The sequence below is a fragment of the Rhizobium sp. PK7-22 genome, from assembly GCF_056530405.1.
On the sequence record NZ_CP096513.1, the window covers coordinates 676,237 to 733,678 of the forward strand.

Annotated in this window: 49 protein-coding genes and 5 pseudogenes (2 of these 54 running past the window's edge); 21 read left to right on the top strand and 33 right to left on the bottom strand. The window is 57.8% G+C overall.

Features of this window, described 5'->3' with window-relative positions; genetic code table 11:
* Positions 1-338, top strand: the 3' end of a protein-coding gene (locus tag M1E10_RS03405; RefSeq protein ID WP_499172718.1) for a LacI family DNA-binding transcriptional regulator. It extends 679 nt beyond the left edge of the window; 338 of the gene's 1,017 nt are visible here — the last part of the coding sequence; the start codon falls outside the window, past its left edge; it ends in the stop codon at positions 336-338.
* Positions 339-515: 177 nt separating this feature from the next.
* Here the strand turns inward: M1E10_RS03405 and M1E10_RS03410 are convergent, their stop codons facing one another.
* Positions 516-770: a transposase gene (locus tag M1E10_RS03410; RefSeq protein ID WP_499173463.1), complete on the bottom strand. Its 255-nt coding sequence runs from the start codon at positions 768-770 to the stop codon at positions 516-518.
* A 324-nt stretch (positions 771-1,094) separates the two neighbouring features.
* Between M1E10_RS03410 and lov the strand changes: the two genes are divergently transcribed.
* Positions 1,095-2,111, top strand: a complete 1,017-nt coding sequence (gene lov / locus M1E10_RS03415) for a blue-light-activated histidine kinase (RefSeq protein ID WP_499172720.1) — start codon at positions 1,095-1,097, stop codon at positions 2,109-2,111.
* Between the two features lie 394 nt (positions 2,112-2,505).
* On the opposite strand, the pseudogene M1E10_RS03420 reads toward lov, so the two are convergent.
* The 4 genes and pseudogenes from M1E10_RS03420 to M1E10_RS03435 form a co-directional block, all read right to left on the bottom strand.
* Positions 2,506-3,170 (bottom strand): annotated as a pseudogene (locus M1E10_RS03420) (LysE family translocator).
* A 108-nt stretch (positions 3,171-3,278) separates the two neighbouring features.
* Positions 3,279-3,677, bottom strand: coding sequence for a GFA family protein (locus tag M1E10_RS03425; RefSeq protein WP_499172721.1), 399 nt, complete (start codon positions 3,675-3,677; stop codon positions 3,279-3,281).
* A 743-nt stretch (positions 3,678-4,420) separates the two neighbouring features.
* Positions 4,421-4,735 (bottom strand): hypothetical protein, encoded by a 315-nt coding sequence (locus M1E10_RS03430; protein ID WP_499172723.1) that lies wholly within the window; start codon positions 4,733-4,735, stop codon positions 4,421-4,423.
* Between the two features lie 124 nt (positions 4,736-4,859).
* Entirely contained in the window at positions 4,860-5,093 is a 234-nt protein-coding gene (locus tag M1E10_RS03435; protein WP_499172724.1) for a hypothetical protein, read from the bottom strand.
* 596 nt (positions 5,094-5,689) lie between these two features.
* Between M1E10_RS03435 and M1E10_RS03440 the strand changes: the two genes are divergently transcribed.
* The 3 genes from M1E10_RS03440 to M1E10_RS03450 all read left to right on the top strand — a co-directional run bounded on the left by M1E10_RS03440 (position 5,690) and on the right by M1E10_RS03450 (position 8,068).
* Positions 5,690-7,315 carry a sensor histidine kinase gene (locus M1E10_RS03440; RefSeq protein WP_499172725.1) on the top strand — a complete coding sequence of 542 codons (1,626 nt, stop codon included), beginning with the start codon at positions 5,690-5,692 and terminating at the stop codon, positions 7,313-7,315.
* On the top strand, positions 7,316-7,717 hold the full coding sequence (locus M1E10_RS03445) for a response regulator transcription factor (RefSeq protein ID WP_499172726.1): 402 nt from the start codon (positions 7,316-7,318) through the stop codon (positions 7,715-7,717).
* A 159-nt stretch (positions 7,718-7,876) separates the two neighbouring features.
* Complete coding sequence (locus tag M1E10_RS03450) at positions 7,877-8,068, top strand: CrpP-related protein (protein ID WP_499172727.1); 192 nt, start codon at positions 7,877-7,879, stop codon at positions 8,066-8,068.
* Between the two features lie 280 nt (positions 8,069-8,348).
* Here M1E10_RS03450 and M1E10_RS03455 read toward each other — a convergent pair whose 3' ends face one another.
* From M1E10_RS03455 to M1E10_RS03465, 3 genes are all read right to left on the bottom strand, one after another.
* Entirely contained in the window at positions 8,349-9,611 is a 1,263-nt protein-coding gene (locus M1E10_RS03455; RefSeq protein ID WP_499172729.1) for a DUF2254 domain-containing protein, read from the bottom strand.
* 171 nt (positions 9,612-9,782) lie between these two features.
* A complete protein-coding gene (locus M1E10_RS03460; RefSeq protein ID WP_499172730.1) occupies positions 9,783-12,614 on the bottom strand; it encodes a hybrid sensor histidine kinase/response regulator in 2,832 nt (943 codons plus the stop codon).
* Between the two features lie 7 nt (positions 12,615-12,621).
* Complete coding sequence (locus M1E10_RS03465) at positions 12,622-13,788, bottom strand: acyl-CoA dehydrogenase family protein (protein ID WP_499172731.1); 1,167 nt, start codon at positions 13,786-13,788, stop codon at positions 12,622-12,624.
* Positions 13,789-14,529: 741 nt separating this feature from the next.
* On the opposite strand from M1E10_RS03465, the pseudogene M1E10_RS03470 reads away from it, so the two are divergent.
* Positions 14,530-15,430: pseudogene (locus M1E10_RS03470) on the top strand (GGDEF domain-containing protein); the annotation flags it as partial.
* A gap of 548 nt (positions 15,431-15,978) precedes the next feature.
* Here M1E10_RS03470 and M1E10_RS03475 read toward each other — a convergent pair.
* Complete coding sequence (locus tag M1E10_RS03475) at positions 15,979-16,371, bottom strand: DUF1236 domain-containing protein (protein ID WP_499172732.1); 393 nt, start codon at positions 16,369-16,371, stop codon at positions 15,979-15,981.
* A gap of 344 nt (positions 16,372-16,715) precedes the next feature.
* Here M1E10_RS03475 and M1E10_RS03480 point away from each other — a divergent pair, with 344 nt between their 5' ends.
* On the top strand, positions 16,716-16,901 hold the full coding sequence (locus M1E10_RS03480) for a hypothetical protein (RefSeq protein ID WP_499172733.1): 186 nt from the start codon (positions 16,716-16,718) through the stop codon (positions 16,899-16,901).
* Positions 16,902-17,866: 965 nt separating this feature from the next.
* Here the strand turns inward: M1E10_RS03480 and M1E10_RS03485 are convergent.
* Both M1E10_RS03485 and M1E10_RS03490 read right to left on the bottom strand, forming a co-directional pair.
* Positions 17,867-18,859, bottom strand: coding sequence for a DUF808 domain-containing protein (locus M1E10_RS03485; protein ID WP_499173464.1), 993 nt, complete (start codon positions 18,857-18,859; stop codon positions 17,867-17,869).
* Between the two features lie 96 nt (positions 18,860-18,955).
* Positions 18,956-19,828 carry a TIGR03885 family FMN-dependent LLM class oxidoreductase gene (locus tag M1E10_RS03490; RefSeq protein WP_499172734.1) on the bottom strand — a complete coding sequence of 291 codons (873 nt, stop codon included), beginning with the start codon at positions 19,826-19,828 and terminating at the stop codon, positions 18,956-18,958.
* 615 nt (positions 19,829-20,443) lie between these two features.
* On the opposite strand from M1E10_RS03490, the gene M1E10_RS03495 reads away from it, so the two are divergent.
* Positions 20,444-20,767 (top strand): four-helix bundle copper-binding protein, encoded by a 324-nt coding sequence (locus tag M1E10_RS03495; RefSeq protein WP_499172735.1) that lies wholly within the window; start codon positions 20,444-20,446, stop codon positions 20,765-20,767.
* A gap of 69 nt (positions 20,768-20,836) precedes the next feature.
* On the opposite strand, the gene M1E10_RS03500 is transcribed toward M1E10_RS03495, so the two are convergent.
* Both M1E10_RS03500 and M1E10_RS03505 read right to left on the bottom strand, forming a co-directional pair.
* Positions 20,837-21,223 carry a hypothetical protein gene (locus M1E10_RS03500; protein WP_499172736.1) on the bottom strand — a complete coding sequence of 129 codons (387 nt, stop codon included), beginning with the start codon at positions 21,221-21,223 and terminating at the stop codon, positions 20,837-20,839.
* A 724-nt stretch (positions 21,224-21,947) separates the two neighbouring features.
* The gene (locus tag M1E10_RS03505; RefSeq protein ID WP_499172737.1) at positions 21,948-22,340 is read right to left on the bottom strand and encodes a DUF1236 domain-containing protein; all 393 of its coding nucleotides are present in this window, start codon (positions 22,338-22,340) and stop codon (positions 21,948-21,950) included.
* 657 nt (positions 22,341-22,997) lie between these two features.
* Here M1E10_RS03505 and M1E10_RS03510 point away from each other — a divergent pair.
* The gene (locus M1E10_RS03510; protein WP_499172738.1) at positions 22,998-23,174 is read left to right on the top strand and encodes a hypothetical protein; all 177 of its coding nucleotides are present in this window, start codon (positions 22,998-23,000) and stop codon (positions 23,172-23,174) included.
* A gap of 798 nt (positions 23,175-23,972) precedes the next feature.
* Here M1E10_RS03510 and M1E10_RS03515 read toward each other — a convergent pair.
* The 9 genes and pseudogenes from M1E10_RS03515 to M1E10_RS03555 form a co-directional block, all read right to left on the bottom strand.
* A pseudogene (locus M1E10_RS03515) lies at positions 23,973-24,329 on the bottom strand (BA14K family protein); the annotation flags it as partial.
* Positions 24,330-25,294: 965 nt separating this feature from the next.
* Positions 25,295-25,687 (bottom strand): DUF2441 domain-containing protein, encoded by a 393-nt coding sequence (locus M1E10_RS03520; protein WP_499172739.1) that lies wholly within the window; start codon positions 25,685-25,687, stop codon positions 25,295-25,297.
* Positions 25,688-25,930: 243 nt separating this feature from the next.
* The gene (locus M1E10_RS03525; RefSeq protein ID WP_499172740.1) at positions 25,931-26,371 is read right to left on the bottom strand and encodes a hypothetical protein; all 441 of its coding nucleotides are present in this window, start codon (positions 26,369-26,371) and stop codon (positions 25,931-25,933) included.
* Positions 26,372-26,378: 7 nt separating this feature from the next.
* Complete coding sequence (locus tag M1E10_RS03530) at positions 26,379-26,801, bottom strand: hypothetical protein (protein WP_499172741.1); 423 nt, start codon at positions 26,799-26,801, stop codon at positions 26,379-26,381.
* A 57-nt stretch (positions 26,802-26,858) separates the two neighbouring features.
* Entirely contained in the window at positions 26,859-27,533 is a 675-nt protein-coding gene (locus M1E10_RS03535; RefSeq protein ID WP_499172742.1) for a hypothetical protein, read from the bottom strand.
* A gap of 1,044 nt (positions 27,534-28,577) precedes the next feature.
* Entirely contained in the window at positions 28,578-29,207 is a 630-nt protein-coding gene (locus M1E10_RS03540; protein WP_499172743.1) for a hypothetical protein, read from the bottom strand.
* A gap of 45 nt (positions 29,208-29,252) precedes the next feature.
* Positions 29,253-30,146 carry an alpha/beta fold hydrolase gene (locus tag M1E10_RS03545; RefSeq protein ID WP_499172744.1) on the bottom strand — a complete coding sequence of 298 codons (894 nt, stop codon included), beginning with the start codon at positions 30,144-30,146 and terminating at the stop codon, positions 29,253-29,255.
* On the bottom strand, positions 30,143-30,682 hold the full coding sequence (locus tag M1E10_RS03550) for a P-loop nucleotide/nucleoside kinase family protein (RefSeq protein ID WP_499172746.1): 540 nt from the start codon (positions 30,680-30,682) through the stop codon (positions 30,143-30,145). Before M1E10_RS03550 ends, M1E10_RS03545 begins: the two co-directional genes overlap by 4 nt.
* Positions 30,679-31,290 carry an NUDIX hydrolase gene (locus M1E10_RS03555; protein ID WP_499172748.1) on the bottom strand — a complete coding sequence of 204 codons (612 nt, stop codon included), beginning with the start codon at positions 31,288-31,290 and terminating at the stop codon, positions 30,679-30,681. The genes M1E10_RS03550 and M1E10_RS03555 overlap by 4 nt, the downstream gene beginning before the upstream one ends.
* Before the next feature lie 153 nt (positions 31,291-31,443).
* Between M1E10_RS03555 and M1E10_RS03560 the strand changes: the two genes are divergently transcribed.
* The 5 genes and pseudogenes from M1E10_RS03560 to M1E10_RS03580 all read left to right on the top strand — a co-directional run bounded on the left by M1E10_RS03560 (position 31,444) and on the right by M1E10_RS03580 (position 38,568).
* Positions 31,444-32,205 (top strand): DeoR/GlpR family DNA-binding transcription regulator, encoded by a 762-nt coding sequence (locus M1E10_RS03560; protein ID WP_499173465.1) that lies wholly within the window; start codon positions 31,444-31,446, stop codon positions 32,203-32,205.
* A 228-nt stretch (positions 32,206-32,433) separates the two neighbouring features.
* Positions 32,434-34,104: a sensor histidine kinase gene (locus M1E10_RS03565; RefSeq protein WP_499172749.1), complete on the top strand. Its 1,671-nt coding sequence runs from the start codon at positions 32,434-32,436 to the stop codon at positions 34,102-34,104.
* A gap of 3 nt (positions 34,105-34,107) precedes the next feature.
* The gene (locus tag M1E10_RS03570) at positions 34,108-34,464 is read left to right on the top strand and encodes a DNA-binding transcriptional response regulator (RefSeq protein ID WP_499172751.1); all 357 of its coding nucleotides are present in this window, start codon (positions 34,108-34,110) and stop codon (positions 34,462-34,464) included.
* A 219-nt stretch (positions 34,465-34,683) separates the two neighbouring features.
* Positions 34,684-36,558: pseudogene (locus M1E10_RS03575) on the top strand (PAS domain S-box protein); the annotation flags it as partial.
* 30 nt (positions 36,559-36,588) lie between these two features.
* A complete protein-coding gene (locus M1E10_RS03580; protein ID WP_499173466.1) occupies positions 36,589-38,568 on the top strand; it encodes a response regulator in 1,980 nt (659 codons plus the stop codon).
* A 133-nt stretch (positions 38,569-38,701) separates the two neighbouring features.
* Here the strand turns inward: M1E10_RS03580 and M1E10_RS03585 are convergent, their stop codons facing one another.
* On the bottom strand, positions 38,702-39,874 hold the full coding sequence (locus tag M1E10_RS03585; protein WP_499172753.1) for a PAS domain-containing sensor histidine kinase: 1,173 nt from the start codon (positions 39,872-39,874) through the stop codon (positions 38,702-38,704).
* 31 nt (positions 39,875-39,905) lie between these two features.
* A complete protein-coding gene (locus M1E10_RS03590; RefSeq protein ID WP_499172754.1) occupies positions 39,906-40,694 on the bottom strand; it encodes an alpha/beta fold hydrolase in 789 nt (262 codons plus the stop codon).
* A 316-nt stretch (positions 40,695-41,010) separates the two neighbouring features.
* Between M1E10_RS03590 and M1E10_RS03595 the strand changes: the two genes are divergently transcribed.
* Together M1E10_RS03595 and M1E10_RS03600 are read left to right on the top strand one after the other, a co-directional pair.
* Positions 41,011-43,200 carry a PAS domain-containing sensor histidine kinase gene (locus tag M1E10_RS03595; protein WP_499172755.1) on the top strand — a complete coding sequence of 730 codons (2,190 nt, stop codon included), beginning with the start codon at positions 41,011-41,013 and terminating at the stop codon, positions 43,198-43,200.
* A complete protein-coding gene (locus M1E10_RS03600) occupies positions 43,193-43,567 on the top strand; it encodes a response regulator (RefSeq protein ID WP_499172757.1) in 375 nt (124 codons plus the stop codon). The genes M1E10_RS03595 and M1E10_RS03600 overlap by 8 nt, the downstream gene beginning before the upstream one ends.
* A 248-nt stretch (positions 43,568-43,815) precedes the next feature.
* Here the strand turns inward: M1E10_RS03600 and M1E10_RS03605 are convergent, their stop codons facing one another.
* Both M1E10_RS03605 and M1E10_RS03610 read right to left on the bottom strand, forming a co-directional pair.
* Entirely contained in the window at positions 43,816-45,951 is a 2,136-nt protein-coding gene (locus M1E10_RS03605) for a PAS domain-containing hybrid sensor histidine kinase/response regulator family protein (protein ID WP_499172758.1), read from the bottom strand.
* Between the two features lie 340 nt (positions 45,952-46,291).
* A pseudogene (locus M1E10_RS03610) lies at positions 46,292-46,525 on the bottom strand (tyrosine-type recombinase/integrase); the annotation flags it as partial.
* A 275-nt stretch (positions 46,526-46,800) separates the two neighbouring features.
* Between M1E10_RS03610 and M1E10_RS03615 the strand changes: the two are divergent.
* A complete protein-coding gene (locus tag M1E10_RS03615; RefSeq protein ID WP_499172759.1) occupies positions 46,801-47,103 on the top strand; it encodes a DUF982 domain-containing protein in 303 nt (100 codons plus the stop codon).
* A gap of 242 nt (positions 47,104-47,345) precedes the next feature.
* Here M1E10_RS03615 and M1E10_RS03620 read toward each other — a convergent pair whose 3' ends face one another.
* Complete coding sequence (locus M1E10_RS03620; RefSeq protein ID WP_499172760.1) at positions 47,346-47,768, bottom strand: type II toxin-antitoxin system VapC family toxin; 423 nt, start codon at positions 47,766-47,768, stop codon at positions 47,346-47,348.
* A complete protein-coding gene (locus M1E10_RS03625; RefSeq protein ID WP_152338275.1) occupies positions 47,765-48,019 on the bottom strand; it encodes a type II toxin-antitoxin system Phd/YefM family antitoxin in 255 nt (84 codons plus the stop codon). Before M1E10_RS03625 ends, M1E10_RS03620 begins: the two co-directional genes overlap by 4 nt.
* Positions 48,020-48,309: 290 nt before the next feature.
* On the opposite strand from M1E10_RS03625, the gene M1E10_RS03630 reads away from it, so the two are divergent.
* Both M1E10_RS03630 and M1E10_RS03635 read left to right on the top strand, forming a co-directional pair.
* Complete coding sequence (locus M1E10_RS03630) at positions 48,310-50,670, top strand: hypothetical protein (RefSeq protein ID WP_499172761.1); 2,361 nt, start codon at positions 48,310-48,312, stop codon at positions 50,668-50,670.
* Positions 50,671-50,789: 119 nt separating this feature from the next.
* On the top strand, positions 50,790-51,170 hold the full coding sequence (locus M1E10_RS03635) for a hypothetical protein (RefSeq protein WP_499172762.1): 381 nt from the start codon (positions 50,790-50,792) through the stop codon (positions 51,168-51,170).
* Between the two features lie 366 nt (positions 51,171-51,536).
* On the opposite strand, the gene M1E10_RS03640 is transcribed toward M1E10_RS03635, so the two are convergent.
* Both M1E10_RS03640 and M1E10_RS03645 read right to left on the bottom strand, forming a co-directional pair.
* On the bottom strand, positions 51,537-51,785 hold the full coding sequence (locus M1E10_RS03640; protein ID WP_499172763.1) for a hypothetical protein: 249 nt from the start codon (positions 51,783-51,785) through the stop codon (positions 51,537-51,539).
* Positions 51,786-52,253: 468 nt separating this feature from the next.
* Positions 52,254-53,231 carry a GlxA family transcriptional regulator gene (locus M1E10_RS03645; RefSeq protein WP_499172764.1) on the bottom strand — a complete coding sequence of 326 codons (978 nt, stop codon included), beginning with the start codon at positions 53,229-53,231 and terminating at the stop codon, positions 52,254-52,256.
* 99 nt (positions 53,232-53,330) lie between these two features.
* Here M1E10_RS03645 and M1E10_RS03650 point away from each other — a divergent pair, with 99 nt between their 5' ends.
* A complete protein-coding gene (locus tag M1E10_RS03650) occupies positions 53,331-53,879 on the top strand; it encodes a cysteine hydrolase family protein (protein ID WP_499172765.1) in 549 nt (182 codons plus the stop codon).
* A 46-nt stretch (positions 53,880-53,925) separates the two neighbouring features.
* The gene (locus M1E10_RS03655; RefSeq protein ID WP_499172766.1) at positions 53,926-54,828 is read left to right on the top strand and encodes an MBL fold metallo-hydrolase; all 903 of its coding nucleotides are present in this window, start codon (positions 53,926-53,928) and stop codon (positions 54,826-54,828) included.
* Between the two features lie 202 nt (positions 54,829-55,030).
* Here M1E10_RS03655 and M1E10_RS03660 read toward each other — a convergent pair whose 3' ends face one another.
* From M1E10_RS03660 to M1E10_RS03670, 3 genes are all read right to left on the bottom strand, one after another.
* Entirely contained in the window at positions 55,031-55,450 is a 420-nt protein-coding gene (locus M1E10_RS03660; protein ID WP_499172767.1) for a GNAT family N-acetyltransferase, read from the bottom strand.
* An 833-nt stretch (positions 55,451-56,283) separates the two neighbouring features.
* Positions 56,284-56,811, bottom strand: coding sequence for a hypothetical protein (locus M1E10_RS03665; protein ID WP_499172768.1), 528 nt, complete (start codon positions 56,809-56,811; stop codon positions 56,284-56,286).
* Positions 56,812-57,151: 340 nt separating this feature from the next.
* Positions 57,152-57,442, bottom strand: partial view of a GNAT family protein gene (locus M1E10_RS03670; protein WP_499172769.1) — the 3' portion only. 159 nt of this gene lie beyond the right edge of the window; only the last 291 of its 450 coding nucleotides appear in the window; the start codon falls outside the window, past its right edge — the gene reads right to left on this strand; it ends in the stop codon at positions 57,152-57,154.

The window sequence follows — 57,442 nt, forward strand, 5'->3', positions numbered from 1 at the left end:
AAACGGGTGGCTATGGCGTGGCTCGTCAGATCATGGCGTGCGACACCCGGCCGACCGCTGTCGTCCTTGTCAACGAGACGTTGGTGACGGGGCTTTACCGGGGGCTTGAAGAGGTGGGCCTAATGCCCGGCAAAGACATCGCCATCATCGGGCGGCAGAGCCCGCAGGCTCAGTTTCTCAAACCAAGCCTTACCTGCTTCAGTCTTTCTCTCCGCGATCTCGGCATAAGCCTCGCGGAAGGTCTGTTGTCGGTCATGCCGGACTATAAGGTGCACTACCCCGATGCAGCCAAACGCATGGTTTGGCCGATGACCCTGATTGAAGGTGAGAGTAGCTGAGGCCGAACTACCGCCTTATACCAACCTTCAGTGAATGTGACTCTCGTGGGGATTCCCAGCAGCCGACGATTCTGACTCTTTGTTGCAAATAGGAGGTTTGCGATGGGTTCAGCGCTTTCATTAGTCAGATTTGGTGTCGCTTTGCAGTTGTCGTTTTGCATCTAACCGGGGTCTGCCTCACTTTGTGTGGAGATCGGCCGATTTGATCGGCATCATCCGTGCTCTGAGAAGCTCTGCACCCGCTCGGCCATACATCGAGCGCTTGATTGTCTTCAGTCGGTTGATCTGGCCTTCCGCTTGACCATTGCTCCAAGGCAGGTCGATGGCGTTGCAGACGGCGTCGATATCGCGGCGTAGGACGCGGGAATGATTGATGATGCCATTCATTCTGGCCTCGTTTCGCTGGCCCGTTTTGCAAGAGCCAATATCGATGTGGTTTTTACAGACGTCAACATGCCCGGGGAAATCGACGGCATGGAACTGGCCCGTCTCATCTCAGATCGATGGCCACATCGGGGTTATCATCACGTCAGGGATGGTCCGCCCGAGAAGCACCGACCTGTCGCCCCGGTCCCTGTTCTTCTCGAAGCCCTACGACATGGAACACGTGGTAAGTACCATGCGTAGGCTCGCTGCCTAAGGGGAAGCGACGCAGGCCGCCTCGCTGTCCATTGGCAGCGGGCCCTTCTTGTATCACTCACGAAACAATTACCGTCCAATTTCGTTAATCTGCGCCCGGACAGAGTAGGTGAAGATGTGGCTGATACAACTTCGAACGTTCATGGGGACATCCCCGTCGCTTCCTTGCCTACGGGTTTCGGTGATCGGAAGGAACTCGGCACCGTAGCCTTCGAGCGGACACGGATGCCAATGATCATGACGGATGCCCGGCAGCAGGACAACCCGATCGTGCTCGCCAATACGGCATTCCTGGACCTGACGGGATACGCGGCCAACGAAGTTCTGGGGCGGAATTGCCGGTTCTTGCAAGGTTCCTCGACCTCGACGGCCGCCGTCGCGGAAGTCAGGCTTGGCATAGCAGAGGAACGAGAGGTTGATGTCGAGCTGCTGAACTACCGAAAGGACGGCACTGCCTTCTGGAACCAGCTCCATATCAGTCCGATCCGGGACGACAACGGAAACGTTGCATACTTCTTCGCCTCACAGGTCGACGTAACAGCATTCCGCAAGGTCCAGAGTTTGGAGGCGTCGGAGCACAGGCTGCTGATGGAGGTGGACCACCGGGCTAAAAACGTTCTCGCCATCGTGGACAGCCTGGTCAGGCTGAGCAGGGCGGACGATGTCGCACAGTATGCGTCATCGATCCAGCAGAGGGTACAAGCCCTCTCTCATGCCCATGCTCTCCTCTCGGAGCGCGGCTGGAAGGAGGTCGCTCTGCGCGACGTCATTCAGCGTCAGGTAGAGAGATACACCACGCAGGGAGAGCTCAGTGGTCCGGACATCGCCGTCGCGGCTTCCGTTGTCCAGCCTCTTTCGCTCGTCATCCACGAGCTTGCGGTGAACGCCGCCGTGCATGGCGCTTTGTCCACGCCCGGTGGGCAGCTTTGCATCGCGTGGGAGAAAACCGACCATGTTGGGGGCTTCAAGATGATCTGGAGAGAATCCGGCATCCCGCAACCCGATAATCCGAAAAGTGGCTTCGGCACGGTGATGGTAAAGGCGATGATCGAGAAGCAGCTTTCGGGTCGCCTGCGACGCGACTGGCTGAATCGGCGACTCGAAATACGACTAGAGGTGCCGGGTTTCTCCTGAAATAGGGTTCGCCAGGAAGAGGTCGGAGTGCACCTGAAGCGACATGACAACTGTACTGGCGGAGGTGACTACGGCTGATGCACTCGCCCCCTTGCCGCGGCTGACTGAGCATGAGGCCTTTGCGCTTCAATGCCATTCTTGCTCGAGGATGATCGATCCGGACTAAGGACTCAGTTTCAGTGGTCGTTCGTGATCCTTTCAGAGCGCTGGACTGGAGCTTGATGCGCTTGCCGCACACGATCACTATTCTCCGGTCCATCGATTTCTTTGATCGTTCTGCCTTCAATTCGCATTAACAATTTTTGGGGTAGTTGACTGAATGCACTGAGGGGAGAGGGCTTTGGCCCTTCGCAGCCATGACGGGTGTCGAGCCGAACCGGACCCCCACGGTTGATCAGGTGCGTTGCATAGCGACCTGCAACCCCAGCCCTACGAGGATAGTACCACCAGCGCGTTGGAGCAGCGTCCGTGCCGCATTGGAACCCTTCAATTTGGTCATGATGAACCCGGCTAGGAAGACGCAAACGACATCTGCGAACGTGAAGGTGGCGTTGACGACAGCTCCTAGTAGGGTGAGCTGCGCCCAAAGTGGCAAGCTTCCCTCACCGTCCACGAACTGCGGAAGAAACGCCATGAAGAAGATCGCCGTCTTTGGGTTCAGCACCTCAATAGCAATGCTCTCAACGAATGCTTTTCTTTTAGAGTTCGGTGTCACATCTGGCACGCTCTCAGAGGGTACCGGTGCTCGAAACATGGAGATTCCCAGCCAGATTAGGTAAAGTGCGCCCGCCAGCTTAACGACTGTGTATGCCACCGGGACTGCAGGAAGAGCGCGGATAACCCTGCGGCGGCTGCAATGACGTGCACATAAGCGCCGAGGTGGATACCGAGCACTGCCATCAATCCGGCGCGTCGACCACCCGCCATAGTGCGAGCTGCCGCATACAACATCGCTGGCCCTGGAATGAATGCGAATACAGCCGTGGTGGCGGCGAATGCGAGCAAAACCTCAATCGGCGGCATCCGGCAATTCCTTAGTCGGGGGTTGTGTTCAGACATTAGAGACTTGTCTGTTGACGCAATGACCGGTTGTGGCGCTGAGCGGCAGACGCCTCTCGACCCGATCCTGCCATGACGGCGTCCATCACGGCACTGGCGGTGGAGCCATCAGCAAAGTGTGTCCTGCTCGATGATGTGAACCGCAGGTAGGTCGTAATAGTCGCCCGCACTCTCTGGGTAGAGTTGACTCTCGATGCGGAGCCCGGTGGACCCGTCGATGGTGCCAGCGAAAATCGAGATGTGGCCACTGTCGAACCGACGCCAAAAAAGGTTACTGCCGCAGACGCTACAGAAGTCCCGTTCCGCCGTTCGTGACGATCTGAACCATTTCAAGGTGTCGCCACGGATAGTCAGATCGCGGTGAAGGACTTGGGTTGCTGCCACATAGTGCCCCGAGGATTTGCGGCACTGGTGACAATGACACGCGACAACCGGGCGAAGTGTACCTTTAACTTCGTAGATGACTGAACCACAAAGGCATCCACCGGTCTTTATCACCATGGCCATTCCAGTCCTTAATTTTTATCGATTTTGTACCCTTGGGAAGTGAGGGACTATCTGGACCACGAACCACAGAGTTCCTTTAGCGACAGTGCGCGAGGCCAATATGCGTCGTCAGCCGCCACGACCGCTTATGGCGCACACGCGACGTGACGCGGGCGCCAAGCCCATGTCTGCTCTTAAGCAGGCACGACGACAGGCTCTATGACCGACATGGGGGCGCAAAGCGGTCATTGCGTGCGGGCCACGAGTGGCTCCTCAGAATCGCATCGCCAGCATCGTGCTCTTGATGGAATCGAACGAACGACCCCTGCCCTTGTATACCGCTGCGTCATATTCCGTTGGTGGGCAGGAAACTTAGGTTGCCGTGGTTGGATGATCTGAAGCTGGCTGGCTGCACTCCCCTCCCCTTCTAACCTAGTAGGTACACCTGCCCCAGTAGTCTCAACAGTTCAACAGTCGGCCAAACCCGCCATCAAGCTGCTGCACAAAAAAAATGGGCTCGCGGACAATCCGGAGCCCAAAGGTATGAAGGTCGAAACCTCCAGAGGGGAACAGCAGACACGCGGAACTGGGAGGAAGCCGCTATGCATCTGCTGAAGCCGTTATGCTTGTTTTTTGATCAGGCGGGAACCGTTTATTGTGCAGTGCAGCTATGTCCCAGATGCAGGCCCGTGACGCACGGACGCTAAGGCTGATATCAGGACCATTGCGGCTCGCGCTCCGGCGGAGGATCCAAGATACCGCTGCTAATCAGCCCCGGTTTTCTTTGCCGTACCCTTGGTCTTGATCGAAGGGGCTCGCGTATCGACCTCGCCTTCGGCGGCATCATCCATTGATGACGGATCAAGCCGATGCTTGATTGCGAGGGCATAGATGGTGTGCAGGATGTTGGCATCCTTGAGGTCGGGATCGCTGAGGGCCAAGAGAGATGCCTTCACGATTTTCTTCGATGTCGCCTTGTCGCATTCCTTGAGAACGTGTTCGTACAGGGCCTTGTCGTTCAGGCCAGATTGAGCGCCTTCAACCAGTGCGTGATAGATTTTCTTAGTTTTACCAGACATTCTTATGGCTACCTTTTTGTTCGAGAATCGCACAGAATGTCACTTGATTGTCATAATCAACCCGGCCGGGCGTCGGCGGACCTGGCGCCCACATCGAGGTTTTGACGGGTCGGAAATACGCGGTTTAGCTATCGCGCGTTTCCATGGCTAGGTCGTGTAGCTCCTGCGTGTACCCGGGATCGTGCTCCGCTGAATGAATAACGCTCATAAATGCGGCTCGCGCGACTTCCTTCTTAGTAGCTTTGGGATGACGTTGTTTTACCGCATCTATAAGCTCCTTGGGACTCATACCAGGGGTCGCCAATTCCCTGATCGTCGCCGCCATTTCCTCGATCTCTCGAACCTTCTTCTCGCGCACGTCAACCTCCATCGTTGTCCTCTTACTGATGGCATACTGCGGTGAGCATTATGTGACTGCCTCTGGCACGTCAGAAGGAACCGACCGCTCCAACCGAACCTTTCCGTCCTGATCGATGATGCAGATCGCTGCTGAGCGCACCGACACGTCCAAAGCATCATAAAGCATCGTTGTCTCCCGAAGTCTCCGCCTTGATTGGATGCGAACCAACGACCCCTGCCCTCGCATACCTCCGCGTAACAAATTGAGCACCACCCAGAGGTACTCTGCGAGAGCTTCGGGCGCTATGCTCCTCCTAAGCTACTATCGTTTCCTTTACCCACCGCAGATACACGGCGTTGTTACATGGCCCATCTCGTCGATGTCATCTGCAACGACCGTAGGTGGTATCGGAATGTGGGCGAGTGCTCGTTCTTCATCAAGTCCTTCCGGTATTCAGTATCCGCTTCAACATCGAACGCCTGAGAAATACTTTAGTCTTTCGTAATGTCTACAATGCTAAATTTCATCCTGTCGGCACTGTGGCTTCGGGGGACGGATGGAGCCGGTGCACGCATGGAACGGGTAGAGTAGCATATCCGGGAACAGGAGGTGGTGTGGACGCTCAGCAAGACAACACCAGTGGGGTCAGGGCAAGTCTGTACCAGACCTTTGAGATCATCTTTGGGACCGCTCTGCGACCCATGATCGTGAAGGACGACCAGTCCCGCTTTATATATCTCAACCAGCCCGCATGCAGACTGCTTGGCCGGAAACGGGAAGAGGTCCTCGGATGCTCGGACCATGACTTTCTGTCCGATGCTAGTGCTCAACGGATAAGGCAAATCGACCTGGAAATTTTGGCCAGCGGAGAGGGCCATCTGTTCGAAGAGGAAATAATTGCCTCGAACGGCGAGGCAAGGAAGCTTCTCACGCATAAGCGACGGGTGGTGGTGCCCACCGCCGACGGGATGAAGACGCTCATCATCGTAGTCATAGAAGATGTCACCGATCTGCGCAAAGCAGAGAAGGTGCTGCGCACAAGTGAGGAGCACTACCGTTCCCTCATAGAGCTTCATCCCCATACGCCGTGGGTCGCTGACGCCGATGGCGAAGTTCTGGAGGTGGGGCCGGAATGGGAGCATATTTCCGGCAAGCTGGTTTGGGACGCGCTGGGATCCGGATGGGCAAGCGCACTTCATCCCGAGGATGTGGCTGGTGTCCAGCAGACCTGGGCACAATGCGTTGCAAGTGGCGCCCCGTTCGATCTGCTTTACCGGATAGGAACGCCTTCAGGAGACTTTCGGTGGTACCGGAGCCGGGCGGCTGCGCGGAAGGATAATCAGGGACAAGTACTGAAGTGGTACGGGCTTCTCGAAGATGTGCATGACCGTCAGCTGGCGATACAGGCTCTTCAAGCAAGCGAGCACCGGCTGCGCCAGCACGGCGAGGAACTGGAGAGGATTGTGGACGCCCGCACTGCCGAGGTCCGTGAAAAGAACGCGGAACTCGACAAGCTCCTTCAACAGGAAAGGGCGGTGAACGCCTTGCAGCGTCGTTTCGTGGCGATGATATCGCACGAGTTCCGGACGCCGCTGTCCGTGATCGACGCGGCCGCTCAGAGGATTGCCCGCACCAAGTCTGAAGTCACGAAGGAGTTCCTGATCGAGAAGTCCGTGCAAATCAGAGGCGCGACGACGAGGATGGTCGAACTTATGGAAAGCATCCTGTCGGCGGGGAGACTGGAAACAGGAACGATCTCCATCGCCAGAGTCCCCTGCCCGATCGCTGATGTCATAGCCGAGTCCGCTGCCAGACGAGCGGAGATCAGCAAGAGCCACAGGATCAAGGTCGATCTCGAGGGCCTCCCTCCGACGATTTTCGCGGACGCGGATGCGCTGGAGCGGGTGTTTTCGAATCTTCTCTCGAATGCGGTGAAGTATTCGCCCAATTCCTCCGCCGTTTCGGTGCGCGGCTGGATGGAAGGCGCCAACGCGTTCGTCTCCGTCAAGGACAGCGGGATCGGGATGGACAGCGACGACCTGCCGAAGCTTTTCCAGCCATATTTCCGGGCCCGGAGCTCGACTGGGATCGCCGGAACCGGCATCGGCCTGAACATCGTCCGGGAGATTCTTGAATTGCATGGCGGAAGCATCTCCGTCAGCAGCATTCTTGGTCAGGGCACCACTTTCACGGTGACCTTGCCGATCGAAGCAGCAGAAAATCAGCAGAAGGTGGCTTAAATGGCAACAATATTGTGCATCGACGACGAAGTCGAAATTCGCAACCTCCTCGTTGAGGAGTTCGAGGAAGCTGGTTTCAAAACTCTCCAGGCGGCGAACGGTCAGGAAGGCCTGGAAATCATCTTGGCCCAGTGGCCGGATCTGGTTGTGTCGGACGTATCGATGCCGGTGATGGATGGCCATCAGCTCCTCGCGGAAATCCAGATCAACTACCCGGAGTTCGCGAACATCCCCTTCATCATGCTCACAGCCTTGACCGACCGCGAGAACACCATCGCCGGCCTAAGGGCAGGAGCCGAGGCCTATCTGACGAAGCCCATCGACCTCGACATGCTGCTTGCCAAGGTTTCAGGGTGCATGATGAGGACCGACAGCAACCGCCGGGCAAACGCGGCGTTCTAGGATCCGGCGAGATGGAAAGATAGAGCACGGCGATCGCAGAGGTAGAGCCTAAGCGTAAACTCAGCAGCAGCCGGCTTTCTCCAGCTCCGCACCAGCCTCGTTCTTTAGCAAGTCCTCATGTGGCGCGGCAATGATGGCCGCTGATGCTCATGAGGAGCAATGTTGGAAATGGAAACCATTTTAGATTGGCAGCAACGCGGCATCACAGCACGCATTCTTGGATTGCGACAGGAAGATAATCCGTTGCTCAGACACAGGCCAAAGGAGCATGGTCGACTTCTCGACGAATGGCGCCAGAAGATCGACGCGTGGACTTTTGGCTGGTCGATTGAAGATGCGATGAGGCACTAGGCCACTAGGCCTGTCCCCTTCCAAGGTGCATCGACAACGGAGGGGTTCCTCCCTCCTGCTAGACCGGCAGTCGAAACAGGAATGACCCCTGTGTCGAGCATGTAGATGGCATCGCCCGCTGCCTGCGTATTTAGACTAAAGGCGCTCATTTCCTGATGCGCAGGTAGCAAGGCAGCGGCAATGGCGCCAGCCCTGCCGGAGGACGGCGAAGTAGGAAGAAGTGCCGCTGTTTCTTTGGCAGCATCCCTGTTCGCGCCGATGCCCAGGACCATCGCCGACATCAGCTAGCAAGGAGCGAATGCCTCGCATCCTCTAGTGCCGCCCAGATATCCTTTCGATCCCACTCCGTTTGCGCTTGGGAGGCTCCATGTTCGGCCATGGCTTTTGCATGACGCCAGACAAACTCGACAACTTCTTTCTCGCTGTGGCTGGATGATGGCAGGCGCGCGATTATCTTGATCATGTGGATGATCACAGTGGGATACGGAGCCGCCGTCTGGCGAAGTGCCTTCATGGGGCCGTCCATGAACTGAGTCACCTTCTCGGTCGGCAGCTCGAGCCGCGGCATGCCGTCTTTATCCGTAAGCCACTGGGGCAGGTGGGTGGTGTTCAAGGCCGCGGCGGACACGCCCGCAAGCCTGTCACAACAGGCGAGAGCGGTGTAGAAGTCGTTCACCGCAGGCGACAGTGCGCGACTGGCAACTTCGACCAGCAGATTGGCTTCAAACACCGGACCGCGCGTGTCGTTGCGATAAGACGCGGACAGTACGTGTTGCGTCACCCAATCTGCATCGGTGTCACCCACTACAGTGCCGATCTCTTCCCCCTCCATCATGAAATCACCGGTCCCACGGACGAGTCGTACAAAGGCGCCTCTTGCGCAGGCCTCCTTCAGGATCTCGTCGCACCTGATCTCATCAACATAGCCTGTTTCGGCCGCCCGGACCGGAATGCCCTGACCAAAATCCAGCTCCGTCGGCCCTTGATGCCTGTTTCGGCTAAGGCTTCGGGCGGCGTTGCGGCCGAGCTGTGCAATGGAGGTGTCGACATGGACGGTGCGCCCCAGATGGTTCAGTGCCCTTGCCATCCAGGCAAGAGCTAGGATGGTTGCAATGGTCAGGGCCATCAGCGTGAGGCGCGGCACATGATCCGAAGGTCCCTCTGGATCAACGGAAAAAAGCGTGATCAGCGAGGCAGAAAGCAGCGCGAGCAAGAGGCCGAGCGTGAAACGTATCTTTCGGTCCCCGATCCAGCGGTCGATCAATCGCACCCCGAGGTTGCTCGAGGCCAGAGTCAGGACCAGAAGGGTTATGGAGAAGTATAGCGTTGAGAATGCTGAGTGTAACGTCACGAGGCCGCTCGCCAGTTCTAACGCTGTCTGCCCGGAAACGGAGAAGGGCCAGCCAAAGGCGCTAATCCAAGCCGACCCTCCTGACAAATCCAGGGTGAGCAATGTCCCGCTGACGACAACTGCTCCGCCAATCATCAAGCATGGCATCGCCCAGAAATTCGACCACAGTGCATGACGCGCTGATCCTGCCATAGACGGCTTACTCCGTTCTTCTTGCCCACGGCGGCCGCCCCTGATGCGCGGCCGGTATGATCTGGACCAACATTAATGCAGCTTGCTCGGCTGCACTCACTACATCGAGCCTGGCGGGCTAACGCGGAATGATAAAGCGGGTCCAATCCTGCTGAAACTCAACAAGGCTTCTTAAATAGCCGCAGCCAAAGCCGTTTTCAGCTCCTCGACGCCAAATGGCTTCAACAGCAAAGCTGTGCGCGACATGTCATCGAGCGTTGGGCTTTCGGCCCTTCCAGTGGCGAAGACAATCCCGATTTCCGGCCACTGTGCCCTGAGCACTCGGCAGAACTCCTCACCAGACATGCCTGGTAATCCAAGGTCGGTCACAACGACATCGATCTGCTGGCCCCCAAGATGACGGAGTGCCTCTTCAGCGGAAGCTGCCTCGATCACGTCATACCCCAGCTCCTGCACCATATCCGCATTGGACATACGGATTAGCGCATCATCCTCGACAAGCAGTATCCGTAGCTTTGCCAACGTAACGTTTGCTTCGGATGGAGCCTCTGGAGCCAGCCTCCGTCCGACCTCGATCCGCTGCTTTCGATTGTTCAATACATGCCGTATCTTCCGCGCTAACGTTTCACGGCTGTAAGGCTTCGATAGAAGCTCGACCCCCGGGTCAAGTCGGCCGCCGTGAACAATCGAATTCTCGGTATAGCCAGACGTAAAGAGCACCGCGAGACCAGGAACCCGTTCGACGGCTTTGCGCGCAACGTCCGCTGACTTCATAGGTCCTGGCATGACAACATCCGTGAACAAAAGATCGATAGGTATCCCGCTGTCGATCACTGTCAGCGCTGACGCGGCGTCCCTAGCCTTAAGCACTTTGTACCCCAAGTCGGTCAGGAGTTCGACAACGGTGCTTCGAACTTGCTCGTCATCCTCAGCCACCAGGATGGTTTCGCTGCCGCCGGCGATGGAGCCGTGGTCATGGACGACTGGAACGTCCTCTTGCTCGGTCGAGCGCGGGAAGTACAGCCTGATTGTCGTACCCTCCCCCACTTCGCTGTAGATCTTGATGTGACCACCAGATTGCTTAACGAAGCCGTAAACCATCGACAGACCGAGGCCTGTACCTTTGTCGACCGCCTTCGTTGTAAAGAACGGTTCGAACACATGATCGAGTATATCCGCCGGAATGCCCGAACCTGTGTCAGTCACGGCGAGCATCACGTACTGACCGGGGCTGACTTCTTCATGTTGTCTTGCATAGGCATCATCCAGGAAAACGTTGCCGACCTCGATCGTCAATTTTCCACTGCTGTCCATCGCGTCACGGGCATTGATGGCCAGGTTGAGGACCGCGTTCTCGATTTGGGCCGGATCGATGAAGGTATTCCAGAGGCCGCCACCTCTGATCGTTTCAATTTCTACCCCTTCCCCCAGCGTCCGTCGCAGCATGTCCTCCATGTCGGAGACAAACCGCCCAATGTTAACAACACGTGGGTCAAGCGGCTGCTTTCGGCCGAACGCCAGAAGCTGGCTTGCGAGTTTTGCCCCCCGTTGCACCCCTGCGAGCGCGTTCGCTATCCTCTTCTGCGGGCCTGGTTGTCCGGTAACATCCTTCGACAGCAGTTGCAGATTGCCTGAGACTACCTGCAATAGATTGTTGAAGTCATGCGCGACCCCGCCTGTCAACTGGCCGATCGCTTCCATCTTTTGTGCTTGCCGCAGGGCGCGTTCAGCCTCACCTCGCTTGGCTGTCTCTTCTCGCACCCGCTGCTCCAATTCTTCGGCATTGGCCTGCAGCAGCTCACGCGCTTCTACGATGTCCTGGATGTCCGTGCAGGTTCCAAACCATTGGACGGTCCTGCCAGCGTCATCCGTTATCGGCGTACCGCGAGTTTTGAACCAGTGATACATTCCATCGGCCCGCCTGATCCGGTATTCGATGTCATAGGGATGCTCCCCTGTAACCGCACCGAGCCAGTGATCCGTCGTACGATTCCTGTCGTCCGGGTGAATAACGCGCTCGAGCCATTGCACGCCCATCTGCTCCTGCGCCGGCAAGCCGGTATACTCAATCCACTGGGGACTGAAATAATCGCATTGCCCATCGGGGGTGGCGGTCCAGACAAGCTGAGGAAGGGACTCGGTCAGGGTTCGCAGGCGATGTTCACTTCGTCTTAGAAGGAATTCGCCCCGCTTGCGTTCCGTCACGTCGTGCGCTGTAAGCGACACACCAATGATTGCCCCATCCGGATCCCGGATCGGTGTGTAACTGAGCTCGAGCCAGCGCTCGACCTGTTTGCGAACGACAAAAACTTCGATGCCTGATCCCGTCTTTCCTTCCGTGGCTTGCTGTAGAAGATCCCTGAGGACAGAACCGACTTCGGCCGACACATGTTCAAAGGGCGTCCGCCCAAGTGCTGACGTGGCGTCCGTTTGGAAAAGGCGCTCCGCCGCTTCGTTCCAAGCTGTGATGTGTCCATCGAGCGAGAGCGCAATGAAAGCCTCTGGTGCTTGGGCGAGCAGCGTGGCCAGATATCCCTGAGAGAGCGCGACCTGACGCAAGCGGATGTCCTGCGCGCGTCTTGCCGCCTCGGCAGATGCGTTTACCGTCACTTGACGGTTAATTCGATCGCGAAGCGCCGTCATGGAGTTTCGCCGCTCTGAAATCTCCGCGGCTTTGATGATGATTTCGGCAAGCACTTTTGGCGGTGAACTGGCGTCGGCCGTCCATGCCCCTGCAAGCCTGGGTATAAAAGGTAAACTCTCGCGAAAGCGGTTCAACCGATTGGGCGGGGCAAGAAACATAAGCTGGGTCTGGGGTTGCCGCGCCAAAATACGCTGTGCCGTTGCAAGTGCGCCTGGTTTTTCCGAATCCACAATCACGACGGCATAAGGATATGGCGCAGTCCCCTCAGAAAGCACGCCTACCGTCAGCGTCGCAAAACGGGCCGCCTCCCGGACCGTTGCTTCGCCTTCTGCTTCTCCAAAATAACCGACTGAAATCATACCAAGCTCAAAGCAAAGGCAGGCCGAGCAGGGATCTACCGAGCCAGGTCTGAAGCAAATGGGTCGTCGGCGCCATTACGTGCGCTGCCCGAGCGTCTCGGTGCAGCCGGGTGATCCGACTGTTTTCCGCATAACCCCGCCCGCCCATCAGTACCATCGCCGTTTCGGTGACTGAGGTGACGGTTTGAGCGACGCGGGCCTTGGCCGCGAAAAGGCCGAGTGCCGCATCTGTGGCGCCGGCGTCAGCCTCACGGGCTGCGTTGCGAACGAGCTGACGAGTCGCTTCCACTTCCGTCCATGCTTCAGCGATTTGATGCCACAGAACCGGCACCTCGCTCAGGGTCTCTCCGGTATGGCCATGGGCGCGGGTGCGAAGATGGTCTATGGCGAGCTGAAGCGCTGCGCGGGCAATTCCGAGGTAGACACCAGCCATCGCGATCAGGAAGTACGGAGCGACGACCTCAAAAACATACCAGATCTGATCGCCTTCCGCGCCGAGCAGATTGGATTTCGGTACCCTGACTTCATTAAGGGCAACCGGTCGTGAGCTATTGCCGCGCATTCCGTAGCCGTGCCACGGCTCGCGCCATTCCAGACCAGCTGCGCCAGCCTCCACGGCCAGACAGCTAAACGATCCAGGATCAAGCTCTCCGCCGGGCGTTACAGCCGACACAACATAGGAATCTGCATATCCCCCACTTGTCACAAAACTCTTGTTGCCGGAGATAATGAAGCTGTCACCGTCGGGCCGGAACTGGCTGGTCGGCAGGAAGAAGTGAACGCCGGTGGCAGCTTCGCTTAAAGCTAACGACGTGATGTGTTGACCACGGGCGATCGGAAGAAGAAACCGCTCCTCCTGTTCCGGCGTCGCCTTAGCCGCAAGGACTTTGGCAGCGACGCTATGCATACCGAAGCACATTGCTGTGGAACTACAAACGGCGCCCAGCTCTTCCGTCACCACCGCCAGTGCCAGCAGGCCTTCCTCAGAACCTCCAAGGCGGCGCGGCATGTGGAGGCCAGTCAAGCCAGCTTTCGCGAGGGCGGCCATCCCCGTTTTCGGCCAGACGCCATCCCGGTCGACTTTGTCCGCCTCCGGCGCCAGATCCTGCCGTGCTACGTCGGCCGCAACAGCCTGGAGCTCTATCAGCGTTGAAGCGAGTCCGGAGCTTTGCATATTCTGCCTCGATTGCGAAAGTGGGCTATATAGCATCTCCGCGTTCTAATTGTAGAGGGCTAGCCGAATCATCCTCTAATGGCGGCGGTGGCGCTGGCTTTCCGCTAACCTCTCTCTCTACCGTTGGAAAGGCCTGCTTGTTCCATAAGTGCTTCACGTCATTGCCGTCGAGAGGAGACCTCAGCGACGCCTGACCAAAGTGTAAGAAAGCGTCTCTCTCAGCCCCAGCACACTGGGTGCGCTCATCACTACAAAAATCTTCTCCCAGAGAGAACTGCTAGTCGAAGGGCGGTGCGTGCTGCCCGGTTTTGATCCGCGTCAAAGCTACAGGTACCAAAAGAGCTACCCTGTAACTTCAGCATGAGGCGGGCGGAGAAACTCTATGAATAAAGCGCCACAGGCTTGCCATCCTTGTTGCGCCAAATATTACCGTCGTCCAGCGGCGAGTTCTCGAAGTTGAATCACCGAGCCATCTCAGAGCAGCCTGCCCTCTCCCGCACAGTCAAGAGCAGGCTGCTCGACTGGGAGACCTGTTCACGATGGTACTCGCGCCATACGACAGCTCCGCCGCGTTCGCGGGCCGCATTAGGAAGGAAACACTCTACGCCACCGCCTTGCCACAAATTGGCGCACTTGGTGCTTTCCATTTTCAACTGGTATGCAGTTGTTAGCCAACTGTGACGGATCTCCAACCACTCTCTTTGCTTGTCTTGATCCCCTAGACCTCGCTAAAATCCGTTCATGGATATTGAGCGAATAGAGCCTCCAGGAGGCGCCCCTTCGCGGGAGGACGTCCAAAAATTACATCCGGCCATCGCCGAACAAGCGGAGCGATTACTTGGTGGCCGAACGCGTGCTATACGCTTGGATGGCGTACTGGCACGCCTTTACCGTGAGCGTTCGTGGCGGCAGGCTTCAAAAATCATCCGTTCTTGGATGGTCTGGGTGATCGTACTCAACGTTCTAACATTGGGAGTCAAGGCCGCTTTGCTCCCGAGCGGAACAGTGGCGTCGATGCTATTCCCAGCGCTAATTCTACCGCCCGCAGCTTTCGTCGCGGCTGTCGCAATGCGGAAGCCACATGGCTGTGGCTACAAGGCATCATCGTTCTTAGCAGCGTCTTTCTAATCCTCCTGTCCGTCGCGCTAGTGGGCGTTAATACGGGAGGGGAGTTCCATGAACGACACTTGACGATCAAGCTTTTCGTCGCCGTCACTGCCATTGTGATTTTCCCGATTCCGCTTCCATGGGCAGTTTCAATTGCGGCCTTCGCCATGGGTCTTTTGTCATTTTTCAGCTGCAGAATCCAGCAATTGAAATCGGAAGCGCTGTAGCGGGTTCGTTGTTTTTCACGACTGGGTTAGCTGCAACGGTTGTTGCCCGCCAAACGGCAATAATCCTAGCTCACAAGACTTTCTTGCTCGAATTGCGACAGGAGCGGATCTTACCGATGCCAACGCCCGACTTGAACTCCTAGCGCGAACGGATCCACTCACTGGTGTGGCAAATCGAGATCAATGATGGAGGTGCTCGATCGCTTCTGGGGAGAGGCCTCAGAGCGAGACTGGGGCGCTACGCTGCTGATGTGCGAGTCGATGACTTCAAGCACCTCAACGACACTCTCGGGCATGCTGAGGGTGACCTTTCTCAGAAGGTTACATTCAGCCGCTCGGCCGAAAGGTCGGGCGGCTTTTCGTTGCTGTGAAGGCGTTCGATTGGCCATAGAGCCTCTTGCAAAATCTGACAGCCGACATATTGTCGCAGATGAGGGCCTGGGAGGGGCCTCTGGTGGTATGCCATTCGAGGAGGCGAGACTGGCGACGCTTCGGCGTCGTCTCCCATCATCACGATCGAACGAAGCAAGCGGCGACGCGCTTTCATTCAGTACGGGAACCCACAACTATATCGTCAGTTCGACCAACGCGCCGGAACTGAGTCTCCACGGCGCGGAGCGCGCGGAACCTACGCGCCTGGGGTTACCGCGCGCTCCCCCTCTCTGCTATGACGCCGATGCTGAATTAACCGCAACTGTCAATCTGAGTTGCCCTTATCAGACCAGCGCCTATCGTCCGCGTGGGTGGCCTGGGGAGGATTTCCCAAGGACAGAGGCGGCGAAGCGTCGCCTTTCATCATCAAAAGAAAAAGCCCAATGCAATGTACCAGGCTTTCAGCAACAGGTCGAACGTTGGATCAGTCGAGAACCTGGATGACCGTGTAGTTCTGCGGATCCACGATCACACGGCGCTCATTAACGTAGGCGTAGGAGTAGGACGGGGATTCCGGAATGGGCGTCAGGACGACAGTCTGCGGCAACGGCTGGCCAACTGAGATCTCTTGCTGGACCATGACAGGCTGTGCCGGAATAGGCTGTTCGCGGACGTAGGTCACGACACGCTCTGGTGGCGGGTCGATGGCCGTCCCAGCTGCTGCGCCGACGATGCCGCCGACTGCGGCGCCGATGGGGCCACCAACAACTGCACCTGTGACCGCGCCGCCGACCGCACCATTAACAGTGCTTTCCTGGGCCATTGCGCCGGTGGCGAACATTGCGACTGATGCACCCAATACTATAAATTTATTCATGACCATCTCCTTTTGGTTGTGGCTGGTCAGTGAACGTGGACGGGTCCCTTGTGTTCCGCCTTAGGACTTAGGTCTGACACTTCGGAGATCGTGCACTGCAGTGTGGCCGCTACTGGATGAGCCCGCGCACGGCAGCATCTGCCTGCTCAAGGCGACGGACATCGTAGCAGAACTCGGTGTGCAGCGCCGCCTGTTCTTGACCGGAACTTTCCTCCGCCCCCGCAGTTTCAAACAGGCGTCTCCCGACGCTTGGAACGCGTTGCACCATCTTCTCATTGTGGCTTGTACCCGCCGCGCGTTCCGACTTCCATTCATCCACGTGTGGCACGCCGCATATTATATGAATGACAGAATCAGAGAACATTCCCTTCGCGCCCGAGGACCTCCAGTTGCTCCAAGACGTCTACGAAGAAGCCTGCGGTATCCGTAACATCGAGAAGGCGGATGCAGGAGCGGTCGGCAGCGAACTCGTTCAGCTTTACCAACTGGGAGTTCGGGACGAGGAGCAGCTAAAGGCCTTGATCAGTTAAAGGCTACTTCAGCTTTCGCGCCCTGGCCTCCGTGAGTAGCACATCCTCTTTCGCCAGGCGCAGCGCCCGCAAGCGCTCAGTTTTCTTCTCGCGCTTTAAAGCCTTTTGTCGATGATCTCCAACGCGGCCGCGTCATGAAAAAAAGCCTGCGGCATATGCGATGGATGAGATCCAAAACCACCTTCTCGCGGCTCGCTTGTTCGAAAACGCTTACGCTCATACCACATGCGCTGATCTGCTACACGGCGCGTTAAAGCGTAGTCCTTTCGCTGATCAAGAGAGAACTCACGCGAGGTCTGCAGCTCGTTGGGAAGTTGGTCCCCCGCGACGGTCAATTCGCCCACTGCATCGGCCACATCTCGGTTGGCAGTTAGAACATCCCTTACCAGGCGCTGTTAATCCCGACGAGCATCTACTGCGCGGTCATCATCGAAGCGCTCTGCGCGCATGGCGAACCGCCAGGTTACCGACTTTGAACCTCGCGATGGGGAGAGCGACAATCCCGATCCGAAACTCCGGACCTATCTTCGCACTACACGTCCCTCGGGACTTTTGAGTATTATCGCGAGGGTATAGCGGCGCACAGGGCACGATATCGACGCCATGAAATCATCAGGGCCAATCTCCGTGGAGATCACGATCCTTGCAGATTACGCGTCCGAGAACCTGTTGATCAAAGCCCGACGTAAATTTCGCACGACGTGGGTCGGCGGTCACTGGAAGTTGAGGGCCGATACGCGGGTACGCATCAGATACGGTCCCTCGCAAGCGAAAGCGCATCTATTCGATGCTCGCCGACCTCGAATAAGGGTCGGCCGACGAGCCGGAAAGCCTAGCCACCCCCGGGTCCGGGTCCCGCTCATTTACGTTGGCGTCTCGGAACCAACGTAGTGCTTCGCGCCATCCGCCGTTTGTGCTTCCAGTCACTAAATAGACCATGGACGTCTCGGCAATTCATCCCATGACTAATGGCCGCCGGCTGTTCCTTCCGATCTCATCAGGCCCTTGATGGCTTTCCAGGCGGGCGAAATCCCATATTCCGCAATGGGGATGAGCACAGCCCCGATCGCCAGTCCGATCAGCCCGTAGCCAGCCGACTCAACTGCCCACGTAAGTACCGACGAGATCGTCGGCACGGAATGAGCAGCGACTTCTGACCAGTGATCAATGACGTGCCCGATCTGAGGGAGGCCGAAGCCCTCAAGCCCATGCACGATGATGCCGCCGCCGACCCAGATCATGGCCGCGGTGCCGACGACGCTGAGAACGGACATCACGACTGGCATGGCTTTGACCAGACCCCTGCCGAAAGTGCGGGCTATGCCGGCGTTATTGGCGGCGAGCGAGAGACCGAAGTCGTCGGCCTTCACGAGTAAAGCAACAGTGCCATAGACGGCGAAGGTGATGCCGAATGCCACAAGCAGGAGGATAATCGCCTGAGCGACCAGACTCTCGTTTGGTAGTTCTGCAAGCGCAATAGCCATGATCTCGGCGGACAGGATGAAGTCCGTCTTGATCGCACCTGCGACCTTCTCGTCTTCAAGCGTCTTCGGGCTCACCGCGACCGAAGCCAGGTGGGTTTCATGGGCGTGCGCCTGGTGGGGCGCCAAGAGGTGGTAGATCTTTTCGGCACCCTCGTAACATAGGTAGGCGCCGCCGATCATCAGCAACGGCGTGATCGCCCAAGGCAGGAAGTAGCCGAGTGCAAGCGCTGCCGGCAGCAGGAACAGAAGCTTGTTCTTGATTGATCCCTTTGCAATCTTGAATACGATGGGCAGTTCACGATCGGCAGAAAATCCCTGCACATAGCGAGGTGTCACGGCTGCATCGTCAATCACTGCGCCGGTGGCCTTCAAGCCGGCCTTCATTGCCATTCCGGTGACGTCGTCAATCGATGCCGCCGCCACTTTCGCAAGTCCCGCAACATCGTCCAATAGGCCAAGCAAGCCAATGCTCAAGGCAGTCTCTCCTGTCTTGTCGTCCAGTTCAGCATCAACGGCCTGCAACTGCGGCTGTTCCGCTTGATCTCACCGTGCCTGCAAGAGCCATGTTACTCACGAAAGCGACGGAAAGACATCCAGCTTCATGAAGTTCAGGAACCCGATCTGGTCACGCGTCACGTTATGGATGTAGATCTCGTCGAACCCGCACGAGGCGCATTCTGCAACAGCTGCAAGCAATTCATCCGGGTCGGTCACGAGATCGATCACCTCGTCTATGTCCGCAGGCGCGACATTACTGGTGATTGAATCGAAGTCTTCCGGGCGGCGCAGGTCAGCGAGTTGGTGTGGGGGAACTGCTGCGTGGCGCCATTGCTCCCAAGCAGCCATTCTCGCTTCCTCTTTGCTTCTGGCCCATGATACCTGTAGCTGCAGCGCCAGCGGTTTTCCTTCGCCGCCGTTCTCCTGGTAGAGCTTGACGAGCTCCGAGAGTTCCTCCTTCGACTTCCGCACTGTGACGAGGCCGTCGGTCCATGATCCCATCCAGGCAGTAGTTTTTCTGGTGAGGGCGGCGCCGTAGATTGCAGGCGCTTTCGGAGGCGGCGACCAGAGTTTTGCCGCGTCGACTTGAACCCAGGAATGGTGCGCCGTGACCTCCTCGCCTTGCAACAGCGCGCGCATGAGGTCCGTTCCTTCACGTAGCCGTTCGTTGCGCTCGACCTTTGCCGGCCAGCCTTTTCCCACGACGTGCTCGTTCAATGCCTCGCCGCTTCCAACTGCGATCCACTGCAGACGACCCGGAAACATGTCAGCGACTGTCGAGACCAGATGCGCAAGCACCGCTGGGTGATAGCGCCAGCCGCCCGGGATCGCCAGGCTACCAAACGGAACAGAGGTTCTGGCCATAGCTGCTCCGAGCCAGGCCCAATTGTTACCGGAATTCCCCTGCCGTACGCTCCATGGCGCAATATGATCCGACGTCGTCACTGCCTAGAAGCCGGCATCCTCAGCCAGAGTGACGTAAGCAAGCAGCTCGCTCGGCGAAAACTGCTCGTGCGATGCATGGTAGCCGATGATCATCCTCTTCCGCTCCTGTACCTACTCGGTTGAACACGCCGATGCTTCTGCTCACGTCCTGACGTATCCGTGAGCCGGGGAACACGCAGAGGGCGTCTTCGTTCCTATGGCTAATTAGTTGCGACCGCATGCGAAGCAGTACGTTGAACAAACCGACTTTCATCTCCGTTTGTAGCATCAACGCCGATTTCAATTCGAGATAACGCAGGATATTTCCAACGGCGGAACTCTTCCACCAGAGGGCTTCGGACAGCGTGCGGGCGGGAGATGACCAACCTCTTTGTGAGACTGCCGGTTGGCAAGAGAGCGACGTCTGCCACTGATCTTTCGATTGCATCTGCCCTGAGGTGTCCTCTGCGGCTCAGACATAGCAGTCGGAACTTCTGCGACCGTTCGCTGTTCCGCTTTACATCCTGTGCCTCGAACTTGGCCACTGGAGACCGTGTCCGTGCGGGACCGAATTGATGATGACGATCATCGTTAACCGTCACCGGTCACACAATTCGGAAGTCGAAGGAACAACAAATGTCCCCAGAAATGAAAGAGTGCATCGACAACTGTCTGGCTTGCTACAGAGAGTGCACCTCGACGGCGATGGGTCACTGCCTGCAGATGGGCGGAAAGCATACAGAGCCGAAGCACTTTACGCTGATGATGGCTTGCGCTGAGATCTGCCGGACGTCGGCTCACTTCATGTTGCTGGGAAGTGAGCATCACAAACATACCTGCAAGGAGTGCGCCGAAATCTGCCGCCAATGCGCTGACGATTGCGACCGCGTGGGTGACATGCAGAGCTGCGTGGAAGCCTGCCGCACTTGCGCGAAGAGCTGCGAACGGATGGCTGCTTAGCAGCGGCCTGGGCTCCGCCTAATCAGGTGCGCTGAACCCGGCAGTGCCGGCAGGACTGCTGGGCGCAATTTAATGTGGCTTGGAGCTCACTAGCGACCAAGCTCCTGACAAAGAAAACTGGTCGCGGTCATGCTCGCCGAGGCGGCCAAGACCGTCGCAAAGGCGGATATCGTCCTCGTGCTCCCGAGTGAGGGGCGGATCACCCGACTTCCTGGCAATCGCGGCCAGCGCGATCTGGCCGCATAGTTCCGGCGTAAGAGTCGCCGCGCGCTGCTTGTTGAAAGCCTCTTTCTCTTCCTTAGCAAGGGTTTTCGCCTCGAACGTATCAGCTAAAGCCTCTAGTTCTGATTGGCGCTGGGCGGCAAGCTGGGATTGGCGTTCGGAAAAGAAGTACCAAACCACAGCAATGATGACCACAGATGCCCCAGCGATCAGTGTTCTTGAGACTTTGCCCATACGTTTCTCCCGTCCCCGCAACCCGATAAGAATTGCCTGGCCTGACTGACGGGCTTTTTGTTCTATAGAAGTGATGCCTCTTGAGCGACCGACGTGCGGATCTAGTGATTTCCAATGAACTCGAAGTCAACGGATACGCCTCCCGGGATCCCTACCGTAAAGCCACTGACCCGGATGAACCGGTTTGCTGATAGTGTCTCTCGGAGTTCTTTAACCGTCGTGATTGCCTTCCTCGTAAGTTCCGCCACGTTGGACGTCCCAAGAGCGGCGGCCATCATCTCATTTGTCTCGCTCAGTTCGGCAAGCTTTTGGGCGTTCAGCTCAATAGTTGCTACTGCGGTTGTAGGAGGCTCAGCCAAGCCGACAGAGGCGGTGGCGAGCAAAAAGCAAAGTTGCGATGAAGAAGGATTTCATGACGTTCCTCGGTCCGATGCCAGTTCTAAGAACGCCCGGCACGAGAGGTTCGCCCAAGCGTTCGCCAAAGGCAAGCATTCACACGGCAAGCGCGTAGCGTCGGGCGGAATAGAGGTTTCTTGAATCGCCGCATCTCGGTCTGAGAAGGAAGCCGTTCTTGGAGGAGTGGTGATGATTAACCATCTACAAGCCTGAACAGGCGGCAGATCTACCTGGCTTTCGTAATCAATCACGCTGCGGCGTGGCACTCATCACCACTGAAAGCCCGGCGTGATTACGCCGGGCTTTCAGTATTACGGTAGCGCGTGGATCAGTCGAGAACCTGCACAACCGTATAGCTCTGCGGATCAACAATCACCCTGCGCTCATTTACGTACGTGTAGGCATACTGCGGAGCCTCAGGAACCGGCGTAAGCACGACAGTCTGTGGCAGGGACTGACCAACAGCGATCTCCTGCTCGACCACGATAGGCTGGGCCGGCACGGGCTGTTCGCGGACATACGTGATAACCTGTTCTGGTGGCGGATCGATTGCCGTGCCTGCTGCGGCGCCCACAATGCCGCCAACGGCTGCGCCTACCGGTCCGCCGACGATGGCGCCGGTGACCGCTCCGCCAGCCGCGCCGTTGACAGTGCTTTCCTGCGCCATAGCACTGGTGGCGAACATTGCGACTGATGCGGCTGCGATGATAATCGTTTTCATGGCCATCTCCTTTTGGTTGTGGATGGCCATAGAACGATGTTGGGCCGGTCGCGTTCCACCGTAGGACTTAGGTCTGACACTTCGGGATCGTGGGCTAGTATCGGACCTCTATTGAACGAAACTGCGGACAGCAGCCTCTGCCCGGTCAAGGTAGCCTACATCGTAGCAAAACCTACTGTGCAGAGCCGACTGGTTCGCCAACACCGCCGTCACGGCTGCCAGCGTCAAGCCGAAGCCGATCCCGGACAGCAGCAGGGCCTTCAGCACACGAGGCGCTGGGTGGGTCTTTCGTGGGCGCTCCGGCACCGCGATTCGGATCATGCGAATCCCCCTATTATCTGGCGGATACTAAAGCCCGTGGGTGGTCTCCGGGGAAGGGGAAAATCGGCGGCTCCAGCTCAAGGCGGCGCCATGGCCGCACTTTTGTTTGCGACTTCGATTGTTCCGCAGGGGCAGTCGTAATGCCGTCTGTGAAGACCCCGCAGGTGTCTGCTTGCTGGAGTAACTCGTAATAGCCGAAGCTCCTCTTGCGCGCACTCGGCGGAAACGATCGGGACGATGCAGCGTCCTTGCGGATAGCCGTGAATGCTTTTAGCATTTGCAGGGAACCATCAGGCGTTGTCGTCCATTTCGATGCGAAACATATGGAGACATGCCATGGCTTATCATCATCATTTCCGCCAGGCCAAGGGCGGCTCCAGAACAGTTATTCTATTCATGGTGCTTGTGCTTGCCGGTGGCAGCGTTGTTGCCGCAACATTAGAAACTGAGCCTTCCGCCGCGCGAGTCTATCTAGCCCAGGATCTGGCGCCTAGCTTTTCTGCGGCCCGCTGACAGTTCGATGGTGTAGGAGGTCAACCTGAGTGGCGCTGAGTCGGCATTATGACTAGTCATGAGCGAGTTCTCCTGCGAGATGCGCGACCGCTTCCATCTTCTGCGGATGGTGAAGTGCCTTTGGGCTGCGTTTCGTCGCACCTAGGTCTGGCGCTTCGGCAATTGTGTTCTGGTGTCAGACCTCTTGTTGGATGAGGCCGAGGACACAGCCCCTGCCTAATCAAATTAAGTGGTCCTCATAGCAAAACCTACTGTGCAGTGCCGAGTGGCCAACAACGCCGTCACGACTGCCAGTGGCTAGCCTGAGCCGGTCCCGGTGTTGGAACAAACTTTGAGTTACCGCTAATCCAGAAAGCTGATGCCGACCTCATTCAGCCTTTGCCACCTAATGCGGCATCGCCGTTTCGTGCCGTCCGGGTATTCCATGACAGCCTCTTCCGGAAGGCTGATCCCGATCTCGGTGATCAACTTCAAGCCTCCCTTTGCTTCATTGGAAACTGCACAGTCCACTGCCAATCTACCTGCCGACAATCGTCCGCTCCATACTCGAACGGTGCGGGGGTATCGTCTACGTTCGGCGCGTTCTCTCAACGGTCACTCCATGGTTCCGCCCGTTGTGCCTTCGAAGTGTTTACATAGGTTCGCCGAATTCGATCGAATTTTACGTTCCCGCCTAATGTACGATTGTCTTGGGTGAGGAGTTCAATTTCCGTGCGGTCACGGTTCATATGGGCGTCCTAAGCCCGATCAGGTAGGTGGGCTGGGGCGAGTGTTCCGTTGGAAGTGCGGATGGACGGCCTACTGACACTGACGGCGAGGACCTCCCCCGTAGGGCTGGTAGGTGTTGTCTTCCGGCCGATATGAGCGGTAACGAGCAAAGCACGATTCCGCATGCTCCGACGTGCCATAGCTGGTTGGCCTGCCCTCCAGAGCGGCTTGCTCGACCTCGCGGTCGACTTGAGCGCCGATTTCTTCAGGGAAGCGGTCTGACGCTGCTGGCAGCGGTGAGACTGCGTCCTCAAAGGCTATATCGTTAGACATTGAGCCTGCGGAGAAGGGCGATTCGCATTGCCTGCGGCCACCACTGTAGGGCGTGTAGCTGTTGTCTCGGGGGCGGTACGACCGATATCGCGATGAACACCACTCAAGGTGCGCTTCGCTCAGCAGCGGCTCGTTGCGATCTGCTGCCGCTGTGGTCTCTTGATCAGGGGCAATGGAGCCCGTCATGTTAGGGTCTACCTCGGCCGGAGTAGTGTCGGCCATGTCCAGGGCAGCATTTTCGCTGAGATGAGCGAGGGACGTTTCGTCATTAACAGCTACGTCCCGTTCCGGGGGAGCATCACGACTGGGAAGGCGGTCGAGGTCCTTTCGTGCTTGGTCGACCTTTACCGGGTGGTTCGTCCAAAGATCGGTCGTATCGGCGCTAGCCAGACCTTTGTTTTCTTCCCCAGCGGAGAGAAAGACCGTTGCCGCCAATAGACCTCCCCCGAACGCTGCGACAGAGAGGCTTAGCCCGCCCAAGATTGTAAGTACCGTCTTCATTCTTGCGCTCCACGTTTGGCTCAGAGGTACAATGCCTACTGTGAGAGCCGGTTCCCTCAAAATTAGGCTCCTGCGGCGGCCCGTCGTAACCCTGGTCGGGCGGACTCTTGGCGCAGACCGTTCTCATATGGCGACGAGGGCGCCTTCCCCGTCCCGGCGGCTTTCGTAAATGTCTGCGGGCGCAGGCTCTGTCGAAGAGCCGCTGAAGCATCTGGAGCTCGGCGGCAGAGATGTGGTTGGTGGAGTTTCGGGGGGAGCGACGTGAGGTGGCATAGTGGATCGCCTGCGAGCTTCGATTTGCCAGAGATCTTCGAGGATCCTGAGCTCGCTATTCGCGGCGTTGCGCAGCACAAGATTGTCGGCCACAGCGCTGACTGCCACCAAGGCTTCTCTTCCTCTGCCTCCCACTCCCACTCAGCAGACCTAGTCGGCGAATGCGTGGCGCGATTTGCGCATCCCCATCCAATCCGGCATAGTCTCGTTGAGCTTGCGGTCTGATCCGGTCTCCGCTACCAAGTGCGGCCCGGGGTATGTCTTCTGCCAAGTCACGGTCGGAGGGTAATGCGGTCAAGTGGAGGTTACAGCATATCCCACTCGACAATATACCCGCGACCATCAAGCAGAGCTTCAAGCTTGGGTTTCTCTGTGGTCGTTCCGCCCCAGTAGTTCCTTGCACTGATTTCCCAATCTTCTTCGTCCGACTGTAGCCAGGCGGCGTCGGCAATGTGAAGATTTTCGCCAGCTGGGATCAGGACTGTTAAGGTTTGTCTGTCTTCGTCTTTGAACACGCCGAGCCGGTCGATGTCGGCCTTCATCACAAACAGGAATGTGGCCTTGAACCGTGATGGCATGTCCGGATATTCGCGCTGCCTAACCTGCTCCCAAAAGTTCTCCTTCTCGCGATCCCGATGAAAATCTGCATAAGGAGTTGTCGCACTGCCTAGACCGCCTACTCTGGCCATAGCAGACATGCTCGAAAACCATCCTCTCCCTACCTTCACGTTGTGTAGAAGGAAGTCGCACTTTCTCGTCGCGTGGTAGAGAGGTGTAGCAAGAAAGTGCAGGTGTGCCATCGAACCCTTTCCAGAATGCGGAATGACTGGCCCGCCACTGGGAAGAGGCGGGGATACGAGGAAACGGCAGCTCCTCATCGACAGCTATCTCGCCCAAGGTAGGAGAAACCTTGGGCGATGCAGTGCCGGAAGTGCCGCCTGTCAATTTGGAAGGATGACGTTGCTCTCGGTACGATTCATTGAAGGCTTTTCGCCGGGGACATGGGACATCGACTTGGTTCGGCTTTCGAGTTCGCCGTCCTTCACGCGCGTCTTGGTTTGCGACTTGCTGAAGGTGCCTTGATCCATGGCCTGCGCCTTGGATTGCGCCTTGAGCTGGTTTGGATTTTCGTTGACCTTTGTCCGGCTGTGCGCCTTGCCGTCTGCGGTAGCGGCACTGCCGCCAGAAGCGATGGAGGACGTTGTTTCGTCTTCGGTTAGACAGGTGCCGGCGGTACCAAGAGTGCTGGCTGAGGTTCCACCTGCCGCTGCGCTTCCACCTGTGCCGACTGTTCCTGCCGTGTCACACTCCTGCGCGAGTGCTGGAGATAGGAAGGAGATGCCGAGTACGGCCGCTGATGTAAAAAGGAACTTGCGAGACATGGGGTACCTACCGAGGTTTGGGTTTCGTGATGTCACAGGTGCCGTCCGATCGGCGTGTGATGACCGTGCCATCGGGTCTGGTGACGCTGGCCGTCGAGAACGATTGGCCATCGCTGGAGCCGGCGGTCGCGGAGGACCCTGTGCTTGATGTCGAGGAGTTTGCGACGGATGAGGTTGTTCCCCCACCGGAGTGTGTCGTGGTCGTGCGTCCGTTGAGGGTCGTCGATGAAGACACCGTTCCCCCGCCGGCTGTAACCGAAGAGGATAGGCCGCTTCCCGTTGCTGTCTCACTCTCTATGCCTTGGATGACGGTGCAGGTTGTCCCGTCATCCAAGGTGACCTGCTCCGACGAAGCAGCGACAGCGATTGTACCGATGAGAATGATCGGTAGGGCAATAGGCTGTCTCAGTAGCGCTTGAACGTATCGCATTTTGCTCTCCTTCAAGAGGGCTGGTTCCGGAATTCACCGGAACCAGCGAACGCTAGATCAGCAGGTGCCGCCGTTCTTCTTCGCTTGGCCCGGAGGGCAGTCTTTGTTGCTCGTGTCATCCTGTGCAGCGCCTGCGGCACTGCCGGCCGTGCCGACAGAACTGCCAGACGTGCCGCCGCCAGCGGATGTGCCGCCGGTGCCCAGTGTCGAGGCCGAGCCGGAGCCGCTCCCTGTGCCGGCGGCCGATCCGCCGGTGCCGACCGAGCTGCTGGATGTACCGCCGCCCGCGGAGGTGCCGCCCGTTCCAAGAGTGGACGCCGATCCAGAACCGCTACCCGAGCCTGCGGCGGATCCGCCTGTGCCAACAGAGCTGCTCGACTCCCCACCGCCAGCAGAGGTGCCGCCGGTGCCAAGCGTCGAGGCCGACCCGGCGCCATCACCGGACCCTGCAGCCGAGCCACCTGTGCCGACTGAGCTACTGGTGGTGCCGCCTCCCGCGGACGAGCCCCCAGTGCCGAGGGTGGAAGTAGACCCCGACCCGCAATCAGTTGCTCCAGGAGCGCAATCCGCGCTGCCCGCAGAGCTTCCGCCTGTGCCAATCGTGCTGCTGGAAGTACCGCCGCCGGCGCTGGTGCCGCCGGTGCCGACGGTGCTGCTCGTCTGGGCGTAGGTCGACATTGCGGTACCGGCGAGAAGCGCCGTAGCAAAGGCAAGGGACGTGACGATCTTCATAGTTTCCTCCTGGGTTATCCGAGTGCTTCTGGCGAATATCTCGCCGAAGCTGATATGAAAACTTTCGTGGGATACACCTGTTCCCCCTTAGGGCTTAGGTCCAGGTTGGTTAGGACGATGGTCGGATGCGCTCCGACCCGGACGGCCGGCTTCTGCCATCACTGCCGCCGGCCTATGCCCCGATGCTGGCTCGGTCTAGACAACCAATCTCGTCGTTCCGAACGATAGATCACAACGACGTTCTCTTCAAAAGATCGGTCGCTGGCCCTACCCGCGCAATAAATCAGCAACCGACTATCAGCCGGAAACGTAAAATTTGGTCGTATGCAGCAAACAGATGTAGAGGATTACCGGGCACAACGGGCAGAACCAAGGGAGTGACCGTTGAAAGACAGCGCCGAACGTAGACGATATCCCCGCACCGTCCGAGTATGGAGCGGACGACTGTCGGCATGTAGCGTGGCTGTGGACTGCAGCGGGATAATGGTGCAGCCGCGTGAGAGCGGCGACCGGATGTGAGGTTGTATAGGCCCGAGAACCGGGCCGGTAATTGCTATGGGCTCAGACCGTGGATCCGCCTACGAAGGAGAAATTCGATGCCACTCGAATGAACAATTGACAAAAATCCTGATGTGAAAGGATACGAACCGACGAGCCCATAGTTCAGCAACTGTAGCGGCATTGATCTTCTAGTTTGCGCAAAAAGTTGTACTCCGCAATGGCCGGCATGGGTGCGTAATCGAAAAGGCGGCTTTCACGCCCGGGTGCCACCAAATCGGACACACCATTGCATCTGGCTTGCCACCTGAGGCTCAGTATCAAGGCGACAGCGAATCCATCATCATGACGGCAGAGATCCCTCTGGACCATCGGTGGAGAAACTGAGCAAACGAAATGTTCGTAGCTCTTTGGCAAGCTCAACATCTATCGGCGCCATCCAGGTGCGTGAGAGCACGTTCTAATCTCCGATGAGGGTACTGAGGCTCCAGTGTGGCTCCAAGGCGTCGAAACATGCTCCACAGCTCAAAAAATTTTGCTTCAAGGTCAGCGGGAACCAACAGTGGCAGATTGCTGCGTTGCCTGATACGCTTTTCGTTGTAGCTCACGCAGCTTCTGGCATTCCTGGTCTGAGGGTTTAGAAGCACAATAACTTTCCGCGCGCTGCCGGTTGAGCGCCATCATCGCGGGGAAATGCTTCTGCACTTCAGCAGATCTTCGGCGGACTTCTGCGTCTAGAACCATACGAGACAATCCTGTTGGATCCATGCCTCCCAGAGTGTTTGCCGCCATGATGTTAGGTGCCAGCGCTTCGGAAGCACGTGCAGCCTCCAGAAAACGAGCCTGCTCCTCTGCAGTCGCCGGTTTGGCGCTATCGAAGTCTTGGGCAACCTGGCGTTCGGAAGGCATGGGCGCCGATTGACAACCGACAAAAAGAGCCGCGATTACGGTGGCAATTGCTGCCCTCTTGATTGCAAGAGTTTGTCGTGACGCTGCTCTGATTGAAAGGGCGACCGGGCCCTCGGAAGAGAACCGGCTGGAACGTAGGCATCGAACCCGATCATTTCTCTCTCCCTTCGGCGAAGCTGGGTAACGGTTCGATACCAATGAGGTGTTGCTATCACTGAACATTGTTAGGCAATGCTGCATCACGCGCCCTTTTCCGTAGCAGCTCATGAAGCTGCACCCTGTGTGACAATTTAACTGCAAGATTTAGATTGCTTAAGGAGCCGGCAGCCTGCCCTTAGCTCGCAGCAGCTCCGCAAGGACCTCAGGGCCCTTCACCCATAATAGAGCGCTGCCTTGCTCACCCTCGACAAAACGCCGAGCGTGCGGAATCCTTTCAGCCATCGTCTTCCCGAAATCTGGGGAATGAACCGGACTTACATCGTGTAGACCGTACCATATATCCACCGGCACACGCAGATCCTCCAGCCGAAACGGCCAAGGATTCCAGGTGTTGACGAGGTCACGGACGTAGCCGGAGGCACCTTGCGAGAATCCTTCCCACAGACAGCGCCTATAGGCGCGGGCAAAAGGTTCGGACCCAAATATCTCGCGATCGCGCTCCGAACTCATTTCCACTACTACCGTCCAGAGCCAGTCAGCGCTGGCGGAACCGGCGACCTTCGCCTCAAACTGCGGCTTGTTGTTGCGAAGCTCGTTGATCATGCTGACGACGGGGGAAGGCAATCGGTCGAAGACCGGCGGATATGCGAAATCATCTTGGGCTGCCACCAAAGCCACACCTTTGACCGCTTCCACCGCGGCAAGCTGGAGCGCATAGGGAGCCCCTTGCGAAAACCCGAGAGCAAGGGGATCCTCAAGTTGAAGGCGCTCGATCAGTACGCTTACATCGGAGGACCAAGTCGAAAAGTCTCCTGATGCATCCAAGTCAGAGCGGCCGAGGCCGGGCCTGTCAATCCCAATGAGGCGGACGCTCAGCCTGTCGAGGGAGTGCTCTGCGAAACCGAGACTGCCGCTCATCCCGGCTCCGGTACAGAAAAGGACGGCGCGGCCGTCCGCTGGGCCCCACTGCGACCACGCTAGTCGACGTCCATCTGGTAGAGCAATGTTGTCCTTCAGCAAGGGAGGGTGCGGCCTGATGCTGCTCATTGCCCATGTCCTGCCATGCGGCTGGCGTCTTGCGAAAATAAGATGTGCTTGCCGTTCAAGGCGAGCATCTCTTCAGTATTCGGCTCCTCACACTTCAATTCCATGAAGTCGAACATGGGGCGGGTGATGGCGAAGGCGTAGGTAGCTCCTTTTTCACCGTTTCGCCTTTCGACACGCGACCATCTTTCCGAGGAAGGCACCTCCAGCCAGTGGAGTTTGATCTTGCACTTGCCGCGGCAGACTTGCGCGACGGTCACACGGTCCTGGAGCCGGGTGAAGCCGAGATCCAACACGACATCCACCCCACGGGAAGCGACCATTAAGGAAGTTGTCACGATACGCGTGTTGCACCGCTCCACCCGCTCAAAGATCCAACCCGGATCGAGGGGGGTTGGCATGTCTGCTCCGAAAAGCGACAACATCCACTCGTCGATCGAAAACCTTACGCCGCCGACTCGATCGGCAAGCATCTCAGCATAGGTCGTCTTGCCGGCACCTATTGGCCCTGCAACCATGTGAATGGTGGACGTCATCATAGATGTGCTCCGCCCGAAGCGTTGTTTCCCTTGAAGATATGCAGCGCCGCGTACTGCAGCAGCATGATCGTCTTGCCGTCACGGATTACCCCATCCGCGACCATCTTCAATGCCTCTTCGATCGTCGGCTCCAGGCGCTCGATATCTTCCCCCTCCTCCGCATTTCCGCCGCCTGTGGATATTTGATCGGCTGCGCAATAGGCGCCCACGAAAAAATGCAAACGCTCGGTTACCGAGCCAGGACTCATGAAGGCGTCAAACACTTGCTTCACGTCAGTAACGCGATAACCGGTCTCCTCCTCCACCTCCAGCTTGATCCGCTCCTCTGGCTCGGCGTTGTCCAGCAGGCCGGCTGGAGCCTCGATGAGCAGGTCGTCATGGCCGTTGACGAAGGCGGGATAGCGAAATTGGCGGGTGAGAAGAACCCTGCGCTGCTCCAAATCGTACAGGAGTATTGTCGCTCCATTTCCACGGTCATAGGTCTCACGGCTTTGCTTCTGCCAGGTGCCATCACTCCTCAAGAAACTGAACGTCGTCTTCTTGAGGACGTACCAGTCATCTGAGAGGGTAGTTACCTCCTGGATACGAAGTCTTTCCGATAGCGTCATCGAAATCTCCATCAGCGCGATTCTGCGCGATATTGCACAGTTTCCATTTTCATGCAATATCGTGCGTATGCCAATATCGTGCAAATTATGTTATTGCCGTCCCACTTTCCGCGCTGGCGCCGGCGCGACCATCCCTCCAAACAAGAGGAACCCATGCTTACAACTGAGCGCAAAGCGCTAATCCTTGACACACTGGCGAAGACGGGGCGGGTCGTCGCCAAGGAATTCAGCGAGAAGCTGCGCCTTTCGGAAGACACTATCAGGCGAGACCTGCGGGAATTGGCGGCTGAAGGGCTGCTCCAGCGGGTGCACGGAGGAGCTTTGCCTGCTTCGAAGGCCTTGGCGGATCTACCCACCCGTCGGCAGGTGTCACCCGACGACAAGGCAGCCATCGCCAAGGCTGCAGCCGCTATGGTCAAGAACGGCCAGATTATCTTCCTCGACGGTGGGACGAGTGCTGTTGCAGTCGCGCGGGCACTACCATCGGATTTGCGGGCAACGGTGGCCACCCATAGCCCCGACGTGGTCGTTGCTCTGCTCGATCACCCCGGCGTGGAGGTCGAGTTGGTCGGCGGGCGCATCTACAAGCACTCCAACGTAGCGGTGGGTTCGGTTGCGATGGAAGCCATTTCCAATATCCGGGCAGACATCTACTTTATGGGCGTGACGGGCGTCCACGCGGACCATGGTTTGACGACTGGGGATCGGGAGGAAGCCGCTATCAAGCGGTTGATTAGCCGCCAATGCGCTGAGACTATTGTTTTGGGCTCGAGGGAGAAGCTTGGTGCAGTCTCTGCCTACAATGTCGTTGCTGTCGATCAGATCGACGGCATAATTGTAGAGAGGAGCAGCCCACGGGATCTGATAGACAATCTAAAAAAATTGGGTGTCGCCATCACGCGAGTCTCTGCCTAACCGGGCAATTAGCTAGCCAGCATATTGGTCTCTGCGTGCTACATCTGCAGTGTTGGGGCCGATTGCAGACCGTCCACGGCTCGGAAGCAAAAAGAAGAACCAGCCGTGCGAGGTCAAGGTCAAGGCAGATCGGATTGTTGATACGACCCCTGAGGCTCCCCTATCATTGTTCCTGCCCAATAGTAGAACTATTCCCCTCGTGCTACGTACGATTAAAAGGGGGGGCTGATGCGACAAAAATTGGTGGCAGTTGCGATTGCGGCACTAGCGCCCGTTGTGGCGATGCTGGCCTACAACGAGTTTGCGCTTCGCCAACAGCGCAGTGATGAGATTCGCGTATCCGCTGCGCAGGCAGCCAGACAAGCGGCGTCCGAGGTCGAGCGCATAGTGGAAGGCCTCCATGCCCTGCTGATGTCGGTCACCTCCATGCCCTCGGTTCGGGAACTTGACGCGGCGGAATGCGCTGAGGCGCTGCGCTCTGTCGCGAACAGGGTCGATAACATTCGAACGATCTTCGTCGTTGATCTACAGGGCGCACCCGTATGCAGCAGCCTAGAAACAACAGACGGGATCAGCTTTGCAAATCGCGACTACTTCCAGCAAGCCGTCGCGACGAGAGAATTCGTCGTCGGGACCTACACCCGAAGCCGGATTTCTGGTACCGCTGTGCTTCCACTTGCCATGCCTTTGATAGAGGCAGGCGTGGCGAAAGCCGTCGTCGTGACTGGGATCCGATTGGACTGGCTGCAGAGCCGCATTACCGAACGTGGTATCTCGCCTGGCAATGCGGTGACTATCGCGGACGGAAAGGGGACGATACTTTCGCGAGTGCCCTTTCCTGAGAGGTTTGTCGGTACGGTTATCCCGGACGATTATCAGCCCCTCATCCACGCTGATCAACCGGGGGTTCTTGGCGTCAGGAGCCAGGACGGGACGGAAAGGATACTAGGTTACCGGCCAATCTCTGTTCCCTCCAGCCCGCTCTACGTCAGCGCAGGATTCTCGAAGGAAGAGGCCTTCGCTCCCATGAACCGAGCGACGCTCATGAATGTGCTTGCCATCTGTGGCGGCGCGCTAGCAGCATTCGTGATGGCTATCCTTATTGGAGATCGCTTCATCCTCAGACCGATTGCTCGCATATCAGGTGTCATGAACAACTGGCGCGAAGGGGACGCGACGGCAAGGACGGGGATGATCGGAGGAGACGAGCTTGCCAATGTCGGGGCAACATTGGACCGTCTGCTAAACGAGCTCGAGGATCGCCGCCGCCGCAGCGAGGAGGCGGAGGAGGAGCGGACCCTGCTTATGCGGGAACTCGCGCATCGCATAAAGAACGGGTTCGCGCTCGTGCAGGCAATCGCCCGCCAGACTTTCTCGCGCTCGGATGCTGACAGGTACAACTCGTTCTCGCAGAGGCTTGGCGCTCTCGCCGCGACTTATGACCTGATCCTAGCAGAAAAAGCAACGTCCTCTTCCATAGTCGAGGTGATCAAATCGGCCCTCCGCGCACACGTCGAACCCAACGAAGAACGCCTTGACCTGAGGGGACCCGCGGTACTCTTACCGCCCGATGCCGCACTCCCACTCTCGCTTGTCATTCACGAACTTGCGACCAACGCAACGAAGTATGGCTCTCTTGGAAGTGAGCACGGCCAAGTCGAGATAAAGTGGCGACGCGACGGAAGCGAGATCGTGCTCACTTGGAGTGAGAGTGGAGGCCCGCCTGTATTGGCACCCACGAGGAAAGGGTTCGGGTCCGTTTTGATCGAAAGGGCGTTCCCCTCCGCGGCACGTGCACGAACCTCTACGGAGTTTCGCACCGAGGGCCTCATTTTCAAACTCGCTTTTTTACCGGAACCTGATGCACCTTCTGGAGTTATCTCGCTTCCGGTGGGATAGAACATGACAGCCAAAGTACTGATTGTCGAAGACGAGCCTCTTCTCCTGATGCTCGCAGCAGAACTCGTTGAGGAAGCTGGCATGGAGCCCGTGACGGCAAGCACTGCCGACAACGCGATCGTAATTCTGGAGCAGGATCCAGACATCCGGATCCTGATGACCGACATCGACATGCCTGGCAGCATGGACGGGTTGAAGCTAGCTGCGGCGGTGCGCAACCGCTGGCCACAGATTCAGATCGTTGTGGTGTCGGGAAAGCAGCGTCCACGAGTCACCGACCTTCCAGCACAAAGCGTATTCCTTTCCAAGCCCTATGACATCTACAGGCTCTCAGAAACTCTGATGAAACTGGCAGCCTAAGACGGAGCGGAGACCAGAGGCCCTTTTATAGCTTCCCCCTGCGCGGCCGGTGCACTACATAGATCGCGCAATCAGCGATTGGTTTACATGGCGCTTCACGAATTCAACTTCCTCGCCGCCCGCGGCGAGCTTGCCACCTTGATCAAAAGGGTCGACTGGGCATCCACCACTCTCGGGACGCCTCAGCAGTGGCATCCGTCCATCAAGATGGCGGTCGCGATGATCCTGCAATCACCAGTCCCCATGGCCACAATGTGGGGCGATGACGGCGTCATGATCTACAATGACGCCTATGCCGCGATAGCTGGAACCGGACATCCGGGCTTGCTTGGAGCAAAGGTGCGGGACGCATGGCCGGAGGCGGCCGATTTCAACCACCATGTGATGACGACCGTTCTTGGCGGTGGAACGCTCTCCTATCGTGAGCAGCATCTGACCCTTCACCGCCAGGGACATCAGGTCGATGCATGGTTCGACCTCGACTACTCCCCCATTCCTGACGAGAACGGACGGACGCTAGGTGCACTGGCGATCGTCATCGAAACAACCGAAAAGGTGCGGTCAGAACGGTGGCGCGCAAGTGAACTAGCTCGCCTCCGGGCAATGTTCGAACAGGCACCCGGCTTTGTTGCCCTGATGCTGGGGAAAGATCACGTTTTCGAGCTGGTCAATCAGGCCTATAAGAGGCTTGTCGGGTTTCGAGACGTCATCGGCAAGACCGCTCGAGAGGCCTACCCCGACCTGGAGGGGCAAGGCTTCTTCGAAATGCTCGACCAGGTCTTCTCGACAGGCACCCCATTTATCGGCACCGCTTTGCCGATCACCTTCGAGGGACCAGATAGAGCTGAAGATAAGTTCATCGACCTCATCTATCAGGCTATTCGCGACCCGGAAGGAGATATCACCGGCGTTTTCGCACAGGGCCACGACGTCACGGATCGGGTGCTTGCTGAAAAAGCTCTAAGGGCTGGAGCACGTCAGAGCCGGCAGATCTTCGACGGCGCTGTGGACTATGTAATCCTTTCACTTGATCTTGAAGGTCGAGTTCAACGCTGGAACGAAGGCGCGCACCGCATCTTCGGATGGACGGAAGACGAAGTACTTGGACAACACTGGGATATGTTGTTCACTCCAGAGGACCGGTCAGCGGGAGCATCGCGCCAAGCAATGGATGCGGCTCTGAACGCCGGGACGGCGCACCATGATCGGTGGCACCTGCGAAAATCCGGGGAGCGGTTCTGGGCCAGCGGATCCATCAGCCGGTTGATCGACGAGCAAGGACGAACGGTAGGGTTTGTAAAAGTTCTGCGCGACCGGACGGAGGAGCACCTTGCCGCGGCCGCTCTGAATGAAGCTGAAGCTCGTTTGAAGCGGGCGCAGGAGGCTGGCGGCGTCGGCGTCTTTTCGCTTGACCTGAACACGAACATCCTCAGCCCGTCGCCGGAGTTCTGCAAGATTTTCGGACTAGATCCGGTCGACGCCATCTCGGTTGAAGATGTTCAGACGCTGATCCGTCCCGAAGACTTCCGTGTCGCGTCCGATCCGGACGCGAGGAGAGCTGGCACAGCACCGCTGGATGTAGAGTACCGGATCCATCGAGCCATCGACGGCGAGGAAAGATTGATTGCGCGTCGGGGAGAGTATGATTACGGCGCGGACGGACGACCGATCCGCCTGGTGGGTGTCGTTCAGGACGTCACTGAGAAGAACAAGGCCCAGAGGGACCTGCGCGAGAGCGAGGAGCGCTTTGGAGCTCTGGCGCAAGCGCTGCCGAACCACGTTTGGACCGCCCGACCTGATGGTGAGCTCGACTGGTTCAACGAGCGCGTCCACGCTTACTCGGGCAAGTCATATGATGAGCTTCAGGGCGACGGCTGGGTCTCTATGGTCCACCCGGAGGACCTGGCCGAGGCCGCTGCGCGCTGGGAGTCTGCCCTTGCTGACGGGAGGACCTATGAGGCGGAGTTTCGCCTCAGACAGGCGGATGGAAGCTACCGGTGGCACATCGCGCGGGCAGTTCCCGTCAAGGATGAACGCGGCCAGATCCTCAGGTGGATCGGGACCAACACCGACATTGAGGAGCAGAGGGAAACGCGGGCAAAGCTTGAGGAGCTCAATGCGACGCTGGAGCAGCGCGTTGCCGAACGGACTGCGGACCGGGATCGCATGTGGCGTCTGTCCACGGACATCATGTTGGTCGCGGACTTCAATGCCACCATCGTAGCCGTGAACCCTGCGTGGGGGGCGATCTTTGGCTGGGAGGAAGACGAGTTGATCGGCCTGTCCTTCATGAATCTTGTTCATCCGGACGATGTTGCCGCAACGCTTGCGGAAGTCGGCAAGCTCAGCGAGGGCGTCACTACGTTCTCCTTTGAGAACAGGTACCAGACCAGGCACGGCACCTATAGAACCATCTCCTGGACGGCCGTGCCGGATGACGCGTTTATCCACGCCGTCGGTCGTGACGTCACGGAAGAACGCGCGGCTGCCGAGGCTCTTAGGAAGACAGAGGTGGCCCTGCAGCAGGCGCAGAAGATGGAATCCATCGGCAACCTGACTGGCGGCGTCGCGCACGACTTCAACAACCTCCTTCAGGTCGTCGCCGGCAACCTTCAGCTTTTGGCCAAAGACATTACCGGAAACGAGAAGGCGCAGCGGAGAATTGCCAACGCGCTTGCAGGTGTGGATCGAGGTTCGAAGCTTGCTGCTCAACTTCTCGCCTTCGGCCGCAGGCAGGCTCTCGACCCGCGCGTAGTCAACGTAGGCCGTCTTGTCCGTGGCATGGATGAGATGCTTCGCAGAACAATTGGCGAGGGCATCGAGGTCGAAAGCATCGTGTCTGGCGGGCTGTGGAACACATTGGTGGACCCAACTCAGATTGAAAACGCACTTCTCAACCTGGCTATCAACGCGCGCGATGCGATGGACGGCTTCGGCAAGCTGACGATTGAGGTCGGCAACGCCTATCTCGACGATGTCTACGCACGTTCTCACGAGGACGTCGTGCCGGGACAGTATGTGGCCCTATCCGTCACCGACACCGGAACCGGCATGTCACCTGAGATCGTCGCTAAGGTGTTTGAGCCGTTCTTCTCGACCAAGCCCGAGGGCAAGGGAACGGGTCTTGGCCTGTCGATGGTCTACGGCTTCGTCAAACAAAGCGGCGGACACATCAAGATCTACAGCGAGCTTGGCCAAGGGACGACGGTCAGGATCTACCTCCCGCGCTCGATTGAACAGGAAGACGTCCAGGTCGATCACGGAGAGGAACGCGTTCAGGGTGGGCAAGAGACAATCCTTGTTGCCGAAGACGACGATCAAGTCCGCGCCACGGTCGTTGAGATGCTCCAGGACCTCGGCTATCGCGTTCTGAAAGCGCCGGATGCGAGCGCCGCTCTCTCGATCATTGAAAGCGGGATCGCAATCGATATGTTGTTCACCGATGTGGTCATGCCGGGGCCGCTAAAAAGCCCGGATTTAGCGCGCAAGGCGAAGGAGCGCCTCCCCACCATTGGGGTCCTCTTTACTTCCGGCTACACCGAAAACTCCATCGTTCACGGCGGAAGACTCGATGCCGGCGTGCAGCTCCTGTCAAAGCCGTACACCCGCGAGGCGCTCGCTCGGAAGATCCGTCACGTGCTTGCTAACGAAAGACAAGCTTCAGCTTCCGGAACGCAGCTTTCGATCCAGGCGGCGCATAGACCTGAACAGAAGTCGACGCGTCCCAAGGTGCTGCTTGTCGAGGATGACGCCCTGATCAGGATGGGCACGGCTGATATGCTGCTCGAACTCCAGTACGAGGCGCTCGAAGCGGGCTCGGCGGAAGAAGCACTGGATCTGCTTGAGAAGGAACAGGTCGATATTGTCGTGAGCGATCTGGGACTGCCGAAAATGTCAGGAGAAGAGCTCTGCCACGAGATCCGTCGTCGTTGGCCGCAAATCGGTATTATCTTCGCAACAGGGGCCAACAAGGCTCCGGAGCTAGACGATCCGAGGAGGACTGCGCTATTGCCCAAGCCACATGGCATCATGGAACTGCAACAAGCTCTTGAGGCTGTCACGTTCGATGGGATGAGAGATTCGAAGACGACTGCGGAGTGCTAAATCCGGATCTGCTGCCGGTAAGTCCATGTATCTGCGGCTCCTTCAACGAGGACTGTTGCTGAAGTTTCCATTCGCAACATCTGATGTTGCTGGGTCGTGAGCTAAGCACGAGGACTGGCGCTATGCCAAGATGTCACTTGGACGAGGGTATGGTGAAAGCGAACCTAGTTTCCTGCTGGCTGGAGTGGACTTCAATCTTTCCCCCGTGGCTTCGGGCAATCTCACTTGAAATGAACAGGCCCAGGCCAAGGCCCTGCTTCTCTGCCGAGTCTGTTACCCGAAAGAAGGGCTCGAACAAGTGATCTTTGATATGAGCTGGAATTGGTTCACCTTCGTTGGCGATGGTGATCACGACCTCATCTACGGCTGGAGCGACTACCACCCTCACCGGCCGGTCCGGTGAGCCATGCGTGAGCGCGTTGCCGAGCAGATTAGACACCAACTGGGCAATCCGGCCGCCGTCGCAATGGACATGATCCTCAATCTGAAGGCAATGTTGTATCTCGCGCCCAGGATGCGCGGCCTGTAACTCCTCAACGACGTGCTCAAGTACCGCACGTAGGTCGGTCGGCTTCGGGTCGATGGCAATACCCTGGCCAGCGCGGCAACGCGCCAGATCGAGCATGTCCTGTATCAGGCCGGACATGCGTTCGGTGCTTTGGCTCATCATTGTCAAAACTCGCCGTGCCTTATCCGACTGCGGCTCGCGCGACAGGATGTTGAGCCCCCCTTTGATCGAAGCGAGCGGATTGCGCAGGTCATGACCCAAAATGGCAACGAACTGCTCCCTCAAGCGCGCCACCTCCTTTTCGGCCAGTAGCCCTTGCTCCAGTTGAAGCCGCTCGGCGACCCCTGCTGCAATGCGCTCTTCCAGGCTCTTGTTAAGCTCCTCGAGTTCCTTGCGGGCTTGGTCCGCCGTGTTCTTGGCATCCACAAGTTCCCGCTCATAGCGGCGCCGATCGGCTGCCTGGAAGAGCGTGATGCGGGTAAATTGAACGCCGCCATCGCTGGTGCGGCGTTCGGCGGCATTGGCCAGGACAGGCAGCCGTCGTCCATCTGGTCCAACAAGGTCCAGTGCAACCTCGTTAAAGTACCCCTGCATTCGCAGCAATGGGGCAAAATGCGTCTCGTAGAATATTTTCCCAGGAACATTCAGCAGGTCATAGAATCGCTTGCCGAGCAAATCGAAGCTCTGCGTGCCCATCCAGCCGGCCAGCGTGCGATTGGCTTTGACGATGACGCCGTCAGCGGCCAAAGAGAGGTAGCCACATGGGGCATTCTCGTAGAGGTCTTCAAGATCCTCCATGATCCCCTCCAGTCCAGTTTGAGCCTCCGCCTTACACAAAGGCTTTGATCGCGGAGATGACCTGAGCAGGCGCGCTCAGGTTCGGACAATGGCCTGTTGCATCGATGACGACCATTTCCCCTTTCGGCAGATGGTCCCTTACATACTCCCCAACCCCCTGCTGGGCGATCACGTCCTGCTTGCATTGGATGACCAGGGCACGTGCCTGGCAATGCTCCAGATCCGAGCGATTGTCGGAAAGGAAGGTGACGCGTGCAAATGCCTTGGCGATGTCCGGATCGGTCCGGCAGAAGCTGTTTACGAGCTCTTCACTGAGCTCCGGGCGGTCAGGATTGCCCATGATCAATGGCCCCATTGCGGCTGACCAACCCAAGTGATTGTCATCAAGGAATGTCAACAGCTCCTCGATTTCCTCCTGCGTAAAGCCACCTTCATAGCCTTCGTCGTTGATGTACCGGGGGGATGGTCCGATCAGGACGAGCTCACTGAACAGATCAGGCGCTTCGATCGAGGCGAGGATGCCAATCATGGCGCTCACTGAATGGCCAACGAACACGCCGCCTTCGATGTCCAGAGCCTGGCCGATCTCCACGACATCTGTTGCATAGCCGGCAAGGCTGGAATACTTGGCATGATCATAGGCCCCAAGGTCCGACTTGCCGCACCCGACATGATCGAACAGGACGATCTTATACTCCTGCTCAAAGGCCGGCGTGACATGCCGCCACATGTTCTGGTCGCAGCCGAATCCATGGGCAAAGACCATAGCGCGCTGTCCGTTGCCTCGCACGGTGACGTTGTTCCTTGCTGTAATAGACATAAACCCTCCCGACCTTCCAGGGAGGGCCTATGGCCTCTCCTCGTGCCTTGCTGCCCAAGCCGACCCAATATAGGAACATTGTGGGCAGGCGTCGAGGGTTTTACTTTTCGGTTGATAAACGGTGGTCCGTGCGCGATCAACAACCTATGCTGCCGGGGCGCCTGGTGATTCACGGCCGTTTACTTCAATGGCGGTGGAACCGATCTGTTATTGCAGCGTTTGCCTTAGTTATGGGTGGGGGCGAACACTGCTAGTCCGGCTACCGCCTTCGGCTGCTGCCGGTGCCTGGGCTTCGGACCTGAGGGGAAAGACTGCTATGTCCATCGTTGAAGAGTTTCCAGCCGCGGCTCGGCGGCTTACGGAATTCGAGGCGCTTGCGGCAGCGGCGCCAACTGTTCTCGATGCCATACCAGGCGCCGTTTACATCTGCGACAAGGACGGCTGGCTCGTTCGCTATAATCGAGAGGCCGCGGAGCTTTGGGGGCGAAGCCCTGCTCTCGGCGATGCAACTGAGCGCTTCTGTGGCTCGCTTGCTCTTTTTCTCCCCAACGGCACTGCACTGGCCCATGACGTGTGTCCAATGGCCAAGGCCGTCCTGGCCGGTGCATCAACACGCAATGCTGAAGTTGTGATCGAACGGCCAGACGGCTCGCGTCTCACGGCGCTCGTCAATATCCGCGCTCTCAAAGACCATGATGGCAGGATCCAGGGCGCGATCAACTGCTTTCAGGACATCTCGGCTCACAAGGAGCTGGAAGACAGGATCCAGCAGAAGAACGCGGATCTCGAGGACTTCTTCGAAAACAGCGCGATCGGTCTCCACATCGTTGGCGGTGACGGCATTATCCAGCGAGCGAATAAGGCCGAGCTTGCTCTCTTGGGTTACACCGCAGAAGAGTATATCGGACGCCACATCGTCGAGTTTCATGTAGACGCGCCCGTCATTGGAGACATCCTCCATAAGCTTTCTTGCGGGGAGAAGCTCGACCGCTATCCTGCACGTCTGCGCGCGAAAGACGGATCCATCAAGCAGGTCCTGATCACCTCCAACAGCCGCTTCCGGGATGGCAAATTCATCAGTACGCGCTGTTTTACAACCGATGTGACTGATCTTCGCGAGGCAGAGGCTGCCCGCCGTGAAAGCGATGAACGGCTGGCGGCAACTTACGATGCAGCGACGATCGGGATCGCGGAAGCTGATCGTGACGGACGCCTCCTGCGCGTCAATGACACGCTCTGCACGATGTTGGGACGCTCCCGCGAAGAGCTGCTCAACATGACCTTCTTCGACTACACCCAAGAAGACGACCGGGAGGAAGATGCCCTCCTTTACGCGCGCCAGATTGCTGGGCAAATCGACAATTATGCGCTGCGGAAACGGGCAGCTCGCCCCGATGGCAGCACGGTCTATCTTGACGTCCACAGCTCTTCTGTTCTCGATGCAGACGGAAGCTTCCGCTATGGCGTCCGAGTGCTGCAGGATGTCACCCTCGCAAAGCAGATGCAGGACCAGATTCGCGAAAGCGAACAGCACCTACGTGATCTGCTGGAGGCTCTGCCGGCTGCGGTGTACACGACTGACGCGACTGGCCGCATCACCTTCTTCAATCAGGCAGCCGTCGAGATGTCCGGCAGAACGCCGGAGGTTGGCGACATGTGGTGCGTCACCTGGCGCCTTTATAACCCTGATGGCAGTCCACTTCCCCACAACCAATGTCCGCTGGCGGTGGCACTGAAGGAGGACCGGGCTGTTCGTGGTGCCGAGGCAATCGCGGAGCGGCCAGATGGCACAAGGGTTCCCTTCATCCCCTACCCCACACCTCTTCATGATGGCGATGGCAAGCTGATTGGCGCGATCAACATGCTGGTGGACATTACCGAGCGCAAACAGGCAGAGAACCGGCAGAAGGCGTTGATCGACGAGCTTAATCATCGCGTGAAGAACACACTTGCAACCGTGCAGTCTCTGGCGGGCCAAACGGCACGACACGCTGATGGGCTGGAGGATTTTAGCCAACGGTTCGAGGCCAGACTGCTAGCCCTGTCGCGCGCCCATGATCTGCTAACGACGCGTCACTGGGAGGGCGCCTCCCTGGATGTGCTCGCCCGCGAAGTGTTGACTGCGATGACAGGTAGTGCAGCGGAACAGATCAAGATCGATGGTCCGTTTGTTGATCTTGACGCTCGCACGGCACTGAGTGTTACGATGGCGCTGAACGAACTGGCCACCAATGCCATCAAGTATGGTGCACTTTCATCTGAAGCTGGCAGGCTGTCGGTCACCTGGCGTCTTGAAGAGGGACCGGACCTGCGGCCCAGACTGCTCCTTGAATGGCGCGAGCGGGATGGTCCGCCTGTGACGCCGCCGACGCGACGCGGAATTGGTAGTCGGTTGATGGAGCGGGCAATTGAACGGGACCTGGGTGGCCAACTTGACCTTGCATTCGAGCCATCGGGAGTGATGGGTCAGATCTCTTTCGTAGTCGGACCTGCACTGCATGAGTAAGTTCCGCGGTATCAAGGTGCTCGTTGTCGAGGACGAGAGTTTTGTGGCGCTGATGATTGAGGACATGCTCCAGGATCTGGGATGCGAGATTGTTGCGTCCGTGGCTCGGTTGAAGGAGGCCTGCGATATTGCGTCAACTGCGGAACTGGATCTGGCGGTCCTTGACATCAACCTCGGTGGGGAGCGGAGCTTTCCAATTGCTAACATTCTGCAAGAACGTGGGGTACCTTTTATGTTCAGTACCGGGTACGGAAAGAACGGCCTCCCTCCTGAGCTTTCCGGATCGCCCGTGTTGAGCAAGCCCTTTGCGGCGAAGGAACTGGAAGAAACGCTGTCGTCTGCTCTTGGGCTGCCTCTTCGAACGTAACCTCGGGGACAGCGCGGTGCCCCCTCCAACTCGATCTCAAGGCCAGCGCGTGACCGACCGGAATAACTATCCTCGGAGCCGTATCGCCCCAGGACGCTTCGCCTTTGGCTATCAGGGCGTCCGAGGCATCCAGCGCCGCGGCAACCCGACACGGCAGGCTTTTGACCGGGCAAGACTGTACCAGAGAACGGGAGACATATCCTAACTGGACGGCCGCGGTTGACGAAGGCTAACGATGGCCAGGCGCATCAGCCCTCGATCATCTCCATGATCTTGGCCGCAAGTTCCGCCATCACGAAAGGCTTCGTGATCACCTCCATGCCCCGTTCGAGGTGACCATTCCCAACGGCGGCATTCTCCGCGAACCCGGTGACAAAAAGCACTTTCAGGTCTGGACGGTATCCTCTTGCAGCGTCCGCCACCTGACGTCCGTTCATGCCGCCGGGGAGACCTACGTCGGTGATCAGCAAGTCGATCCGGCCGTCGCTCGTGAGTAGTTTGAGGCCCGATGGACCGTCCTCCGCCTCGAGTGCTGTATAGCCAGCTTCCCGCAAGACCTCCACAATTAGCATTCGCACGGTTGGCTCGTCATCAATAACAAGCACGGTCTCGCCTGCGCCGGACTCTGGTATCGAGCCGTCCTGCTCGATTGGTTCCTGCTCTACAGTTCCGGTATAGCGAGGCAAGTATAGGCACATCGTCGTGCCATGACCCTCTTCAGAATGAACTTGGACCTGTCCCCCTGACTGACGAAGGAACCCGTGGATCATGGACAGGCCGAGCCCGGTCCCCTGGCCAATCGGCTTCGTGGTGAAGAAGGGGTCGAAGACCCGCTCGACGATATCCTTCGGGATACCAGTTCCAGTGTCAGTCACGCAGATCGAGATGTACTGGCCCGGTGGCAGATCGCGCTCGGCCCCGGCGTGCTCATCCAGACACTGGTTAGCTGTCTCGATAGTGATACGGCCTCCGTGGGGCATTGCGTCGCGCGCATTGATTGCCAAGTTGAGCAAGGCATTTTCTAGCTGAGAAACATCGACCTTCGCCGCCCAAAGCCCAGCGGCGCCGACCACTTCGACAGCGATGGAGGGGCCCACGGTGCGTTGGATCAATTCCTCCATACCTACGACAAGCCGGTTCACATCCGTCGGCTTGGGGTCGAGCGTCTGACGGCGCGAAAAGGCTAGCAGGCGCTGCGTCAATGCCGCCGCGCGTTGCGCAGAGGTCTGCGCGCCCGCAATGAAACGGTCAATCCCTTCGGTCCTACCTTGCTTCAACCTGCGACTGATCACCTCCAGACTGCCTGTGATGCCAGCGAGTAAGTTGTTGAAGTCGTGGGCGATGCCGCCAGTAAGCTGCCCGACCGCTTCCATCTTTTGAGCCTGCCTCAGAGCCTCCTCGGCCTGAGCGCGCTCTTTGATGGCTTCCTGAATGCGCTGCTCAAGTGACCCATTCAGGCTTTTCAGCTCCTTATAAAGCCGTGCGTTATCCACAGCGATCGCAGCGTGTGCTGCAATACCGACCATGAGATCCTCGTGGTTCTTCTTGAACTGCCCGGCGTCCGGGTGCCCGAAGAACAAGCCACCGATCACCTCTCCAGAGCGGGATTGAACGGGAACGGCGAGATAGCTCCGCACCGGCAGATGCCCCTGAGGCATACCATAAAGAGGAGCATTTTTCCCATACCGATCATCGAGCAAGATGTCGTCTGATCGTATCACGCCCTCGCCCATAAAAGTTGGCGCGAACACCTTGGTAGCGCGGGGATTACCGAAGCTTTCGAAGTGAGAACGCTCGGCACCTGAAAGGGTGTACAGAAGGTATTTACCTCCATCCTCAGCCAAGACGTTGTAAAAGAACGCCCCAAATCGCGCGCCGGTGAGCTCAACGCCAGCATCTGTAACCATCTGGACAATCCGCTCGAGCTCCACTTCCGCTGTTAGCGCCTGTCCAATTTGATTAAGCGTAGCGAGCGTACGACGCTGCTCTTGCTCCTCTGCGATGGGCCGAGCCTCAATAATCGTACCTATTGGCTTTCCATCGCCGGCCAGGATTGGACTGGCCGTGTACGACACGGGGTAGAAGGTGCCATTCTTGTGCACGAACACCTCTTCCCCTTGCATCTGCGCCCGTTCAGGGAAAGCTCTGTCGATCGGGCAGTCTTCGAGGGGGTAATGACGGCCATCCGGGTGCTTGTGATGAATAACGTCGTGCAGCGGTCGCCCTTGCAGCTCGGATCGATTGAAGCCGGTGAGCTGCTCGGCTGCCCGATTCGCGAAGACACAGTATTGTCGCTCGTCCATGAGAAACAGGGCCATCGTCGTATTGTTGACGATCGCTTCCAGCCGACGCGTCGGATCGTTCAAGTGCGGCCCGAGATCCATATGCAATCCTCGCAATCAGCCAATACGATACCAACCGAAACGCCTCCAAACGCAGAAGGCGTGGCAGCGTTCCTCATCCAGTCTTGCAACCGGCATTTCGCGCGCCAGTAAATGGTTGTGACGCAAGTGTAAACAGCATTCGCGGTGGCAGCCGATGTGGCGGCAGAGAAAGGTACGGCGGCCTTGGGCGGTACGGATCACTCGGAAGGCAGGGGGACGTCTGCTGTCAGGTAGGCACGAGAGGATTTCCTATGACCGAGATGAAGGCGCAAAGCTAATCGAATCCTGGGGGCTTTCTGAGTAAAAGGGCGTGGCCCCACAACATGCAGGGCCGCTCCCTTCAGATCTTAGTCCGCTCGGCCAGTTCCAGTGCATCCTCTATGTCAACGCCGAGATACCTGACTGTGTTCTCGATCTTGGTATGGCCAAGCAGGATCTGGATCGCTCGTAGGTTGCCGGTGGCCTTATAGATCATGGCAGCCTTCGTTCGCCGCAGGGAATGCGTGCTGTATTCCTCCCGACGAAGCCCAATCGCCGTCACCCACTCATCGACCAGTCGGGCGTATTGCCGAGTTCCGCAACCAGCGCTTATATGTCCTTGCATCCGCGTTAAAATCGCAGCGTGCGGGGACACGATCTGGTGTGATGCACGCCGTGGCGCAACGCCGTATTTCAACAATATGGACGCAGATAAACACCCAGTGCAAACCGCCGATATCGGCACCTGCGAATATCTATTAACTTTAGAGGCTCCTCTTGAATGGATCTTCAAGACACCACAGATCGGTAAGTGGCGCTGACCCCAGCGCTTTCCTTGTTGATCACCAACCAAAATCAGTGAGGGTAAAAATGATCTCAAAGCTGTTCGATCGACCGGTCTATCTGAAGGAGAAGAGGGACTTGGTTCGGGAGATAGCATCTTTGGAAGATGCAATTGATTATCTGGAGGATTGGCCTGAACGGGAGCGCGACATGCTCCACGATGTAACGTTGAAGACGTGCTACATGGCACATGACGGGCATAAGCCCTTGAGTGTGGCTCGGGACGCTATCCGTGCCTTCGGACAGAAGAAGGGCCTCCTCGTCAAGCAGCCAGCCGTTCAGCCTTGGATGATCAAGACGCCAACTGGTGGTGGCCGAGTATCCCCTTAGATCATCAGCCGAACAAGGGAGGCCGTGGAGGCGGCCTCTTCTTGTTTGAGGAATGGGTTGGCGTGCCGCAGCTGCAGCCTGGTGAGCCCGCAACTCCGGTTCCCTCAGCCAAGGTCGTCCTTTGTTGTGCAATCTGACGCCTTGACAGGATCTGAACCGTCGACCTCTACATTGCGAAGAACTGAACTATGTTTTCCTCAGAGTTCGCAAAGACGATTTCGAGGTCCCCTGCGCGCCATTAGTCAGGCACGCCATGGGTCCACGAGGATAACGCCGGTGCCCTGGAAATCTTGAGTGTTGCGTGTAACGACCACAAACCCGTGCACGACTGCCGTGGCAGCGATGAGTGCATCAGCTTCGTTGCGGCGATCCGGAATATGCAAGTGGGCACACCGCGTCGCAATCGCATCATCGATAGCAATGATGCGCTGAGCGAACTCCGGGCGTACTCGGCTATCCATCCAGGCTCGTAAGCGAGCGCCCTGCTCAATGTCACGCCGCTGGATGCTGAGTATCCCGCGCTCAAGTTCTAGGATTGTTATGGCAGAAATATACAGATCGCGGGAATCCTGCGCGCTTACCCAAGCGGTCACGTTCGGATCAGCTTTACCGTCACCAACCTTACGGAGCTCGGAGACAACGTTTGTGTCGAGCAGATATTTCAAGACAGATCAACTTCGCGAGTTGCGATGACTGATCGAGACGGATCGAAATCGATATTCGACAATCCGGGCATGGAAAGGGCATCGACAAGATTGTGACGCTTACCTGTCAGACGCTCAAACTCACCGTACGTCATCAACACGTGCGAAGGTCGGCCTCGATCAGTGATAACGACAGGTCCCGCTTCAGCAGCTTTCTTTGCTCTGCCAACATCATGATTCAATTCGCGGCTGGTCAAGCTAATAGTGGCCATATGCGCCTCCTTGTAGGAACATACCTACATATAGCGCCTTCATGCTCCCTGCGCAATGCCCTCCTGTACCACGTAGCTTCCCAGGCTTTTACGCCTTGGCTGGAACCGCGGAAAGGTTCTTCAGCTTTGCTCCGCCGGAACACCGCCGAAGGTGCGCGGAGCAAAACATGCAAAGGATGACAAGATCGCGACGACTTCCTGTGTTTGGCCGCTTTACACAATTTTAAGCGCCCGCCCCTAATTCCGCACGCCCTCGGCCTGAGGCCCCGAGAAAAGATGCGGAATGACACATGCCAAACGAAGACCTTTTCAAATGCCCTTTTCAGAAGAAGATTTCGGCTTACTGCGACGTCCGCCTTGCTCCCGTCGCGCCGGATTGGGTGGTGGACAACCTCCGCTCCTACCTTCTGGCGTTGATCACATTTCGAAAGACACCCGCTCTCGCAAACAATCGCTACGACTGGCGGCAGATCGCACACGATTGCGGGATAGATGAAGCGCTGACGACAAAGTTGAAGAAGCAACTGCGACCAGCGCTGGATGCGATCATGCGCTGGCTGAAGGAGCCGCCTGTAGAAGACGACGCTCCGAAAGGCAAAAGACCGCATGCAATGCCGAAGGCCGGTGCCAGGAAAAGGCTCTCGCCTTCCTCGACGAGCCAACATCACGAAGTCGAGGAGGTCCAGAGCTCGCCCTCCCCTGGCCGCCCCGGCCCTAAGCCGAAACCAGTTTCTGGCAGACCAGAACCATTGTTTGAGGCGAAGGAAGATCCGAGTTCATTCGCCGATGCACTGGCCTATCACATGCGTCGCTTTGGCGAGAGTTACTGGCAACTCCACCGGGCGGTCGTTCGGATAGACGAAACTTTCGATGCAAAGACCTTGCTATCGTGGATCGAGGGCCATCGTGTGCCTCGATCCATCGCAAGCTTCACCATCCTCGGCCGGATCGAACACAGGTACGGGCTGGCGCAGGGATACTTCAAAGCCAAACTGCCACATCAGTCCCGGTCGCTCTATGGCCACGATCTAGATGACGTTAGTCCGGCCGAACGCCGTCGCCTTGCTTGGCATCTTCCCGACGACTTCGGCAGCATGCCATTTTCAAAGCGCGAAGAGATCCTGGAATGGGTGAGGCGCGTCATCATCTCGGGGTCGACAGATTACAGACGGTTCCAAGCCGCTGCGACGAAGCAGCGTTACGCGATCCGGTTTCCCGGGATCACATATGGCGGGAGCGCACTTGCTCCTCGACTACCGGCTTCCAAAGTGCTGCGGGATAATGACGAAGAGGCCTCTACGACAGAGGCGCTCGCAGATCCCGATCTGCTATCCGGCGTCGTCGATGCACCCCCTCGCCTAGCCATGGAGATGGCCGACCTCATTCGCTTCAAGACCTCGACCTTGACCGAGATTGGCTACCGCAGAAATGGCGTCTGGAATGAGGAGACAGCCAGCCAGAAGATTGAACACCTCGGATTGATGTTCGGTTCACTTGCGGCATCCCCGAACGGCGTTGTCAAAGGTCGTGGCGTGCCGCTCAGCCAACTCACCTTCGGTCTCCTGATCTTCCCCGGTGTGTGGGACTGGTATCTGCAGTGGCGCGAGCGCCGGCGCGGCTTCTTCACCAAGTGGGAGGAAGACATGCTGATGGTCGCCATGGCCCTCACCCGCGCTGAAGTCGGCTGGATCCGCCAGCACCCGGAACTGCTGCGCCACGTGAAGCCGATCGAAGGACTTATCACGCCAGACGAGATTGGGGCGGCTCATCGTGATTGGGATGGCGCCTGCGAGGCCTTCCATCGCCACGCCGCCGATCGATCGAAAGAAATCCAGCGGGTTATGCGTGTGCACCGTGATCCGTTCGAGCCGATCATGTGTGTATTGGAGGCAGACAGCCCGCTTGCCGAGTATCGCAAGATCACCGAGGAGATCTTGAAGCGAATGCCGGATGAGGACCGTTACCCGAGAGCAGCCGCCGAAGCTGTCCGGTCCTTTCTGATGCTGAGGCTGGGCTTGCATCTCGGCCTCAGGCAGAAGAACCTTCGGCAATTGCTGCTCTGCCCCCGCGGACAATTTCCGACAGCAGAACGACGGCTCGAAGACTTAAAGCGCGGTGAGCTGCGCTGGAGTGAGCGCGAGCGCGGCTGGGAGGTCTTCATCCCGTCCAATGCCTTCAAGAACTCCGGCTCTTCCTTCTTCGGACAAAAGCCCTTTCGCCTGGTGCTACCGGATCTGCTTGATTTCTACACATATCTCAATGCCTACATCGATCGACATCGGAAGGTGCTACTGGGTCGCGCACCCGATCCAGGAACGCTGTTCGTCAAGACAGTAAAGACGACCAGCGTTGACGCAGCTTACAATCAGACGACGTTCTATGAGGCTTGGCGGTTGGCGATCCAGCGCTACGGCATCTACAATCCGTATACCGGCCGCGGCGCGATCAAAGGTCTGCTACCACATGGCCCTCACAACGTCCGAGACGTGCTCGCCACGCACATCCTAAAGCAGACAGGATCCTATGAGCAGGCAAGCTATGCCATCCAGGACACGCCTGACGTCGTGCAGCAGCACTACGGACGCTTTCTGCCGCAGGACAAGGCAGCACTGGCAGCGAGGATTCTAAATCAGGTATGGGAGGCAGCGTAGTGTGCTGACTGTGTCGTTTAGCCAACTGCAGGCAGATGCCAAAAGATGTTCTCGTCCGTCTAGGACACTGCCTGTCGTCTCGCGAAGGCTCCCCGGACGACATATCTAGCAAGGCTTTCATGCGGACGGTTCAGGAAAAGCTGGAAAGTCTAAAGAAGAACCCCGACACCAGCGCGATGGCGGACTCCATGCTAAAAGCGCTTAAGGCAGGAACACTCAGTGTCACCGACGCCGTCGCGGGCGAGCAGATCAGGGCCTGGGATGTATCCGACAAGACGCAGAAGCCTACGCAGCAGGCGGCGGTCGAGAAGGATAACTGGACAGCTTTTCTGAAAGAGCATCTTGAGCGGGAGAGCAACGGCACGTACGTCCGCAATCCGGGTTCTAGCCACAAGGAGAAGGGCACTGGCGCAAGCGGGTTTTTCGGGATGATCGGCGATCGGTACTATTACCTTAGCTGGACGACGCCCGCGCCCGCAGCATTGGATAACCAAGCTTAGTCCTTTCCAAGTGGGTAGAGAAAGCCTCTATGGCCGCAACTGGCGGCGCAGCGGACGAGGCAGTCGGCCCAATGCAGTCATCCATGGAGACAAGCTATCTAAGCTGATGCAACGGCCAAAGCGTGCAACGCGGGGCCCTTCCGAACGAAATGCACCTTGTTCTCCCCGTCAGCACCGAGGCCTTCATAGAAAGTTTGAGCAGCCACATTCTCCTGGCTTGTTGACCATTCCACGTGGGTCATCATGGGCCCTCCCGTTCACTTATCGCCGAGAGACTTGGGAATTCCCAGACCTTTGCAAGGAGCGCTTGCCAGTTTTCCCATCGGAGGTGATGACGCAAAGCCGTGAGGCTGAACGCCCTCCGCCTCACCTGACGTCAAGCTGCGTAAGGCGGGTGCGGAATCTATCTTCAGGCTTTGCAACCTGCACCATCTCGACTTCAGGGAGCTTAGCGATTTCCAGTAGGCTTTTATCGAGCCGTTTTCCTGCAAGCTGAAATATTCTGCCCTCGAACCTAATTGCCATCACATCAAGATCTTCGCCGGAACTAAGCCTTTCAGCGGCAATCTGCTCCTGAATTGTGAACTTCGCGAAAAGATACTCGCTGATCGGCATCTTTAACTGCTGTTATTTCAAATCCGCTAGATCGGCCAGTAGGGTAGAAAGTCTTTCTGACTGAGGCTTCAGAGCTAAGGAGGCATCCGGACCCACATCATTTGCGAACCCCGCATTGGAACTGGGGCGATCGTCCGGGACATATCGGGTGTTGATTGTAGGATAGGAAACGGAGCCAATCGTTGTCATTGTGCATCTCCTCCAAAGCCGTCGCTCGTCGCTCCTGAAATCTGCCACGACGAACTTGCGCCGAGCTGCCCCGGGCGCAGACGCCACAATGACCGCAGTTGTCGCTTCTGCGCCATGACAGCGAGCGGCCCAAAGCAGCCTTCTAAGGGGCGTTCTGAATAGGCCACACGAGGAAGGGTTTCTGACCGTCGCCTTAGCAGAAGGAATAGAGAGAAAGCTGCTCCGTGGCGAGCCGGGTAGCTTTCCGAACATGATCAAAAAACCTGACCGCACTGTTGGTCAGGGATGCATCCGAAAACGTTTGCGATAGTCCGCAGGAGTCAGGCCCACGATCTTGGTGAACACCTTGCGGAAGGCACCCGGATCAATGTAACCGACCTCCCATGCTACCTGGTCTCCGGTGAGACCCCCTCGCTGGAGCAACTCCCTTGCCCGGCCGACGCGCAGCCTCTGCACGTACTCTGTCGTGGTAAGGCTCGTCGCCTTCTGAAACCGCCTGAGGAAAGTGCGCTCTTCCAGCCCCGACTGCTCGACGAGGGCCGCCAGTTCGAAGTTCCGGGCATTCGACTCCTCCAACCAACGCTGTACCTTCAGGATTGATCGATCGCCATGGTTCAGTCGTGGCGAAAAAGCGGCGTAATAGCTTTGCTCTCTTCCGGGAGGGTCGATCAGGAACGCTCGTGCCGTATCGAGCATCACCGCTGGTCCGAGGAAGCGGTCCACGAGCCGCAGCGCAAGGTCGGTCCAGGCCATCACTCCTCCCGCAGTCAGGATATCGCCGTCGTCGATCAGAAGTCTGTCGACATCGACGACAACTTCCGGGAAGCGCGTCTGGAACTCTTCCTCGTAAGTCCAGTGCGTCGTTACCGTCCTGCCCGACAAGAGGCCTGTTTCCCCGAGAAGGAACGCGCCTTTGCAGATAGAACCGAGGGCGGTTCCTGAAGCGTGCTGGTCGCGCAGCCACTCAGCATAGAGTGCCGCATCTTCATGTTTGACCGGCTCGCCAAGTCCCGGAGGGAGCACTAGCACATCGGGAGACCCTTCAGCATCGGGACCCGTGTCGAAGACGCGGACGGGAGAGGTTTGACCGGACAACCACTCCCAGCGGCTGACACGGAGACGCGGTCCTTTAGGCGGTTCGTCAGCGCGCCGGGCAAGCTGCTCAGCGGTCATGAAGAGGTCGGTCATTCCCAACACGGCTGCCATCTGCGCACCCGGAAAGTTGACGATACCGATTTCCGCCACTTCGTCCACCATGTCGAAACCACCCCTAAGTCTGTCGGTTGCGCCACTTCCTGGCATGTCTCAGGCGGCGTAACTAAGGCATCGTTATCACCAAACATCGGATTACATCACATGACCAAGCGCGCGATCATCGTCGTCGACCTCCAGAACGAGTACCTCTCCTCCGGCAAGTTGCCCCTCGTTGGCATCGAAAGCGCCGTCACTAACGCCGCACGAGTCATCGACTCGGCGCGTACGCGCGGCGACCTCCTCATCCACGTGCGTCACGAGAGCCCAACGGCCGATGCGCCATTCTTCGCTACCGGTTCGGAAAACGTGAAGATCATCGCGGCTGTTTCCCCCAATGACGACGAGATGGTTATCGTGAAGCAGTATCCTAATGCGTTCCGGGACACGGGCCTCAAGGCAATGCTCGACGACAAGGGCGTTGAAGAGGTCGTCGTGATTGGTGCCATGAGCCACATGTGCATCGACGCGACGAGCCGAGCTGCGGCGGACTTTGGCTACACGGTGACAGTGGTCCACGACGCCTGCGCGACCCGCGACGTCCAGTTCGGGAGCAAGACGGTTCAGGCGGCCGACGTACATGCTGCCTACATGTCGGCGCTTGGATGGGGCTACGGCCAGGTTGTGTCAGTGGACGAGCTTCTCCCTCGCTGACCTCGCCAGCGGTCTTCCAAAGACAGAACATTCAAAGGATATAAGCATGATCGACAGAAACCACGGTACTGGCCAGATGAACCGGCGTCAGGTCCTCGCCCTCGGCGCAGGAGCGCTTGCCGCTTCGATGACGGCGGCTGTTGGGCTTCCAACAGGCCGCGCGATGGCCGCCGACAGCGTGAACACGCTCACTCAGGTGCGCAATGCGACGCTTCGGGTGGACTACGAGGGAGTGCGTTTCCTCATTGACCCGTTGCTGGCCGACAAGGGTGCGTATCCAGGCTTTGAGGGATCGGCCAATAGCGAGTTGCGCAACCCCCTCGTGTCGCTCCCCATGCCTGTCGAGAGGATCGTCGACGTTGACGCTGTAATTGTTACCCATCTGCATTCGGACCATTGGGACGATGCGGCGAAGACGGGGCTTAGGAAGTCAATGGTCATCTTTGCGCAGAACGAAGAGGATGCCGCGCAGATCAAGCAGCAGGGCTTTACCGACGTGCGGGTTCTCGCCGAGACCACGGAGTTCAACGGCGTCCGGCTAGCCAAGACCGCGGGCCAACATGGCACGGACGAAGCCCTCAAGGCTATGCCGAGCCTCGGACATGTCTGCGGCATCGCCTTTAGTCATCCCTCAGCGAAGACCCTTTATGTTGCGGGAGACACGATCTGGAACCACCACGTCGAGGAGGCTATCGCTAGACACAGGCCGGGCGTCATCGTCCTGAATCCTGGGAAGGCCGTCATGACCGGGTTCGCGCCCATCATCATGGGCGAGGCGGACGTTCTGGCCGTCCATAAGGCCGCGCCCGAGGCGACTCTTGTCGCCAGCCACATGGAGGCTATCAACCACTGCATCCTCAGCCGTGCGGACCTGCGCGCATTCTCGGAGCGCGAAGGATTCGCATCAAGCCTCCTGATCCCGGCGGATGGCGAGAGCTTGAGTATCTAAACAAAAAGCGCTTGCCCGATGGTTGTCTTCGGAAGCTATCGGGCAAGTGTGAATGATGCTGAAAAGGGGGCGACAATCAGGTCACATGCCAGCTCATGTCAGCAATTGGCGCATCAGCGCCAAGGCGGCAGTCGGTCCTAAGCGACGACCCCTGTGGCCGTTCCTGCCAAAACCTTGTCGACACTGCACTGAAGTGCGAAACCTAGAACCGCTTTGCCAACCAGGTGATCTCGTGGTCACCCACAAGGCCTTCCAATGATCCGATAACGCCGTAGCCATGGCGGGCATAGGTGCGCAGTGCCTGCGGATTCATGGTGTCGATGTACGAACCGATGCAACCGCGAGCTTTGGCCTCATCCTCGGCCAGGGCCAACAGTTGGCTTGCAAGACCCTGGCCGCGCATGTGCTCTGGGATGAACAGCATTTGGACATAGAGCCAACCACGTCCGGTAAAGCCGACTAGGCCACCCGCGACGTCGCCATCCTCATCATATAGCGGGATGGCAAGTTCTATACGGTCACTTTCGCCGAAGGTGGCCACGTTGAACGACTTCAGCCGATCAAGGATCACCTTTTCATCTTCAGGCGGCAACCCTTCAAGGACACGAAGATCGACGGACATTCACGACTCCCTAGCCAGCCAACAGACGATGCCGACGATACTGATCACTCAGGAGGCGGACAATATCTGGTGTGGGCGCTAAGCAGCAGACGCCTCTCGGCCCAAAGCCGCCCTTGCTGACAGGGCGTGCTGGCCCTACTAAGTCATCTATCCCGAACGACTGTTAGGTTGCTGCATGTTTCGAGCCACCGTCATACTCGCGGCCTTCGTGGCGTTCGCTGAGCCAACCTACGGATGCTCTAAGCGAGCAGGCGTCAGCGCTGTAGACTTCCTGTTTGCCGATGTCATAATCGAAGCTAGGATCGCCAGCTATCGGCTTGATCTAAGTGAGCGGTTCGCATCGGTGGGGTTGGAGACTTCGCGGACATTGCGTGGCTTCCACAAGGAGCGATGGGAGGCCTACGTTCAATCGCATTTTGCGAGTGACACGCTTCCCAAATATGATGAAGGCGATGCTCTGTTTCTTGTCGCACTTCGAGGCTACATCTCCGCAACGGGTGAAATCGGAGCAGCCGTCATCTGGAAAGGGTGCGCTGGTCCGCTCCTGCTGCCTACGAACACGGCCCCAGGCCGAGGCATTGCTCGCGATTTTGAAAAGTTAAGGTAGAGCTCGGAAGACGTCTAAGCACCCGAATGCCATGTTAATTCGAAGTTGTTCATTTACGTGACTCCGCGCCTAGTCCTATCAATCCTTCCGCCGCTTTGGCCATAGCACAGCCAGCTCCAATGTCTGCTGTTGGTGCCATCCTGCATGAAGCCTCTCGGCCGCCCATTGCAGACCTCGGAGAGCATACGAGGTTGCAGGTATGGAACTTGCTTGTGATGGCGAAGCTTTAGAACTCAAAGAAACCGCCGGATCGCCCATGTCTCTCATTAAGGTTGTTGAGAGCCGCGTAGACGTCGCTCATGTCAAGATTGGCCTCATTGGGGCTACCTAGTTGCGATTGCAGGGAACCAGAAAGCATCAAGGCATAAGCGTCGGACGATTTAAACTCTTCTATGGCAGCAACGAGGGATGTTTCCAACTCCTGCATTTCCGTTAGCTTGCGCAGCCATTCGTCTTTCTCGTTATCTGAAAAGGCATCATTATTACGAACTAGCTCCTGCAGCTCCTCCCAACTGTCAGCACTGCCTAGCCCGGCAACAACGATCTTTCCTGCGGCGGCGGCGGCGGTATCAACCGCAAACTTGGCAGCCACTGCGGATGCAGACTTCGTCGCGTTAGATGGTTCGCTAGACACACCATTGGCAACCTGAAGGATATCCTTCTGCTTGCTCTCGCCAGTACCCGATCCAAGTGCAGTGGAAGACTGCTGCAAGATCGCAAGGGCTGCACTATTCATCGATGAAACTGAGAGCATTGCGAATCTCCTAGTCATCCCGTTGCTTCACCGCAGTAGGATGCGCAAAAAATGCGAGCTTCATGCGCCTCGCAAATCTAAGTCAGACTCAGTTAATCATCGGGCACCTGGGCAGTCGCCCCTTCTCGGCCCTTCAGGCTATGTCCTTCTCCATCGGTTGCCCTGGCAAATGTCCCCAAAGTTCGGGCGCCCCGATTTTGCACGCTGCCTACCCACTCTCGACTCAAGCGCACTTTACTGTGGATCTGCATGTCAGAGATTGGGGGCGAATAAGGCCGATGTCCCGACGATAGCCACTAGGAGAGAGGCGATGGGGCGGCGGCTTGCCGCCCCATCGCTGTTAACGAGCCAGGTATAAACGGGCGTTTTCGAAAGGGAAGCCCCCGTCATCGGCCGAGCGCCTAGAAAGCTCTCGGAAGCCTAGCCGACTGTAGAAGCTCAGTGCCTTTTGGTTATCGGTGTAGACTTCAAGGACAAGCTCACCCTTCAAGCCTAGGGCGTGAGCGATGAGCTGGCTCCCGATACCAAGCCCTTGTCGATCTGGAGAAACGAACAGTCCTCCAATGAAATCGTCTAGCAGGCTGATGAAGCCAACCGGTTGCTCCCTCACAGTTGCTACCCAGGTTTCCGC

What these genes read in the sequence shown, in the direction of transcription:
- M1E10_RS03505 (WP_499172737.1), bottom strand. Translation starts at nt 22,340, where the DNA reads ATGAAAACGATTATCATCGCAGCCGCATCAGTCGCAATGTTCGCCACC.
- M1E10_RS03630 (WP_499172761.1), top strand. Translation starts at nt 48,310, where the DNA reads ATGCCAAACGAAGACCTTTTCAAATGCCCTTTTCAGAAGAAGATTTCG.
- M1E10_RS03510 (WP_499172738.1), top strand. Translation starts at nt 22,998, where the DNA reads ATGGCTTATCATCATCATTTCCGCCAGGCCAAGGGCGGCTCCAGAACA.
- M1E10_RS03645 (WP_499172764.1), bottom strand. Translation starts at nt 53,231, where the DNA reads ATGGTGGACGAAGTGGCGGAAATCGGTATCGTCAACTTTCCGGGTGCG.
- M1E10_RS03660 (WP_499172767.1), bottom strand. Translation starts at nt 55,450, where the DNA reads ATGTCCGTCGATCTTCGTGTCCTTGAAGGGTTGCCGCCTGAAGATGAA.
- M1E10_RS03430 (WP_499172723.1), bottom strand. Translation starts at nt 4,735, where the DNA reads ATGTCTGGTAAAACTAAGAAAATCTATCACGCACTGGTTGAAGGCGCT.
- M1E10_RS03565 (WP_499172749.1), top strand. Translation starts at nt 32,434, where the DNA reads ATGCGACAAAAATTGGTGGCAGTTGCGATTGCGGCACTAGCGCCCGTT.
- M1E10_RS03450 (WP_499172727.1), top strand. Translation starts at nt 7,877, where the DNA reads ATGTTGGAAATGGAAACCATTTTAGATTGGCAGCAACGCGGCATCACA.
- M1E10_RS03570 (WP_499172751.1), top strand. Translation starts at nt 34,108, where the DNA reads ATGACAGCCAAAGTACTGATTGTCGAAGACGAGCCTCTTCTCCTGATG.
- M1E10_RS03530 (WP_499172741.1), bottom strand. Translation starts at nt 26,801, where the DNA reads ATGCGATACGTTCAAGCGCTACTGAGACAGCCTATTGCCCTACCGATC.
- M1E10_RS03500 (WP_499172736.1), bottom strand. Translation starts at nt 21,223, where the DNA reads ATGGGCAAAGTCTCAAGAACACTGATCGCTGGGGCATCTGTGGTCATC.
- M1E10_RS03425 (WP_499172721.1), bottom strand. Translation starts at nt 3,677, where the DNA reads ATGGCCATGGTGATAAAGACCGGTGGATGCCTTTGTGGTTCAGTCATC.
- M1E10_RS03590 (WP_499172754.1), bottom strand. Translation starts at nt 40,694, where the DNA reads ATGTCTATTACAGCAAGGAACAACGTCACCGTGCGAGGCAACGGACAG.
- M1E10_RS03595 (WP_499172755.1), top strand. Translation starts at nt 41,011, where the DNA reads ATGTCCATCGTTGAAGAGTTTCCAGCCGCGGCTCGGCGGCTTACGGAA.
- M1E10_RS03625 (WP_152338275.1), bottom strand. Translation starts at nt 48,019, where the DNA reads ATGGCCACTATTAGCTTGACCAGCCGCGAATTGAATCATGATGTTGGC.
- M1E10_RS03520 (WP_499172739.1), bottom strand. Translation starts at nt 25,687, where the DNA reads ATGTCTGCTATGGCCAGAGTAGGCGGTCTAGGCAGTGCGACAACTCCT.
- M1E10_RS03600 (WP_499172757.1), top strand. Translation starts at nt 43,193, where the DNA reads ATGAGTAAGTTCCGCGGTATCAAGGTGCTCGTTGTCGAGGACGAGAGT.
- M1E10_RS03550 (WP_499172746.1), bottom strand. Translation starts at nt 30,682, where the DNA reads ATGATGACGTCCACCATTCACATGGTTGCAGGGCCAATAGGTGCCGGC.
- M1E10_RS03615 (WP_499172759.1), top strand. Translation starts at nt 46,801, where the DNA reads ATGATCTCAAAGCTGTTCGATCGACCGGTCTATCTGAAGGAGAAGAGG.
- M1E10_RS03540 (WP_499172743.1), bottom strand. Translation starts at nt 29,207, where the DNA reads ATGAGCTGCTACGGAAAAGGGCGCGTGATGCAGCATTGCCTAACAATG.
- M1E10_RS03640 (WP_499172763.1), bottom strand. Translation starts at nt 51,785, where the DNA reads ATGCCGATCAGCGAGTATCTTTTCGCGAAGTTCACAATTCAGGAGCAG.
- M1E10_RS03525 (WP_499172740.1), bottom strand. Translation starts at nt 26,371, where the DNA reads ATGTCTCGCAAGTTCCTTTTTACATCAGCGGCCGTACTCGGCATCTCC.
- M1E10_RS03445 (WP_499172726.1), top strand. Translation starts at nt 7,316, where the DNA reads ATGGCAACAATATTGTGCATCGACGACGAAGTCGAAATTCGCAACCTC.
- M1E10_RS03665 (WP_499172768.1), bottom strand. Translation starts at nt 56,811, where the DNA reads ATGCTCTCAGTTTCATCGATGAATAGTGCAGCCCTTGCGATCTTGCAG.
- M1E10_RS03480 (WP_499172733.1), top strand. Translation starts at nt 16,716, where the DNA reads ATGACAGAATCAGAGAACATTCCCTTCGCGCCCGAGGACCTCCAGTTG.
- M1E10_RS03650 (WP_499172765.1), top strand. Translation starts at nt 53,331, where the DNA reads ATGACCAAGCGCGCGATCATCGTCGTCGACCTCCAGAACGAGTACCTC.
- M1E10_RS03560 (WP_499173465.1), top strand. Translation starts at nt 31,444, where the DNA reads ATGCTTACAACTGAGCGCAAAGCGCTAATCCTTGACACACTGGCGAAG.
- M1E10_RS03460 (WP_499172730.1), bottom strand. Translation starts at nt 12,614, where the DNA reads ATGATTTCAGTCGGTTATTTTGGAGAAGCAGAAGGCGAAGCAACGGTC.
- M1E10_RS03555 (WP_499172748.1), bottom strand. Translation starts at nt 31,290, where the DNA reads ATGACGCTATCGGAAAGACTTCGTATCCAGGAGGTAACTACCCTCTCA.
- M1E10_RS03545 (WP_499172744.1), bottom strand. Translation starts at nt 30,146, where the DNA reads ATGAGCAGCATCAGGCCGCACCCTCCCTTGCTGAAGGACAACATTGCT.
- M1E10_RS03495 (WP_499172735.1), top strand. Translation starts at nt 20,444, where the DNA reads ATGTCCCCAGAAATGAAAGAGTGCATCGACAACTGTCTGGCTTGCTAC.
- M1E10_RS03585 (WP_499172753.1), bottom strand. Translation starts at nt 39,874, where the DNA reads ATGGAGGATCTTGAAGACCTCTACGAGAATGCCCCATGTGGCTACCTC.
- M1E10_RS03635 (WP_499172762.1), top strand. Translation starts at nt 50,790, where the DNA reads ATGCGGACGGTTCAGGAAAAGCTGGAAAGTCTAAAGAAGAACCCCGAC.
- M1E10_RS03655 (WP_499172766.1), top strand. Translation starts at nt 53,926, where the DNA reads ATGATCGACAGAAACCACGGTACTGGCCAGATGAACCGGCGTCAGGTC.
- M1E10_RS03455 (WP_499172729.1), bottom strand. Translation starts at nt 9,611, where the DNA reads ATGGCAGGATCAGCGCGTCATGCACTGTGGTCGAATTTCTGGGCGATG.
- M1E10_RS03605 (WP_499172758.1), bottom strand. Translation starts at nt 45,951, where the DNA reads ATGGATCTCGGGCCGCACTTGAACGATCCGACGCGTCGGCTGGAAGCG.
- M1E10_RS03465 (WP_499172731.1), bottom strand. Translation starts at nt 13,788, where the DNA reads ATGCAAAGCTCCGGACTCGCTTCAACGCTGATAGAGCTCCAGGCTGTT.
- M1E10_RS03535 (WP_499172742.1), bottom strand. Translation starts at nt 27,533, where the DNA reads ATGAAGATCGTCACGTCCCTTGCCTTTGCTACGGCGCTTCTCGCCGGT.
- M1E10_RS03475 (WP_499172732.1), bottom strand. Translation starts at nt 16,371, where the DNA reads ATGAATAAATTTATAGTATTGGGTGCATCAGTCGCAATGTTCGCCACC.